Annotated in this window: 52 protein-coding genes, 3 tRNA genes and 1 pseudogene (1 of these 56 running past the window's edge); 8 read left to right on the top strand and 48 right to left on the bottom strand. The window is 37.2% G+C overall.

Annotated elements, in window-relative coordinates; genetic code table 11:
• A protein-coding gene (locus tag WMO38_RS08800) for a cation-translocating P-type ATPase (RefSeq protein WP_349162281.1) crosses the window boundary here: on the top strand, positions 1-2,654 show its 3' portion. The gene continues 7 nt to the left of window position 1, outside the view; the window shows 2,654 of its 2,661 coding nt (coding positions 8-2,661); its start codon lies beyond the left edge, outside the window; it ends in the stop codon at positions 2,652-2,654.
• 77 nt (positions 2,655-2,731) lie between these two features.
• On the opposite strand, the gene WMO38_RS08795 is transcribed toward WMO38_RS08800, so the two are convergent.
• The 10 genes and pseudogenes from WMO38_RS08795 to WMO38_RS08750 form a co-directional block, all read right to left on the bottom strand.
• A complete protein-coding gene (locus WMO38_RS08795) occupies positions 2,732-3,493 on the bottom strand; it encodes an amino acid ABC transporter ATP-binding protein (RefSeq protein ID WP_349162280.1) in 762 nt (253 codons plus the stop codon).
• A gap of 57 nt (positions 3,494-3,550) precedes the next feature.
• Positions 3,551-4,189 (bottom strand): amino acid ABC transporter permease, encoded by a 639-nt coding sequence (locus WMO38_RS08790; protein ID WP_349162359.1) that lies wholly within the window; start codon positions 4,187-4,189, stop codon positions 3,551-3,553.
• 105 nt (positions 4,190-4,294) lie between these two features.
• Positions 4,295-5,029, bottom strand: a pseudogene (locus WMO38_RS08785) (amino acid ABC transporter substrate-binding protein); the annotation flags it as partial.
• Positions 5,030-5,199: 170 nt separating this feature from the next.
• The gene (locus WMO38_RS08780; protein WP_021865167.1) at positions 5,200-5,427 is read right to left on the bottom strand and encodes a hypothetical protein; all 228 of its coding nucleotides are present in this window, start codon (positions 5,425-5,427) and stop codon (positions 5,200-5,202) included.
• Between the two features lie 213 nt (positions 5,428-5,640).
• A complete protein-coding gene (locus tag WMO38_RS08775) occupies positions 5,641-6,666 on the bottom strand; it encodes a branched-chain amino acid aminotransferase (protein ID WP_349162279.1) in 1,026 nt (341 codons plus the stop codon).
• 79 nt (positions 6,667-6,745) lie between these two features.
• Complete coding sequence (locus WMO38_RS08770) at positions 6,746-7,720, bottom strand: aldolase catalytic domain-containing protein (RefSeq protein ID WP_021865169.1); 975 nt, start codon at positions 7,718-7,720, stop codon at positions 6,746-6,748.
• Positions 7,721-7,874: 154 nt separating this feature from the next.
• On the bottom strand, positions 7,875-11,429 hold the full coding sequence (gene mfd / locus WMO38_RS08765) for a transcription-repair coupling factor (RefSeq protein ID WP_349162278.1): 3,555 nt from the start codon (positions 11,427-11,429) through the stop codon (positions 7,875-7,877).
• Between the two features lie 52 nt (positions 11,430-11,481).
• Entirely contained in the window at positions 11,482-12,042 is a 561-nt protein-coding gene (pth, locus tag WMO38_RS08760; protein WP_349162358.1) for an aminoacyl-tRNA hydrolase, read from the bottom strand.
• 106 nt (positions 12,043-12,148) lie between these two features.
• Positions 12,149-13,264: a glucose-1-phosphate adenylyltransferase subunit GlgD gene (gene glgD, locus WMO38_RS08755; protein WP_186836033.1), complete on the bottom strand. Its 1,116-nt coding sequence runs from the start codon at positions 13,262-13,264 to the stop codon at positions 12,149-12,151.
• Positions 13,261-14,535 (bottom strand): glucose-1-phosphate adenylyltransferase, encoded by a 1,275-nt coding sequence (locus tag WMO38_RS08750; RefSeq protein ID WP_021865173.1) that lies wholly within the window; start codon positions 14,533-14,535, stop codon positions 13,261-13,263. Before WMO38_RS08750 ends, glgD begins: the two co-directional genes overlap by 4 nt.
• Positions 14,536-14,850: 315 nt before the next feature.
• On the opposite strand from WMO38_RS08750, the gene murC reads away from it, so the two are divergent.
• From murC to WMO38_RS08730, 4 genes are all read left to right on the top strand, one after another.
• Positions 14,851-16,233 carry a UDP-N-acetylmuramate--L-alanine ligase gene (gene murC, locus WMO38_RS08745; protein ID WP_349162275.1) on the top strand — a complete coding sequence of 461 codons (1,383 nt, stop codon included), beginning with the start codon at positions 14,851-14,853 and terminating at the stop codon, positions 16,231-16,233.
• A gap of 242 nt (positions 16,234-16,475) precedes the next feature.
• Positions 16,476-17,645 (top strand): DnaD domain protein, encoded by a 1,170-nt coding sequence (locus WMO38_RS08740; protein ID WP_349162274.1) that lies wholly within the window; start codon positions 16,476-16,478, stop codon positions 17,643-17,645.
• 29 nt (positions 17,646-17,674) lie between these two features.
• Complete coding sequence (locus tag WMO38_RS08735) at positions 17,675-18,667, top strand: ATP-binding protein (RefSeq protein WP_021865176.1); 993 nt, start codon at positions 17,675-17,677, stop codon at positions 18,665-18,667.
• 102 nt (positions 18,668-18,769) lie between these two features.
• Positions 18,770-19,954, top strand: a complete 1,185-nt coding sequence (locus tag WMO38_RS08730; protein WP_021865177.1) for a ribose-phosphate pyrophosphokinase — start codon at positions 18,770-18,772, stop codon at positions 19,952-19,954.
• Between the two features lie 43 nt (positions 19,955-19,997).
• Here WMO38_RS08730 and WMO38_RS08725 read toward each other — a convergent pair whose 3' ends face one another.
• The 14 genes from WMO38_RS08725 to WMO38_RS08660 all read right to left on the bottom strand — a co-directional run bounded on the left by WMO38_RS08725 (position 19,998) and on the right by WMO38_RS08660 (position 34,088).
• Positions 19,998-22,280, bottom strand: coding sequence for a transglycosylase domain-containing protein (locus tag WMO38_RS08725; protein WP_349162272.1), 2,283 nt, complete (start codon positions 22,278-22,280; stop codon positions 19,998-20,000).
• Between the two features lie 29 nt (positions 22,281-22,309).
• On the bottom strand, positions 22,310-24,787 hold the full coding sequence (locus tag WMO38_RS08720) for a hypothetical protein (protein ID WP_349162270.1): 2,478 nt from the start codon (positions 24,785-24,787) through the stop codon (positions 22,310-22,312).
• Between the two features lie 14 nt (positions 24,788-24,801).
• Entirely contained in the window at positions 24,802-25,944 is a 1,143-nt protein-coding gene (locus WMO38_RS08715; RefSeq protein WP_349162268.1) for a class I SAM-dependent methyltransferase, read from the bottom strand.
• Between the two features lie 123 nt (positions 25,945-26,067).
• Positions 26,068-26,886 carry a YwmB family TATA-box binding protein gene (locus WMO38_RS08710; protein ID WP_349162267.1) on the bottom strand — a complete coding sequence of 273 codons (819 nt, stop codon included), beginning with the start codon at positions 26,884-26,886 and terminating at the stop codon, positions 26,068-26,070.
• A 72-nt stretch (positions 26,887-26,958) separates the two neighbouring features.
• On the bottom strand, positions 26,959-27,357 hold the full coding sequence (gene atpC / locus WMO38_RS08705) for an ATP synthase F1 subunit epsilon (RefSeq protein WP_349162266.1): 399 nt from the start codon (positions 27,355-27,357) through the stop codon (positions 26,959-26,961).
• An 11-nt stretch (positions 27,358-27,368) separates the two neighbouring features.
• The gene (gene atpD, locus WMO38_RS08700) at positions 27,369-28,766 is read right to left on the bottom strand and encodes a F0F1 ATP synthase subunit beta (protein ID WP_349162265.1); all 1,398 of its coding nucleotides are present in this window, start codon (positions 28,764-28,766) and stop codon (positions 27,369-27,371) included.
• A gap of 20 nt (positions 28,767-28,786) precedes the next feature.
• Positions 28,787-29,644, bottom strand: a complete 858-nt coding sequence (gene atpG, locus WMO38_RS08695; RefSeq protein ID WP_186836040.1) for an ATP synthase F1 subunit gamma — start codon at positions 29,642-29,644, stop codon at positions 28,787-28,789.
• A gap of 24 nt (positions 29,645-29,668) precedes the next feature.
• Entirely contained in the window at positions 29,669-31,174 is a 1,506-nt protein-coding gene (gene atpA / locus WMO38_RS08690) for a F0F1 ATP synthase subunit alpha (protein WP_186836041.1), read from the bottom strand.
• 36 nt (positions 31,175-31,210) lie between these two features.
• Positions 31,211-31,759, bottom strand: a complete 549-nt coding sequence (atpH, locus tag WMO38_RS08685; RefSeq protein ID WP_349162264.1) for an ATP synthase F1 subunit delta — start codon at positions 31,757-31,759, stop codon at positions 31,211-31,213.
• A complete protein-coding gene (gene atpF, locus WMO38_RS08680; RefSeq protein ID WP_186836073.1) occupies positions 31,747-32,280 on the bottom strand; it encodes a F0F1 ATP synthase subunit B in 534 nt (177 codons plus the stop codon). Before atpF ends, atpH begins: the two co-directional genes overlap by 13 nt.
• Positions 32,281-32,355: 75 nt before the next feature.
• Entirely contained in the window at positions 32,356-32,610 is a 255-nt protein-coding gene (locus WMO38_RS08675) for an ATP synthase Fo subunit C (protein ID WP_021865241.1), read from the bottom strand.
• 39 nt (positions 32,611-32,649) lie between these two features.
• Entirely contained in the window at positions 32,650-33,381 is a 732-nt protein-coding gene (atpB, locus tag WMO38_RS08670; protein ID WP_186836074.1) for a F0F1 ATP synthase subunit A, read from the bottom strand.
• Positions 33,344-33,799 (bottom strand): ATP synthase subunit I, encoded by a 456-nt coding sequence (locus tag WMO38_RS08665; protein ID WP_021865239.1) that lies wholly within the window; start codon positions 33,797-33,799, stop codon positions 33,344-33,346. The genes atpB and WMO38_RS08665 overlap by 38 nt, the downstream gene beginning before the upstream one ends.
• Positions 33,783-34,088 (bottom strand): AtpZ/AtpI family protein, encoded by a 306-nt coding sequence (locus tag WMO38_RS08660; RefSeq protein WP_021865238.1) that lies wholly within the window; start codon positions 34,086-34,088, stop codon positions 33,783-33,785. Before WMO38_RS08660 ends, WMO38_RS08665 begins: the two co-directional genes overlap by 17 nt.
• Positions 34,089-34,292: 204 nt before the next feature.
• Between WMO38_RS08660 and WMO38_RS08655 the strand changes: the two genes are divergently transcribed.
• Positions 34,293-34,781, top strand: coding sequence for a ribonuclease FAU-1 family protein (locus WMO38_RS08655; protein ID WP_021865237.1), 489 nt, complete (start codon positions 34,293-34,295; stop codon positions 34,779-34,781).
• Positions 34,782-34,886: 105 nt separating this feature from the next.
• Here WMO38_RS08655 and WMO38_RS08650 read toward each other — a convergent pair whose 3' ends face one another.
• The 7 genes from WMO38_RS08650 to WMO38_RS08620 form a co-directional block, all read right to left on the bottom strand.
• Positions 34,887-35,372 (bottom strand): deoxycytidylate deaminase, encoded by a 486-nt coding sequence (locus WMO38_RS08650; protein ID WP_021865236.1) that lies wholly within the window; start codon positions 35,370-35,372, stop codon positions 34,887-34,889.
• Between the two features lie 23 nt (positions 35,373-35,395).
• Entirely contained in the window at positions 35,396-35,824 is a 429-nt protein-coding gene (gene rpiB / locus WMO38_RS08645) for a ribose 5-phosphate isomerase B (protein ID WP_021865235.1), read from the bottom strand.
• 3 nt (positions 35,825-35,827) lie between these two features.
• Entirely contained in the window at positions 35,828-36,307 is a 480-nt protein-coding gene (locus WMO38_RS08640; RefSeq protein WP_349162261.1) for an arsenate reductase/protein-tyrosine-phosphatase family protein, read from the bottom strand.
• Between the two features lie 18 nt (positions 36,308-36,325).
• Positions 36,326-37,378 carry an L-threonylcarbamoyladenylate synthase gene (locus WMO38_RS08635; RefSeq protein WP_349162260.1) on the bottom strand — a complete coding sequence of 351 codons (1,053 nt, stop codon included), beginning with the start codon at positions 37,376-37,378 and terminating at the stop codon, positions 36,326-36,328.
• Between the two features lie 82 nt (positions 37,379-37,460).
• Positions 37,461-38,234 carry an N-acetylmuramoyl-L-alanine amidase CwlD gene (gene cwlD, locus WMO38_RS08630; protein WP_349162258.1) on the bottom strand — a complete coding sequence of 258 codons (774 nt, stop codon included), beginning with the start codon at positions 38,232-38,234 and terminating at the stop codon, positions 37,461-37,463.
• Positions 38,235-38,406: 172 nt separating this feature from the next.
• Positions 38,407-39,033: a hypothetical protein gene (locus WMO38_RS08625; RefSeq protein WP_349162256.1), complete on the bottom strand. Its 627-nt coding sequence runs from the start codon at positions 39,031-39,033 to the stop codon at positions 38,407-38,409.
• Positions 39,005-40,426, bottom strand: coding sequence for a serine/threonine-protein kinase (locus tag WMO38_RS08620; protein ID WP_349162357.1), 1,422 nt, complete (start codon positions 40,424-40,426; stop codon positions 39,005-39,007). Before WMO38_RS08620 ends, WMO38_RS08625 begins: the two co-directional genes overlap by 29 nt.
• Before the next feature lie 231 nt (positions 40,427-40,657).
• Between WMO38_RS08620 and WMO38_RS08615 the strand changes: the two genes are divergently transcribed.
• Positions 40,658-41,569, top strand: coding sequence for an adaptor protein MecA (locus WMO38_RS08615; protein WP_349162254.1), 912 nt, complete (start codon positions 40,658-40,660; stop codon positions 41,567-41,569).
• A gap of 77 nt (positions 41,570-41,646) precedes the next feature.
• Here the strand turns inward: WMO38_RS08615 and WMO38_RS08610 are convergent, their stop codons facing one another.
• Entirely contained in the window at positions 41,647-41,853 is a 207-nt protein-coding gene (locus WMO38_RS08610) for a DUF1858 domain-containing protein (RefSeq protein ID WP_021865228.1), read from the bottom strand.
• A gap of 215 nt (positions 41,854-42,068) precedes the next feature.
• On the opposite strand from WMO38_RS08610, the gene fdxA reads away from it, so the two are divergent.
• Complete coding sequence (gene fdxA / locus WMO38_RS08605) at positions 42,069-42,239, top strand: 4Fe-4S ferredoxin (RefSeq protein ID WP_021865227.1); 171 nt, start codon at positions 42,069-42,071, stop codon at positions 42,237-42,239.
• Between the two features lie 130 nt (positions 42,240-42,369).
• Here the strand turns inward: fdxA and dnaB are convergent, their stop codons facing one another.
• The 16 genes from dnaB to WMO38_RS08525 form a co-directional block, all read right to left on the bottom strand.
• On the bottom strand, positions 42,370-43,716 hold the full coding sequence (dnaB, locus tag WMO38_RS08600; RefSeq protein WP_021865226.1) for a replicative DNA helicase: 1,347 nt from the start codon (positions 43,714-43,716) through the stop codon (positions 42,370-42,372).
• Complete coding sequence (rplI, locus tag WMO38_RS08595; RefSeq protein WP_021865225.1) at positions 43,716-44,165, bottom strand: 50S ribosomal protein L9; 450 nt, start codon at positions 44,163-44,165, stop codon at positions 43,716-43,718. The genes dnaB and rplI overlap by 1 nt, the downstream gene beginning before the upstream one ends.
• Positions 44,165-46,222 (bottom strand): DHH family phosphoesterase, encoded by a 2,058-nt coding sequence (locus tag WMO38_RS08590; RefSeq protein ID WP_349162252.1) that lies wholly within the window; start codon positions 46,220-46,222, stop codon positions 44,165-44,167. The genes rplI and WMO38_RS08590 overlap by 1 nt, the downstream gene beginning before the upstream one ends.
• Before the next feature lie 219 nt (positions 46,223-46,441).
• Positions 46,442-50,863, bottom strand: a complete 4,422-nt coding sequence (locus WMO38_RS08585) for a right-handed parallel beta-helix repeat-containing protein (protein ID WP_349162251.1) — start codon at positions 50,861-50,863, stop codon at positions 46,442-46,444.
• Between the two features lie 629 nt (positions 50,864-51,492).
• On the bottom strand, positions 51,493-51,756 hold the full coding sequence (gene rpsR / locus WMO38_RS08580; protein WP_021865264.1) for a 30S ribosomal protein S18: 264 nt from the start codon (positions 51,754-51,756) through the stop codon (positions 51,493-51,495).
• 17 nt (positions 51,757-51,773) lie between these two features.
• Positions 51,774-52,229, bottom strand: a complete 456-nt coding sequence (locus tag WMO38_RS08575) for a single-stranded DNA-binding protein (RefSeq protein ID WP_349162250.1) — start codon at positions 52,227-52,229, stop codon at positions 51,774-51,776.
• A gap of 49 nt (positions 52,230-52,278) precedes the next feature.
• Entirely contained in the window at positions 52,279-52,566 is a 288-nt protein-coding gene (gene rpsF / locus WMO38_RS08570; protein ID WP_021865262.1) for a 30S ribosomal protein S6, read from the bottom strand.
• Between the two features lie 101 nt (positions 52,567-52,667).
• Positions 52,668-52,859: a DUF951 domain-containing protein gene (locus WMO38_RS08565; RefSeq protein ID WP_021865261.1), complete on the bottom strand. Its 192-nt coding sequence runs from the start codon at positions 52,857-52,859 to the stop codon at positions 52,668-52,670.
• A 32-nt stretch (positions 52,860-52,891) separates the two neighbouring features.
• Positions 52,892-53,608, bottom strand: coding sequence for an NAD-dependent protein deacylase (locus tag WMO38_RS08560; RefSeq protein WP_349162248.1), 717 nt, complete (start codon positions 53,606-53,608; stop codon positions 52,892-52,894).
• Between the two features lie 19 nt (positions 53,609-53,627).
• On the bottom strand, positions 53,628-54,215 hold the full coding sequence (locus WMO38_RS08555) for a P-loop NTPase family protein (protein ID WP_021865259.1): 588 nt from the start codon (positions 54,213-54,215) through the stop codon (positions 53,628-53,630).
• A 13-nt stretch (positions 54,216-54,228) separates the two neighbouring features.
• Positions 54,229-55,365 (bottom strand): hypothetical protein, encoded by a 1,137-nt coding sequence (locus tag WMO38_RS08550; protein WP_349162246.1) that lies wholly within the window; start codon positions 55,363-55,365, stop codon positions 54,229-54,231.
• Positions 55,366-55,383: 18 nt separating this feature from the next.
• Positions 55,384-56,304 (bottom strand): nucleotidyltransferase family protein, encoded by a 921-nt coding sequence (locus WMO38_RS08545; RefSeq protein WP_349162244.1) that lies wholly within the window; start codon positions 56,302-56,304, stop codon positions 55,384-55,386.
• 38 nt (positions 56,305-56,342) lie between these two features.
• Positions 56,343-57,143 carry a hypothetical protein gene (locus tag WMO38_RS08540; protein WP_349162242.1) on the bottom strand — a complete coding sequence of 267 codons (801 nt, stop codon included), beginning with the start codon at positions 57,141-57,143 and terminating at the stop codon, positions 56,343-56,345.
• Between the two features lie 147 nt (positions 57,144-57,290).
• Positions 57,291-57,361, bottom strand: a tRNA-Cys gene (locus tag WMO38_RS08535).
• Between the two features lie 33 nt (positions 57,362-57,394).
• Positions 57,395-57,466 (bottom strand) — tRNA-Glu (locus WMO38_RS08530).
• Positions 57,467-57,522: 56 nt separating this feature from the next.
• Positions 57,523-57,595, bottom strand: a tRNA-Asn gene (locus WMO38_RS08525).
• Positions 57,596-57,671 lie beyond the last annotated feature (76 nt).

The following is a 57,671-nucleotide window of genomic DNA, read 5'->3' as shown; positions in this document are numbered from 1 at the left end:
CAAAAAATTATTGGTCTCTTGCATCTGCTGATATTATCAGTAAACTTGGCTCAAGTCCGGACGGACTTAGCAGTAATCATGCCAGACAGCTCCTGCTTGAAAAAGGAGAAAATGTACTCGACGAACAGAAACCCGACAGCATTATAAAAGTGTTTTTCAGCCAGTTTTGTGACCTTTTAATAGTAATACTGCTTATCGCTGCACTTATTTCTATGTTTTCAGGTAATATTGAAAGTACAATTGTAATATTTCTGGTTCTCATAATGAATGCGGTCTTAGGAACAATCCAGCATGTCAAAGCACAGCGTTCACTTGAAAGCCTGAAACAGCTCTCATCACCTTCAGCAAAAGTCATACGTGACGGCAGCGTAATGGAAATTCATTCAAAAGACATAGTTCCCGGCGATATTATAATGCTTGAAGCCGGTGACTTAATCGTTGCCGACTGCCGTATCATAGAAAGTTTTTCCCTGCAGGTAAATGAAAGTGCTCTCACAGGTGAATCTGCCAATGTTGACAAATTTAATGATATCCTCAGTAATGACACGCCTCTGGCCGACCGCACAAACATGGTCTATTCCGGCAGCCTGGTAACTTACGGCAGAGCCAAAGTAATCGTCACATCAACCGGAATGGATACTGAAATCGGAAATATCGCAGGTCTTATGAATTCAGTTAAAGAAAGAAAAACTCCTCTTCAGATCAGCCTTGATGATTTCAGCAAAAAACTTGCCATAATGATTATGGTTATATGTGGACTGGTATTTGCCTTATGTCTTGTGCGTAAAATGCCTATGCTCGATTCAATGATGTTCGCTGTTGCACTTGCAGTTGCTGCTATTCCTGAAGCATTAAGTTCTATCGTTACAATCGTCCAGGCTATGGGAACACGCAAAATGGCAAAAGAAAATGCAATTATTAAACAATTAAAAGCTGTTGAAAGTCTTGGCTGTGTATCCGTAATATGCTCTGATAAAACAGGCACACTTACACAGAATAAAATGACTGTGCAGAATATCTACATCAACTCCGAAGAAATATCACCTGAACAGCTTGACATTTCCCTGCCGCTTCACCGGTATCTTCTTTATGATGCAATACTTACAAACGATTCATGCATAACCGATGGCAAATGTATTGGAGATCCTACTGAATCGGCACTCCTTGAAATGTTAAAAAAAGTACCTTTTGACGGTACTGACAACTCATTTAATGAAAATCACATACGCAATCACATGCAGCGTATTGAAGAACTGCCATTTGACTCTGTAAGAAAGCTGATGAGCACCAAATACTATATTCACAATGTTCCTACTGTTCTCACAAAAGGTGCAGTGGATGTACTGTTAGACCGCTGCAGCTTTATACGTGATAATGATGGCGTCCGCAAAATAAATAGCAGCGATATAGATTCTATAAAACAGCAAAATGAAGTTTTTTCAAGAAAAGGCCAGCGTGTCCTTGCTTTTGCATACAAAGAATGCCATGAGCCACTTAATTTTGAGAATGAAAATGACTTTATTTTTATCGGTCTTATATCAATGATTGACCCGCCGCGTCCAGAGGCAGTGCAAGCGGTAAAAGATGCACGCCGTGCCGGAATAATGCCAGTTATGATTACCGGCGACCATAAAATAACTGCCACTGCAATCGCCGAAGCTATCGGAATATTCAGGCAGGGTGACATTGCTGTAACAGGAAGTGAGCTTGATTCAATGAGCGATGAAGAACTTGATTCAAAGCTTGAAAAAATAAGTGTTTATGCCCGTGTATCACCTGAAAACAAAATTCGTATTGTTGAAAGATGGCAGAACAAAGGTCGTATTGTTTCAATGACCGGCGATGGTGTAAACGATGCACCGGCACTTAAAAAGGCTGATGTAGGTGTTGCCATGGGAATTACAGGTACGGAAGTTTCCAAAGATGCTTCCGACATGATTCTTGCTGATGATAATTTTGCAACTATTATAAAAGCAGTGACAAACGGCAGATGTGTTTACCGCAATATCCGCAATGCAATACTGTTTCTTTTATCAGGAAACATGGCAGCCATACTCGCTGTACTGTATACATCAATTGCCGGTCTTCCTGTTCCTTTTGCTCCTGTACAGCTTCTGTTCATTAATCTGCTCACAGATTCGCTTCCGGCAATCGCAATTGGAATGGAACCGGTTGACGACTCACTGCTTGATGAAAAACCGCGTGATCCTTCACAGGGAATACTCACAAAATCATTCCTTTTCAGGATTATTGGTCAGGGATTTCTTATTGCAATCGCAGTAATGACAGCTTATTATCTGGGATACAACAATTCCGTTTTTGCACAGGACGCACAAACAGCAGCCAATCCTGCACTTGCAATGACTATGGCATTTGCAACGCTCACTCTTGCAAGACTTTTTCATGGTTTTAACTGCCGCACTGACAAACCAATTTCAAAAGCAGGACTTTTCTCGAATATTTACAGCGTAAGTGCCTTTTGTGCCGGTGTATGCCTGCTCATCATGGTATTAGCCATCCCGTTTCTGGGAACACTGTTTTCTGCTGTAACTCTTTCAAAGATGCAGCTGCTTCAAATTATAATTCTTGCTTTTGTTCCTACAATGACTATACAGATTTTAAAATCTGTCTCATATATGATTAAAAATCACTGATAAAAACAGGACTGTTGCTTTGATTGATTTAAAACAATCACAACAACAGTCCAATTCTTTTTCAATTCTTATTTAATTTACACATTAAGATGTGACAAAAATGCTTTTGTTCTCTCATTCTTGGGATTACCGATTACTTCCTCGGCACTACCCTGCTCGACAATAACTCCACCATCCATAAATATTACCCTGTCTGCAACTTTTCTTGCAAAGTCGATTTCGTGTGTAACTATAACCATTGTCATCTTCTCTGCAGCAAGGTCTTTTAATACTTTAAGAATTCCGGCTGTTATTTCCGGGTCAAGTGCCGATGTAGGCTCATCAAAAAACAGAATCTGCGGATTCATTGCCAGTGCCCTTGCAATCGCGACTCTTTGCTGCTGACCTCCTGATAACTGGCTCGGATAACTGTCCTCTTTGCTCTCAAGTCCTACTTTTTTAAGAAGTGCTCTTGCCGTCTTTTCTGTTTCTTCCTTTGACTTTCCCTGAACATGTACAGGTGCATCAATAATATTTTTCAATACTGTATAATGCGGAAAAAGATTGAAATTCTGAAACACAAGACCAAACTGGCTTTTCACTTCAAGCATATCTTTCTTGCCAACATAAGAAGTGTTCTCATCAGGCTTGTTTGTTGTGGCATATTTTCCACCATAACAAAGAGTTCCTTTATCCATTGTTTCAAGAAGTGTAGCACATCTTAAAAATGTTGATTTTCCTGAACCTGAAGGTCCGATTATCGCCACCACTTCACCTTTATTAACATCTAACGAAATATCTTTAAGCACTTCAAGCCCACCAAAGCTTTTCTGCACATTTTTCATTTCAAGCAGCTTCATATACTCATCCTTCCTGTGCATTTACACAATGCACATCTTAAATAATCACAAATAATCTTAATACTTCATTTTGTTTTCAAGTTTCTCCATGCCATATGCAACTACAAAGTTAAATATGTAATAGAAAAGACCTGCAACAAAAAGTGGCATAATGCTTGTCTGTGCTGCCGCAATCTGTTTTGCAAGTGTAAACATTTCTGTGTATGCAAGTGCAAATGCAAGCGATGTATCTTTTACAAGTGTAATTACTTCATTTGTAACCGGTGGAAGCACAATTTTTACCATCTGCGGAAAAATAATTCGTACAAATGTCTGTGTTCTTGAATAGCCAAGAACTGCTGCTGCCTCATACTGACCTTTTGGAACCGCTTCTATTCCCGAACGATAAATCTCTGCAAAATATGCCGCATAATTAAGTGAAAATCCTATAATTACAGCGTAAAACCTGTAACTGTTAGAAAGTGACATTCCGAAAAGATAATACGGTCCGAAAAATACTACAAGAAGCTGTAACATAAGCGGTGTGCCACGCATAATTGAAATATATATTCTTGCTACCCAGTTAAGTACTTTTAACTTTGAACGTCTTATAAATGTAATAACAAGTCCAAGCGGAAGTGAGAATATAAGTGTAAGCACAAATATTCCAAGTGATGCAAGCATTCCTGATAAAAGCTGTCTTAATATATCAAACATATTGTCTAAAAATCCGGTTTTTTCTTTAACAGTATCCTCTGCTTTCATAACAGAATCTGTTCCCGGCTGTCCAAGACATGCAGACTCCTCAAGTCCCCATTTCTGAACAATTGAATCAAATGAGCCATCAGCAAGCATCTCTTCAAGTGTTTCCTGAACCTGATTTCTTAACTGCGTATTGCCCTTCTTAAAACCAACACCATATTCCTCGCTTGAAACATGCTCGTTAAGAATTGTAAATGTATCACCACGCGACTCAACTTCATACTTTGCAACACCTATATCCATACATACTGCATCTGCAGAACCGGCATCAAGATTAAGAAATGCACTGTTGTAATCTCCAACCTGCTGAAGCGACTTAAAACTTGCTGCAAGCCTGATATTTTCCTCGTCGGCATCTTCTCCTGTAAATGCTGCAAGTGCTGATGAATCAGACTGCACTATAACATTTTTACCTGCAAGATCAGAAAGCTTTGTTATTCCTGAATTTTTCTTTACAACCACAACCTGTGAATTATCTACATAAGCAGTTGACCACGTATATTCCTTTTCACGTCCGTCCATTGTAAAACCGTTCCAGATACAGTCAATCATACCTGAATTAAGTTCCATATCCTTGCTTTCCCATTCAATAGGCTGCTTTACAAGTGTCCAGCCATTTCTTGAACATACCTCTGCTGCAAGGTCAAGGTCAAATCCGACATACTCTCCGCTGTCATCTTTGTATCCATACGGTGGAAATTCCGCATCAAAACCTACCGTAAATGTATCCCCGCTGTTTTTTGCCACGTTGCTGTCATTCTTTTTACTGCCGCAGCCGCTAATCACGCCTGCCATTACAGCTACAAGAGCCGCAGCCATAATGAGTTTTTTCAAAATCGCCTTCAATTTTTTTCTCCTTTATCAAAAACTATGAGAAGTACTTCCCGCCGGCTTCCATAAACCGCCCTGTGCATACATAAAATAAGCTGTGGCACTATACTGCCACAGCTGCCACCAATCAGATATTAATTATCTCCTAATACCTTTTTTGCTTCGTCATACGAATCCATATGTATGTATATATCACACTTCATATTCTTACTATTGTCCAGGAACTTCAGTAAACCTGAATGCGTTTTCCATTTTTCATAATAGGAAATATTATTCTTCCGTAAGACCTTTTCTATCTTCTTGCATTCTTCAGGTGATACATCCGAACGCAGAACCCGCTCATTCGTACCAAATTCTGCCATATTAAAACGCCTCTTTCTCATTTATTGTTATTAAATAATAACATATTGTTCATAAAAAATCCATATAAAATGACTTAATTATATAAACAATATTTTCCGTGTATGCACAGTCTGCAGCCTGTTTCCCGCATACATAATAAACGCCGGCCAAAGAATTAATCTTACAAGCCGGCGTCTGAGTCAATATAATATTATATTTGTATAAATCTACTATTATTCAACTGTGTAAATCCAGCCCTTAGGAGCTTCAATCTTACCCATCTGGATACCTGTAAGAGTATCGTAGAGCTTCTGGATTGTAGGACCCATCTTCTCCATTCCGCTAGGGAAACAGATTTCTTCGCCATGATTTACAATCTTGCCTACAGGTGAGATAACTGCAGCTGTACCGCAAAGACCACATTCAGCAAAGTCTTTAACTTCATCGAATAATACTTCTCTTTCTTCAACTTCAAGTCCAAGGTATTCCTTAGCAACATAAATAAGTGAACGACGTGTGATTGAAGGAAGGATACTGTCAGACTTAGGTGTTACAACCTTGCCATCCTTTGTTACGAATATAAAGTTAGCTCCGCCTGTCTCTTCAACTTTTGTTCTTGTTGCAGGGTCAAGGTACATATTTTCTGCATAACCTTCTTCATGTGCTGTAACAATAGCATGAAGGCTCATTGCATAGTTAAGACCTGCTTTGATATGACCTGTTCCGTGAGGTGCTGCTCTATCAAAATCAGAAACTTTGATTGTGAGAGGCTTAGCACCGCCCTTGAAATAAGGTCCAACAGGTGTAACGAGAATTCTGAACTGATATTCATCAGCCGGCTTAACACCGATAACAGGATTACTACCAAACATATATGGACGAATGTAGAGAGACGCACCTGAACCAAATGGAGGTACCCATGCATCGTTAGCCTTAACAGTCTTTGCAACTGCTTCTACAAACTTATCTTCAGGATAAACCGGCATCTCAAGTCTGCGGCATGAGTTTGCCATTCTCTCAGCATTCATATCAGGACGGAAAATGACTACATGACCGTCTTGTGTTGTATATGCTTTCATTCCTTCAAAACATGTCTGTGCATACTGAAGCACGCCTGCACACTCGCTAATCACGACCTTATCATCTTCTGTAATGACACCGTCATCCCATGCTCCATCTTTGAAATTTGCAACAAATCTCTTGTCAGTCTTCATGTAACCAAAACCAAGATTTGACCAGTCAAGATTTTTCTTTTCCATCTTTATTACTTCCTTTCATAAATACTTACACGTATTTTAATACGATAATATACTAAAGTCAACAACATTATCAGCTTAATTATTCCCTGTCAAGCACTGACTGATAAAATGTAAAATAGTCTTCTCTCTTATCAGCTGTAAATGCAATGGCAGTTCTTGGATGCTGGTTCTGCTGGCCGGTAAGCATGTACTGCACATCACATCCCCATACAACACCTGATTTTTTCAGTGGAAGAATTCTATTTTCAATAAACTTAAGAACAGGATTCAGGCTGTACTTAGGATTTCTTAAAAATCCTAGAAGGAGTTCCATATAGCAGTTTCCTGCCCCTCTTCCCATACCGCTCATTGTCGCATCAAGATAACTTACACCGAAGGCACATGCTTCAATTGTATTTGCAAATGCAAGCTGCTGGTTATTATGTGCATGAATACCAACTTTCTTTCCTGCTGCTTCTGCAACCTTAATGTACTTATCAGCATATCTTCTTATCTGTTCAGGGTAAAGTGAACCATAGCTGTCAACAAGGTAAATAACATCTGCCTTGCTCTTTGAAAGCAAATCAAGTGCCAGATCAAGCTCACTTTCCTGTGCAGTAGAAACTGCCATAATATTTATTGTTGTCTCATATCCCATATCAGCACAGTAATTAATCATCTCAACTGCTGCCGGGATAGTATTTACATATGTCGCAATACGAATCATATCAATTACACTGTCTTTTTTCGGAATGATATCCTTTTTATAATCAGTTCTTCCGACATCCGCCATAACCGAAATCTTCATGTCAGTATCATTATCACCGACAATATCTCTTATATCCTGCTCGTCACAGAACTTCCACTTGCCAAATTCATTCACGTCAAACAAATCCTTTGAAGCCTTATAACCGAACTCCATATAATCAACGCCTGCGGCAGCATTTGTTTTATATAAATCTTTTACAAATTCATCATCAAAATAAAAATTATTAACAAGACCTCCGTCTCTTATTGTGCAGTCAACAACCTTGATGTCTGGTCTGAACGAAATTAATTCACCTTTCTGTTGCATAAAAAAATCCTCCGTATGTTTTTGCTTTACCATGCGTATTTCACCATGACGCCTAATTTAATTGATACGTCTGTATTTTTCACTTTAAAGCGTTAAATTGATATAAGTATACCACTTTAAATCGAAAAGTCAAAACATTTATAAGCTTTTTTTATTAAAGTTGAAGTTTATTCTGCATAAGTTTGAGCATCTCTTTAATACCTGTAAGATATTCTCCAGCATTATTGTATTTCTTTTTTGTCACACGCCAGATAAACTGCGGCTGTGAACCGCTTACAAGCTTCATTGCCCCTCCGAAGCTGTCAATAAAATCCGGAATTGCCTCTGTATTTATTTCTGCCTTAGGATAAACTTTCATAACTGTCTTATAACAACCTGACGGTCCATCCTCAATAGTTCCTTTCATTTCCATAATTCCGATTTTATGAGCCATTGACTTAATGAGGGCAATATTTAAAAGATTAACTGCCGGTGTGCTTAATGAACCATATCTGTCTACAAGTTCATCTTTCATGTCGCTTAATTCTTCCTCGCTCTCAATAGCTGCAATACGTTTATAAATATCAAGCTTCTGATATTCACTTTTGATATATGTCGAAGGAATATAGGCATCCACAGACAAATCAACATTCGTTTCAAAACTATATTCGTTCTTAATTCCTTTTAAGTCATTAACGGCTTCATTTAACATTTTACAGTACAAATCATAACCTACTGCTGCCATGTGTCCATGCTGGCTCTTTCCGAGAACATTTCCCGCTCCCCTGATTTCAAGGTCTTTCATTGCAATCTTAAATCCTGAACCAAAATCAGAAAACTCTCTTATCGCAGAAAGCCGTTTCTCGGCGACCTCTGTAAGCATCCTGTCTCTTCTGTATAAAAGAAATGCATATGCCGTCCTGTTGCTTCTACCGACACGCCCGCGTAGCTGATAAAGCTGCGAAAGCCCGAATTTATCGGCATCCTCTATAATCATCGTGTTTACATTGGAAATATCCATGCCCGTCTCAATGATAGTTGTCGAAATAAGCACATCTATATCACCATTGATAAAATCGACCATAATCTTTTCAAGTTCACGCTTTTCCATCTGACCATGGGCAAATGCCACATTTGCCTGCGGAACAAGTTCCTGGATGTGTGCAGCCGCCTCATCTATGCTTCTGACACGATTGTATACATAATACACCTGTCCGCCTCTTGCAAGCTCTCTGTTTATCGCTTCGCGAATCATCTCGTCGTTATGTTCCGTCACGAATGTCTGAATCGGTACTCTGTCTACAGGCGGTTCTTCAAGCACACTCATATCCCTTATTCCGACAAGGCTCATGTGAAGCGTTCTTGGTATCGGTGTTGCACTGAGCGTAAGAACATCAATATTATTTTTCAGTTTCTTGATTTTTTCCTTGTGTGCAACACCAAAACGCTGCTCCTCGTCTATTATGAGAAGTCCGAGGTCTTTGAATTCTACATCTTTTGAAAGCAGACGATGAGTTCCTATAACAACATCGACAAAACCTTTCTTCAAATCAGCAAGCGTTTCTTTTATTTCTTTGTTGGTTCTGAAACTTGAAAGCTGTGCAACTTTAAGAGGAAAATTTTTCATTCTCTGCTCAAATGTATTGAAATGCTGCTGTGCGAGAATTGTCGTCGGCACAAGGTAAGCAACCTGTTTTCCTTCCTGTACAGCCTTAAATGCCGCACGTATGGCAACTTCGGTTTTTCCGTATCCGACATCGCCACATATAAGTCTGTCCATGATTCGTGTGCTTTCCATATCCGCCTTAGTATCAGCTATGGCATTAAGCTGGTCATCAGTCTCCTCATATGGGAACATTTCTTCAAATTCTTTCTGCCATACAGTGTCAGGTCCAAATGCATAACCCTTCTGGTTCTGTCTTATTGAATAAAGTTCCACAAGATCCTTTGCTATCTCCTCAACAGCTCCGTGAACCTTTGCTTTGGTCTTATTCCACTCGACACTTCCAAGTTTATTCAACTTAGGCTTCTTTTCCGTGTCTGATGCAGCATATTTCTGAAGCCTGTCAAGCTGTGTGGCAAGAACATACAGATTGCTGTTCCCGGCGTACTCTATCTTGATATAATCTTTTTCAACGCCCTCAACAGTAATCTTTTCAATTCCCTTGTATACACCAAGTCCGTGCATTTCATGGACAACATAATCACCGACATTAAGTTCGTTAAATCCGGCAATTGACCTGCCCTCGTATTTCTTCTTCTGCTTCTTTCTTGTACGGCTCGTAAATATATCATTCTCAGTAATAATTACAAAACCAATAAGCGGATATTCAAAGCCACGATGGATATTTCCATACGTAACCATAACAGTTCCCGGCATTATTTCTTTGTCATAATCCTCACTGAAATAGCTCTGCGTGCCCAGCTCCTCTAAATCTGCTACAATTCTTGCCGCCCTCGTTCTTGAATTGCACACAAGGACAACTCTGTACCCTGTTCTTTTATATTTATTAATATCATCTGCAAGATACTCAAAGCTGTTATTATAAGAACTTATGCTTCTCGCATCAATTCTCAGATAATCTGCCGGTTTTAACATTTTCGGCTTGTAATCAAGTGACGATAAAAGCATAAGCCTTGAAGACTGCATATTTTTGTAAACTTCTGCAATCGGACGCATAAGCTTTGTCTGGCTTGCAACGACATATCCGCCTTCAAGACGGTTCTTCATGCTCTCTTCATACTCATATGAGATGAGTTCCATTCTCTCCATAATCCTGTCCGGCTCATCAAGCACAAAAACTGTTTCATCTTTTGAAAAATAGTCTGTGAACCCTTCTATCTCATCAGTAAATGACAGTATGAATTTACTGTAATCTCTCGTTCTTTCAAAATCAGCATATGCATGTCTTAATCTGTTACATGCATCCATCTCCTGCTGTGTCTTTTTCTTCTTATCATTTCCAAGCGTAACAAGCTGCTTTTCAACTTCATCTTTTACTTTTTCAAATCCCGCATCTATTTCATCCTCAGATAAAATCCACTCTGTCGCCGGAAATACGTCGTATGTCTGTATTTTTTCAACTGAACGCTGGCTCTCCACGTCAAAAAAACGTATTGAATCGATTTCATCATCCCACAATTCAATACGCACCGGAGTCTCATCCGTATATGAAAATATATCTATTATTCCGCCACGGACCGCAAACTGCCCCTGTCCGTCAATCATCGGAACTCTTGTATATCCGATTCCTACAAGCTTAGAAATAAGCTTTTCCGTATCAATAATATCACTATTTTTAAAATGAATTATATTATCACGGTATCTTTGCAGCGGCATAAGCATATCAACACATCCGTCAATTGTAGTAATAACGGTAATGTTTGTCTTATTATCTTGTGCTGCAATAATTTTTTGTATACATCTTAACCGTTCACCCGCAAGCTGATTACCATGGACATCAGCACTGTAAAATATGAAATCTTTCGCAGGATAGTATATACTCGATTTATCAAAAAATCGTGAATCCTCCTGCATTTCGCGTGCTTTTGCCTCGTCACCCGTTATTATAAGACGAAATCTGTAATCATTTACGGCAGCATGAACAAGATGAATTTTCTGGGTATCTATGCAGCCGCTTATCATAACCGGCTGCCCTGTAACTTCAAAATCTTTCTTTAACTGTTCTATTCCCGCCAACTCAGAAAGCGGTGCATAAAATGTCTTCATTTATATAACTCCGTTATTTTATAAATTACTGTTTTTTGTATTAACAATATATTTACCCGTTATATTTATTCATGCCGCTTTCTATGCCTTCATTCATTATGCATGCAACGGCATCACAGGCTTTCTTTATTCCATTTTCCATATCAGCCTCAACCTCTTTCGGGTATCTTGACAGAACCCAGTCTGCAAGATCCCATTCCTTCGGCTTGTCTCCGACACCAAATTTTATACGCTTAAATTTGTCACTTCCAAGCTGTGCAATAATATTTTTGATACCATTGTGACCTCCGGCACTTCCCTTTGCACGAAGCCTCAGTCTTCCGGGCTCAAGACTTATATCGTCAAATATTACTATTAAGTCATCAATATCTGCCTTATAATAATCCATAACCTCACGTATACATTCTCCTGAAAGATTCATATATGTGAGCGGCTTTACAAGTATTACCTTCTGACCGTCGATTATTCCTTTTCCGATAAGCCCTTTATGCTTAGCTGTATCCACATCTATATTATATTTATCAGCAAGTGCATCTATAACCGCAAATCCTGCGTTGTGTCTTGTACCTGCATATTCTTTTCCCGGATTTCCAAGTCCTGCTATTATATACATAAAATTAAACTCCTTTCCGCCGCCGCAATAAAAAATCAGCTCAGATGAAATAGCTATTATAGCCATATTAACACCCAAGCTGAAATTTTTCAAATTAATGATGATTTTAATAATAAATCGGATTATCTTCAACTACAATAATAGGATCACCCTCGCCTACATATCGTGAATTTGCCTTTATTGTACTGCCGCTTTCAACGATACAATTCTCAAGATAGGAATTATCTCCGATATAAACATCGTTAAGAATAATACAATTCTTTACAACACTGTTGTTTCCGATATAAATCTTCTTAAAAAGAACTGAATTCTCGACACATCCGTTTACGATACATCCACTTGAAACAAGGCTGTTCCTTACTTCTGCACCAAAGTTATACTTAGCAGGCGGTAAATCCTCAACTTTTGTATAAATATCCGGATACTGTTTAAAGAAATAATTTCTTACATCTTTCTTTAAGAAATCCATATTAGTTTTGTAATATGAATTAACTGTTGAAATATTGCTCCAGTATGTATCAAGCTTGTACGCATAAATCTTTTTAAGATTCTTATAACGGACAAGGATATCTCTTACAAAATCATGGCGGTCTTCTTCTGCCGCTTTTTCGATAAGTTCAATAAGAAGTCGTCTTCTTATAATATAAATACCTGTCGAAACTGTTGAAAGATTAGTCTCCAAAGGTTTTTCATCTATCTCTGTGACACGTCCTTCTTCTGTCATTGATACAACACCAAATCTGTTAATCTCAGAGCGGTCTTCAAGCTTCTTTACAACCATCGTAATATCTGCTTTTTTCTCTATATGATACTCAAGGACTTTACCATAATCCAGCTTGTAAATACCATCACCTGATGCAATTACAACATATGGCTCATGGCTTGACTTTAAGAACTGAAGATTCTGATAAAGTGAATCTGCTGTTCCGCGGTACCAGTAGCTGCTGTCAGCTGTTATTGTAGGCGTAAATACAAAAAGTCCTCCCTGCTTTCTTCCGAAATCCCACCATTTTGATGAGCTTAAATGCTCGTTGAGTGAGCGGGCATTATACTGTGTTATAACAGCAACTTTCTGGATTTTTGAATTAGACATATTGCTCAATGCAAAATCTATGCTGCGGTAGCTTCCTGCAACCGGCATTGCTGCTATCGCTCTTTTATTAGACAATTCCTTCATCATCTTATTATTGCCGCCGGCTAAAATAATTCCTATTGCTTTCATACGTTGTCACCTGCCTTAATTATTACACCGCCTCCCACAAGTTCTCCATTCGGATAATCTTCTGGTTTTGTCTCACCTGAAACAGCTGTGTTTTTGCCAATCTTTACGCCGTCAGGAATAACTGTACATTCACCGATTGTAACAAGACCCGAATTGTAAATCTTAGGTTTAAGTACATTCTCTGCTTCCTCTCCGACACCAATCTCAACATTATCGCCGATAACAACTTCTTCCGCTATAATTGCCTTTTCAACTGATGTATTCTTTCCTATTACAGTATCCTGCATTATGATAGAATCCCTTACAACTGCACCTTCTTCAATTACAACGCCTGAACCTATTACAGAATTATAGACTTTTCCGTATATCTCACTTCCGTCACCTATAATACTCTTTTCAATAAAAGCATCTGATGATATATACTGTGGTGGAATCGCATCTGTTCTGGTATAAATCTTCCAAAACTCTTCATATAGATTAAATACAGGAATTATATCTATAAGTTCCATATTAGCTTCCCAATATGAGTTAAGCGTTCCTACATCTTTCCAGTAGCCGTTATACTCATATGCAAAAAGTCTCTTATTATTTTCAAAACAATATGGAATGACATGCTTGCCAAAATCACATTCATTCTGGTCTTTAAGTGCAATAAGTGCATTTTTAAGGACTTTCCAGCTGAATATGTAAATACCCATTGAAGCAAGATTACTCTTAGGATTCTCAGGTTTTTCCTCGAATTCTGTGATTCTGTTGTCATCATCAGTAACAACAATACCGAATCTTTTTGCCTCCTCAATAGGAACAGGCATTGCAGCTATTGTTATATCTGCATTGTTGGCCTTATGATAATCAAGCATTATCTTGTAATCCATCTTATAAATATGGTCACCCGAAAGAATAAGAACATAATCAGGATTATACTGCTCCATATATTCAAGATTCTGATAAATGGCATTGGCTGTTCCTGTATACCATTCACTGTTTGTACTCTTCTCATACGGAGGAAGCACCGTAACACCGCCAACATTGCGGTCCAAATCCCACGGAATACCAATACCGATGTGAGTGTTAAGTCTTAACGGCTGATACTGAGTCAACACACCAACTGTATCAATCCCTGAATTAATACAGTTGCTTAATGGAAAATCAATTATGCGGTATTTACCGCCAAATGCTACGGCCGGCTTGGCCATCTTTGATGTGAGGACTCCGAGTCTGCTTCCTTGTCCTCCTGCCAGTAACATGGCTATCATTTCTTTTTTAATCATGCTCTCACCCCTGATGCTAAAAATTTACTGTCTTATTAAGTTGTCCTAATTATATCATATTCAGACTTGTAAGTAAAAAGAATTTTTTATTTTTTTTTATTTTTTTCTTGTTTAAATAGACAATTTAAAAAATTCTAAACACAATTTTAATGCAATTATTTTATTCGAGAAAAATTATCTAAACAATTTTATTCCGGCTATTGACAAAAAGGTCATAATGTGTCCTTAAATTAGTTTGAAATTTTTCTCATTATGTTTATAATAATATTGGAGACTACATTATAATAAGTAATTTTTAAGAAAGGCAATTAATCTATGTATCATATTGATTTTAATAATCCTGTACATGTCCACTTTATAGGTATCGGTGGAATAAGCATGAGCGGTCTTGCACATATTCTCATAGGAAGACATTTTACCGTATCCGGCTCCGACAGCCACGAATCTGAACTTACAGATGCACTTGAAAAGGAAGGCTGCACATGTTTTTACAAGCAGGAGGCTTCTAATATACATCCTGATTATGATGTTGTTGTATATACAGCAGCTATTTCAGACTCCAATCCTGAGCTTGCACGTGCAAGAGAGCTTGGAATCCCTACCCTCACAAGAGCTGAGCTTTTAGGCCAGCTTATGAAAAATTATAAGGTTGCGGTAAATGTTGCCGGAACACATGGAAAGACGACAACTACATCAATGATTACAGAAATCCTTCTTGCCGGTAACTGTGACCCTACTATTTCTGTAGGCGGCATACTTCACAGTATCGGTGGCAATGTACGTGTCGGAAAATCTGACATTTTCGTAACCGAAGCCTGTGAATATACTAACAGCTTTTTATCATTTTATCCGACAATTGATGTAATTCTTAATGTAAAAGCAGACCATCTTGATTTCTTTAAAGATATTGACGATATCCGCCATTCATTCAAGCTTTTTACAGAAAAACTTCCAAAAGACGGAACTCTCATTATTAATACAGATATTGATAACTATGAATATTTTTATAAAGATACAGACTGTGAAGTAATTACAGTTGGTTCAAATCCTGCGACAAGCCGTTACAGTGCTGCTGATATCGCATATGACAGTGCCGGCTGCTGCTCATATACACTTCTTATTGATAATAAGCCAGATGGCACAATAAAACTCGGTGTTCCGGGCGAACATAATGTATACAATTCACTTGCAGCAATTGCCGTTGCCATAAAACTTGGTCTTGACCTTGAAACAATCAAAAAAGGACTATGCGGTTTTTCAGGCACTGACAGACGTTTCCAGAAAAAAGGAACTTTTAACGGTGTGACAGTTGTTGATGATTATGCACATCATCCTGACGAGATTACAGCAACTCTTGACAGTGCAAAACATTTTCCACACAACAGAACATGGTGCGTATTCCAGCCTCATACCTATTCAAGAACAAAAGCACTTCTCGGTGATTTTGCAAAAGCACTTTCAGCTGCCGACATTGTCGTCCTCGCCGACATATATGCTGCAAGAGAAACTGATAACCTTGGAATAAGTTCAGCAGATTTACAGAAAGCAATCGGTGAACTCGGCAAAGAATGTTATTATTTCCACTCATTTGAGGAAATCGAAAAATTTTTATTAAAAAATTGTATCAACGGCGATTTGTTGATAACTATGGGTGCCGGAGATGTTTATAAAGTCGGCGAAGCCCTTGTTAATCAGTAATTTCTGAATTTTTATAAAAGTTGTCAACAAAGTTATCCACATTATCCACATGGATTATTCTAAGAATGGAATTTTCCGTGTGGATTTTTAGTTAATAAATTTTACAGGATTTTACACGTTTTTTACTATTTATCCACATTATCCACATTTTCCACCTGTATTTTTGTGGATATGTCGCCCTCTTTTATTTTTAAACGGGATATGCTAAACTGATTTTAGAAAATTTTGAAATGGGGATTATCATGAATAACTTATCTTTATCAACTATGAACAATAATAATACAACTACCGTTTCCAACGTGTTTATTGACGAATTCATGCCCCTTGCCAATGGTGAATTTACAAAGATATATTTATATCTTTTAAGATGTATTTCCAATGGAAAAACTAATATATCAATAGACTGTCTCGCTGATTTTTTCAATCAGACAGAAGCAGATATTATGTGTGCACTCCGCTATTGGGACAAGGCCGGTGTATTAATTGCATCAACTGATTCCACCGGCAGACAGATTACGGGAATTACCTTCTGCAACCTGGATTCTGCTTCAGGCAGCACTCCCGATAATTCATCTGCACAGCTTAATTCAAATCAGATGCTTTCAAACCATATACCTTCAAATCATATGCATGCAGAACAGTCTACTGATATATATAATGCAGCCGCTTCTGACACAGAAGTTCCTATTACACCGGATTCCAATGAAACATGTGACCCGCGTTCTGCATATACACCGAAACAGCTGGAAGATTTGTCTGAACAGGAAGATTTTTCAATGCTTTTATATGCAGCCCAGACTTATCTTGGTTCTGTCCTCAATTCGTCTGATGCCTCTGTAATCGCATATTTATACGACTCTTTACAGTTTTCTTCAGAACTCATTGAGTATCTTATTGAATACTGTGTTTCTAACGGTCACAAGAGCATGCGTTATATCGAAAAAGTAGCACTTGCATGGGCTGACAAGGGAATACAGACTGTGAAGCAGGCAAAAGCTGCATCATCAGGATACAACGATACCGCTTTTTCTGTTCTCGGTGCATTCGGAATAACTAACCGCACAGCCGGCAAAGTCGAACAGGATTACATCAAAAAATGGACTGATGTATACTGCTTTGATTCCGATATAATTGTTGAAGCATGCAACCGCACACTTAAAAAGACACATCAGCCTAGTTTTGAATATGCTGACAGCATTCTTTCACGCTGGAAAGATGCCAATGTAAAAAACACTTCTGACATAAAACGGATTGATATGGAATTTGAACAGAACCAACAGTCAAGTGCTGTCAAGCGGAATAATGCATATAATAATGCAGTAAAAGCTTCCAATAACCGTTTTAATAATTTTAATCAGCGTAATACTGACATTGACAGTCTTGAAAGTGAATTAATAAGCAACAATGGCTGACTTACAGCCTGTTGGGAAAGGAATACAGTATGCCGCTAACCAATGCACAACATGATGCAATAATGCGTATATATGACGGAATACGCACTCACAACCGCCATATTCAGGAACAGCGTTATAACGAGATTGTTTCACTTATCCCTGAATATCAGAATATTGAAAATGAGATAATATCCGTTTCAATGCAGGCCGCAAAAGCCCGTATAAGCGGAAACAGCCAAGATTATACAAGTCTGCTTAAATCTCTCAATGACCAAAAGGCAAATCTGCTTATTAGTGCCGGTAAGCCTGCGGACTACCTGGATCCTGTATACACATGTACGCAGTGCCACGATACCGGATATATAAACAGCCGCAAATGCTCATGCTTTAACAAAAAAGCTATTGACCTTGTATATCATGATTCCAATTTGAAGAATATTACCGATAATGAAAATTTTGATACATTTTCATATGAGTGGTATGACAATACAACACCTGACCCATCTAACGGGCTCACACCTTATCATAATATGCAGCGTATTGTTGACATATGTCACAAATTTGTTGATAACTTTGATAAGGAAGCTGCTAACATATTATTTTTTGGCGGCACAGGCACAGGCAAAACTTTTCTTTCCAACTGCATTGCAAGAGAGCTTTTAAATACTTCACACAGCGTTATTTACCTGACAGCAATTGAGCTGTTTACAACATTCCAACGTCAGGACTTCAGCCGCTTCGGTGAAGATAAAGATTCTGATGCCAATTATCTTTCTGATTGTGACCTGCTTATTATTGATGATCTGGGAACCGAAGTTGGCAACACTTATACTAACTCCAAACTGTTCTATGTAATTAATGAGCGGATGTTAAAGAAGAAAAGTACAATTATTTCAACTAATCTTTCACTCTCGGAAATAAGGGATTCTTATTCCGAACGAATTTTTTCAAGAATAACAAGTTCCTATACAATATTAAAAGTTTTCGGAAGTGATATACGAATGATGAAAAAAACGGGACGAAAGCCCGGAAAGGCTTAAAATAAGTTTTTGCGAAAGTTGTTGACTTATTTTGCTTTTATGATTATATTTTAATATGGTTTTGTTACAATAACGTAATTTACAAACAAGGAGGATTTTATTATGCCACGAGACGAACGTCACACAGCAACTATCCCATATGGTACATTAGGAATTATTCCTTTGGCCAGCTGCACAAAAATGGGTGAGAAAGTAGATAAATTTCTTGTTGATTGGAGAGAACAGCGTGAACACGAAAACGAATCAACTCTTGCATTCAACGGTTACAAAAGAGACAGCTATATTTTAGATGCCCGCACACCAAGATTTGGTTCAGGCGAAGGTAAAGGTGTATTAAACGATTCTGTCCGTGGATCTGATTTATATATTATGGTAGATGTGTGCAATTACAGCCTTGAGTATTCACTCTGTGGATTCAGAAATCACATGTCACCTGATGACCATTATGCAGATTTAAAGAGAGTTATCGCTGCTGCCGGAGGAAAAGCAAGAAGAATTACTGTTATTATGCCATTCCTTTACGAGAGCAGACAGCACAAACGTAACGGAAGAGAATCTCTTGACTGTGCACTTATGCTTCAGGAACTCACAGATATGGGTGTAGATAACATCATAACATTTGATGCACATGACCCACGAGTACAGAATGCTATTCCTCTCAAGGGATTTGAGTCTGTATCAGCAACTTACCAGTTTATCAAATACCTTCTTCTTAATGTGGACGACCTTCACATTGACAGTGACCATATGATGGTTATCAGCCCGGATGAAGGCGGTACAGGCCGTGCCGTATACTTTGCCAATGTTCTTGGTCTTGATATGGGTATGTTCTATAAGAGACGTGATTATACAAAGATTGTAAACGGACGTAATCCTATCGTTGCTCACGAATTCCTCGGAAGCAATGTTGAAGGAAAAGACGTTATTATTATTGATGATATGATTTCTTCTGGCGAAAGCATGATTGATGTTGCATCTGAACTTAAACGCCGTAAAGCCAAGAGAGTATTCTGTGCTACAACATTTGGTCTTTTCACAAACGGATTCAAGAAATTTGATGAAGCTTATACAAACGGAATTATTGATAAGGTTCTTACAACAAACCTTGTATACCAGCCTGAAGAACTTCTTTCTAAGCCATGGTATATCAATGTTGATATGAGCAAATATATCGCTCTTCTTATCGATACATTAAATCATGATTCATCAATCAGCAACCTTTTAAGCCCTGTTGAAAGAATCCAGCAGCGTGTAAAAGAATATAACGAATTACATTATAATAAATAATTATTTAGGGGTTTGGCACTTGATTAGTACCAAACCCCTTTTTTTACCCTGCCGGTCTGTCAGGATCTCCATTTATTGGAACATCTATGTCTCCTCCACCGCCGCCTGCCGGTTTATCCGGATCACCAATCGACGGAGCGTCCCATTCACCAGGTGGATAAGTAGGTTTCGTTGCCGGCAAAGTTGCACTGCCTCCCACACTACCATTTCCTCCGTTACTTCCAGTACCGCCTGTTGCCGTTGTGCCACCATTAGCCGGAGTTGTGGTCTGCGGCTGTGTTACAGGCTGCTGCTCTTCAGTTGTTTCCTGTATGCTTTCGGTCTCAGCTTCTGTCGCTGACTGTGTCTCATTCTGTCCGGAATCCGAATAAATACTTATCTCTCTTCTCGGCAGGTTCTCATGTACCTTTGTCATATACTGTTTAAAAATATATGATGCACTGTTATGCCCCTGAATTTCTTTTGGATAATCAAAGCCTATCCACACTGCTGTTGTATAATACGCACTATATCCACAAAACCACATATCTTTATTAGAATTAGTTGTACCTGTTTTGCCGGCTATAACCGCGTTATCCACAGCACCTGCTGCACCGGTTCCATCCGGTTCAACAACCGCTTCAAGAATACCTGTCATCATCCTGCTCGCATTTGAATCATAAACACGCATTCCCCTATCAGCTTCGCTAATGACAATCTTGCCATCTGCCCCTACAATTCTTTGTATACATGTTGCTTTCCTGTATATGCCATCATTTGCAATTGCAGCATAGCCTCCTGCCATCTCTTCTGTTGTTACACCATATGTAAATCCGCCTAATGCTGCCGCAGTGTAATCCTTATCATACCACACTTTTTTAAAATCCATATTTAAAAGATATGCCGCACCTGCTCTTGGAGTAATTTCCTGATATATTTTCCATGCTATTGTATTTTTTGAAAATTTCACGGCATCTCTTACAGTCATTTCACCCCAGTAACCTCCATCAGAGTTAACCGGTCCACCTTCTATCGGCTCATCAACAACTATAGAATCTGCAGTTTTGCCACGCATAAGATATGGCATATATACTGAAAGCGGCTTAATTGCACTACCAGACTGCCTGTAACTCTGATATGCCCTGTTCAACGTATATCCGGCTTTCAGATTCTGGCTTCTTCCTCCGACAATCGCCACAACATTTCCCGTTGAATTATCAATCGATACAGCCGCCCCCTGCATCTTATAAATTCCGTCATCAGACACCTCTGTATATCCTGCAAGGTTATCGTCAACAGCCTGCTGAAGTTTATTCTGCAAATCCATATCAAATGATGTATACACAGTATACCCTCCGCTAAGAAGCATCTGCTGGCATCTTGTATAATATGTATCATACAATGAATCGTAGCTTTCCTCATCTTCTTTAGATGAAAAATTATCACGAAAAGAAAATCCTGTCGATTTCATAAGTGATTCTGTAGCACAATGTCTTACATATGTAACAACTGAATTGTCTTCTTTTTCCTGTTCAGGCTGGTTCAAAACGATATTTTCGCCTTTTGCCATATAATAATCCACATAACTTATGTAATCAGCCTCATACATCTGCTGTAAAATAAGGTCACGCCTTTTTAATGTCTTATCAAATCCTGTCAACGGATTGTATTTTGACGGATTATTAGGAATCGCAGCTATAAAGGCCTGTTCCGACAATGTAAGCTGTGAAACACTTTTGTTAAAATATCCTTTTGCTGCAGCCTCAACACCATAATACCCATTTCCAAAATAAATATTATTAAGATAAAATTCCAGAATCTGCTCTTTTGAATATTTCTTTTCCAGCCCCCACGCAATAAATATTTCCTCAATTTTTCTCTGCCATGTTACTTCCTGCGTAAGAAAAATATTTCTTGCAAGCTGCTGTGTTATTGTACTCGCACCCTGAGCGATTTCATTACTCTTCTGATTTACAATTGCTGCTCTTACAATTGCTTTGTAATCAATTCCGTCATGATTATAAAAATCCCTGTCTTCCATTACAACAAATGCATTATCGAGTGTTAGCGGAATATCACTGAAATCGACATAATACATATCTTTGCTGCTTTTAATCTTGCACAGTTCGTTCCCATTTGTATCATATACAAGCGTCGTCTTACTCTCTTTAAATGTACTGGCTGTGCTTGATTCAACAAATGCCTTTGCAATCCTGCTCATGCGTAATATTGCAAATGCCTTAGGACCGGCATAAATGCCGCCTGCAATAAAAAGAACTGCTAATATGCCAAGGATTACTCTTTTAACCATTTTCTTTTTCTTATTTTTCTTCTTTTTTGCTGCCATATGCACCTCTATAACTTACATATTGACCTTTATTTCTTATAATATGTCACATAAATATTGCCAGCCTGCGTAAATAATTTTGTCGCATTCGCCTGCGTCTGTGTTACTTCACTTCCTGTTGAAGCATCAATATATGTCACATTTGACGTATCATATGCTGTTATTACAACATAACCATCGTCAGTCTTTGCTATTACAGGTTTTCCATCACTTACAAATGACAATGCATTTTCAAATGAAATACCTTTCAAAGTCAGCCTTGTAAGATTCTTATCGCTTCCCATAAAGCTTTCAACAGCATGTGAAGCTGCCGCATATGAATTGCCATATGATGACGATAAACTAAAGCCTTTTATCATATATGAAGATGTCTTAAATCTCTTCCAGATAATATTATTTTCTCCATCATAAACATTACCGTAATTACCTGCCGCCGCAATAATTGCTTTATCAGCATCGTCATATGAGCTATAATATCTGCCTTTTCCTATAACATTATAGCGTTCACATGTACCGATATGAATATCATTAATATCAATCGTCCTGTTTTCCTTATACTCAACAGAACCTGCAGCTCTTGTTATGACCGAGTCAGGCTTCCCACCGCCTTTTGGAAGCACAATAACCTGTTCTACTTTTCTTAATGAAGTAGATATTATATCAAATGATGCATGCTCACTCGTATTATTTTCATCTTTATTGATAAGCTGGTCTACTGAAACAGCCGAATAACCCGAATCACTCTTAGCAACTCTGTCAAGATTAATTCTTAATCCGTCAACGTTCGCACTGCTTACATATACTCCATCCTGCTCATATTCTTTTATAAGTTCATAACCTTCATTCATTATGCAGACTTTATACATCGGAAATGTAGTAATACCATTTTCATCATTTATAATATCAGTGCTGTGTGCAATACCATATATAAGATCTGTATTAACATATCCGAGAACCATAAGCTTATCGCCGGGCGGTGCATCTATTGTATAATCATTGGCTCTCTCCATATTAAATACCCTGATGCTGTCAGTATTATAAAGTTCTCCATTGGTACTGTAAGCTATTATCCGTCCGTTTCCTGAAACTTTATATGTGCCTTTAGACATTTTATCAACAGCTGTCATAACTTCCCTGCTGTCCAGCGAAATTGAATACATTGTATCATTTAAAACAATATAAAATGATCTGTCATCACTGACATAAGCCACATCTCCGACAGTCTCACACAAAGCTTCATATGACATATTTACCGGAATAAACAAAAGCTCTTCTGTTTCATTTGAAACATAATTATAACTGTAAAGTGAAACACCTGTTGCACCTTCGTGTATACCCCTGTTCATGTATCCATATACAATAAATTGTGCATTTCCATCTTCTGTGACATCAAGAATCTTAATTTTATGTCTTTCATAACGCTCTCTTATGTTATCTGTGTCATCAGATGCAAATGCAAATACTTTTGTAAATGTATTGCTGCTCTTGTCATAGCACCAGAGACTTCCCTCATTTTCAAAATATGTGTAGTTATTCTTGTCATCATCCATCAGTTCTATATCAGAATCAGGCTGTATTCCGAGATTGATTTTTCCACTTGAGAGCAAATCATTTCTCCCATCGAATACCTGATTTGATTCCCTCTCAAAATTAAGAAGATACATTGCCCTTGTCGTTTTTCTTATTCTGTAATATTCATGAACTGTGTATGTGTCATATGAATCATTATCATTGCCGGCACCAACCGTGTAATCCATTGCAATAACCGCAGTATCACCATCAGACTCATACAGCGATGGTATGATATTACTTTCGATAAACGGATGCAGATCCCCCCATCTTACCTGATCAAGACTGTTATAAATATTAATCTTTCCATAATTTGAATTGTCAGCAGATGCAGTTGTCTCAAGATACTTACTAATTTCATTAACATTTGATGCATCATAAGTATTTTTGTTAAATTCTATTACATAATCAAGTTTTTCCTGAATACCATCGCTCATTCCACTCACAACAGTAGTGTAGTAATATACATTTTCATGATTTTTCGTATTAAGCGTAATCTCAAGAATATACTTAACTTCATCTGAAATAAGATTCTTTATGTTAAGCACAGCCTCTACTCTTGACGGTGAACTGTCAAAGTTTTCAACTTTCGTACTCTCGATAAGCGACATATCTCTTGAATCTCTGATTTTGTATGATATTGAGGATACACTTTCACCATATGTATCAATTGCAATAGCAAGCTTTTTATCTGACGGGAGCAGTGTAAGATCCGTTGAAAGTCTTGAATAATCAATTTCACATGTATATCCATGCATTGCATTATAAAGTGTTCCCGCTTCTGTCTTTGCCATGACAACCGGAAGTGTTGCTTCTGACATAAGAACTGATGCGGCACTCTCCGTCTTATAATGCATTGATATAAATGTCACTATAGCAGTAACCATAAATATTATGACATATAATATATATTTTCCTGAAAAACTTTTATTTTTCATAAATTACACCTTTCTTATAAAAGTTTGTTAAGCGTCAGGTCAAGATTAAGCTCTGACTCCATCTTTTTAAGCTTTTCTGCCGCTTCCCCGTTCTTCTTTCCTGTATAGACAGCCCTTATCAGAAGATTTTTTGGTGTATGTTCCATATCTATAAACTCAAGAATCTGAGTCTGGTATCCGTTTGCCTCAAGAATGTCAGCTCTTATTGCATCTGTAAATATTGCCGCCATCCTCTCTTTCAAAATTCCGTACTTGAATACCGGAGATAAGAGTTCTGATTTAATCTGTCCATTTGCTTCATGCTGACAGCATGGAACTGACAATATAACCTTAGCACCCCATTTTACCGCTTTTCCAAGTGCATAGTCTGTTGCTGTATCACATGCATGGAGTGTTATAACCATGTCAACATGTTCAACATCTTTAAATGAAGCTATGTCTCCTACGTGAAATTCAAGCTTTTCATATCCATATTTCTTTGCAAGCCTGTTACATTCTTTTATAACATCTTCTTTTAAATCAAGACCTATTATCCTTATATTCATGCCTTTTAAAACTTTAAGATAATAATATACTGCAAATGTAAGATATGATTTTCCACATCCGAAATCTATTATTGTCTGTTCTCTTGTACTGTCAAGTTCCGGCAGTATATCCTCGATAAACTCAAGAAATCTGTTAATCTGGCGGTATTTATCATATCTTTGATTAACAATTTTACCCTCTTTTGTCATTACTCCGAGGTCTACAAGAAAATCCACCTTTTTGCCTTCCTCGAGAATATATTTTTTATTTCTGTTATGTGACAATTCTTTCTGACATCGTACTTCACAGCTCTTTTTGTACTTAATTGTCATATTTGAATTTTTTCCTGATAAAACCTGTGCATCTGCATCAGTCATCTTAAACTGTGCCTGCTTAAAATTATCAGTCATCATCTTTTCTATATAATTCCTGACATCAGCTTCACTGTAATTGTCATGGTAAACTTTTGTTCCTTTGTATTCAGATACCTGAAATAACAGGTTGTTTTTTATTATAACAGGACGAATCTTCACTTTTGATACCTCATCCTGCAATTTATCTTTTCTTCCGCTTATAGTCAAATCAATTAAATTTTTATTCAGACATTTATCAAATAATTCATGTAAATTCATATGCGTATTTATCTCCATTTCAATGTACATACTCTTTTATATTGTAATCCGTTCAGTAAAAAACCGCAATATAAAACAATTTTTATATCTATATTTTATATCTGTGTTTTTATACTTTTTTATTTAAAAATCCTGATTATTCATTGGCGTTGAGAAATAGACACAGGTGACATCTTCTATCTCATCATAATTTACCGAAATACACACATTGACTTTCCCTCTTCCGACATTAATATACTCATCTATTTCATCATCATAACCATAAATTACATATAAATCATCTGTTCTGTTCTGCGTAACAATTTTTGCTCCCACTTCTCCAAGCAGTGAATCTGCAAGTGCATTTTTTTCCTGAATATCAAGTTTACCATTTATTTCACCTTTAAGATTGACATTTACAGCAGATGTCATTTCAAGGTCTTTTAAAATCTGCTTTACAATTTTTTCGTATGTAAATGCTGATTCAATTCCATTTTTTAATGTAATTCCGATATAAATATACTGCTTATCCTCATCATGGGTTATAAATTTCAGGATAACATCACCATTGACAGATGTCTGGCTCAAAGTCTTAACTGAATTATACTCCTCATCCACCAAATCACTTATCATATAGTGATTTATCCCGATTTTTTCTGCAATATTCTCTAAAATAAGTTTTTTGGCACTATCAGATATGCTGATATCACCATATTTTCCATATGCACTGACTGATGATGACACATCCGAATATGTCTGCCTTCCAAATGCACTTATAATTCTTTCTTCACCACTTAAAGCACTTTCTGAATATAATATGTTGATTGCAGTTATAGTCCATAATGCAAGTGCTATTACTATTGCTATTTTCTGAAAAGGATATTTTATTTTCTTTTTACCACCATCCGTTTCAAGTTCTCCTCTTATACTCATTTTTATATAACAAAATATATCTTTTAACATAAAAACCTCCCTGAAGTGATAATTGGATTATTACCACTCCCGGGAGGTTTATTCATAAAATTAACTGTATTATTAATCTACAGCATTAATTCTGGCAAGTGAACGCTTGAGTGCCATCTCGGCTCTTACAATATTTACATCTGCATCGCTGCTCTTTAATCTTCTCTCAGCACGTATTCTTGCTTCGTTAGCCCTGTTTACATCAATTTCTTCAGGCCACTCGGCAACTTCTGCAAGCACATTTACCTGTGACTGCAAAATTTCGATTATACCACCATGAACAGCAGCTTTTTTAATGCCTTCATCAGTGTGTATTGTCATAACGCCCGGAACAATTACAGCTGTGAGCGGAATATGTCCAGCATATATGCCAATATCGCCTTCACTTGTAGTCAATTCAAGCATTGTCACATCACCGCGATAAAATTCTCTGTCAGGTGTGTTGACTATTAGCGTAAATCTATCTGCCATATATGCTCCTTTCAGGCTTTATTAACCTTAGCAAGAACATCGTCTATATTTCCGCAGTTAAGGAAATATCCTTCAGGAATATCATCATATTTACCTTCAATGATTTCTTTAAAGCCCTGAATTGTCTCACTAATAGGCACATATCTTCCTTCAAGACCTGTAAACTGGCCTGCCACAAAGAATGGCTGTGAAAGGAAACGCTGAACTTTTCTTGCTCTTGATACAACAAGCTTATCATCTTCTGAAAGTTCATCCATACCAAGAATTGCAATAATATCCTGTAATTCCTTATACTTCTGTAAAATCTCCTGTACCTGACGTGCAACCTGATAATGTTCTTCACCAACAATTCTTGGGTCAAGAATTCTTGATGTTGATTCAAGCGGATCAACAGCCGGATAAATACCAAGCTCTACAATAGAACGGGAAAGAACTGTTGTAGCATCAAGATGTGCGAATGTTGTAGCAGGTGCCGGGTCAGTTAAGTCATCGGCCGGCACATATACAGCCTGAACGGATGTGATTGAACCATTCTTTGTAGATGTGATTCTCTCCTGTAATGCACCCATTTCAGTCTGAAGTGTAGGCTGGTAACCTACGGCTGAAGGCATACGTCCAAGAAGTGCTGAAACTTCTGAACCGGCCTGTGTAAATCTGAAAATATTATCAATGAAAAGAAGCACATCCTTTCCACCTTTATCTCTGAAGTACTCAGCCATTGTAAGTCCTGTAAGACCTACTCTCATTCTGGCTCCAGGTGGTTCGTTCATCTGACCGAATACCATTGTTGTCTTTTCGATAACGCCTGATTCCTTCATTTCATAGTAGAGGTCATTACCCTCTCTTGTACGCTCACCAACACCTGTGAATACTGAGTATCCACCATGCTCTGTAGCAATATTTCTGATAAGTTCCTGAATAAGTACCGTCTTACCAACACCGGCACCACCGAAAAGACCTATCTTACCACCCTTCTGATAAGGACAAAGAAGATCAACTACCTTGATACCTGTTTCAAGCATCTCTGTAGATGTTGACTGCTCTTCAAATGCCGGTGCCTTTCTGTGAATCGGCATATATTCTTCTGTCTCAGGTACCGGCTTGTTATCAATTGGATCACCGAGTACATTAAACATTCTTCCCAATGTGTTCTCACCAACAGGAACAGATATTGGAGCACCTGTAGCTTCTGCATCCATTCCTCTGACAAGACCATCTGTCGGTCCCATGGCAATACATCTTACTGTATCATCACCGAGATGCTGGGCAACTTCGACAACCAGACGCTCACCATTACTTCTTGTAATGTTAATCGCTGAGTTAATCTCTGGCAACATCTCATTCTGGAATTTTATATCCAAAACGGCACCGATAATCTGGGTAATTTTACCTATATTTTTCTCTGCCATTTAATCTAGCCTCCATATTTTTATTCGATAGCATTAGCGCCCGCAATAATTTCAGTAAGCTCCTGCGTAATAGATGCCTGACGGGCTCTGTTGTACTTAAGCGACAGAGTTGAAATCATCTCTTCTGCATTGCTTGTTGCACTATCCATTGCCTGCATTCTGGCACCATTTTCACTTGCAACAGACTCAATAAGTGCACCATAAACCAGGCTGCATACATACTTGGGAATAATCATATCAAGTGCTTCTTCCTCGCTTGGTTCATATGTCATAAGTGCTTCACTTCCGTCTGTTTCATGTGCGGCATCATCTGCCTCTACAGGAAGCAGTCTGATTAACTGAGGTTCATGCACAACTGTATTTTTGAATACTGTATATGCAAGATAAATTTCTCCTACCTCACCATCTGCAAATGCTGAAAGCACATCATCACAAATTTCTTTCGCATCTTTGTAAATAGGGTCATTAATTGCTTCAGAATAATCAGCTTTTATTTCATATCCTTTTCTTTCAAGCAATTCACGTCCTTTTTTACCGACAGCATATACAACGGTATTTTCCTTAGTAAAACCTTCATCAATAATCATTCTGGTTATGTTGGAATTGTAACCGCCGGCAAGACCTCTGTTTGCAGTAACCACAATTACAGCTTTTTTGTCAGATTCTGACTCTTTAAGATACTTATGGTTAATGTGTCCTGACTTTGCCAGAATACTTTGGACTGTCTCATACATCAAATCGAAATATGGTTTTGTATTCTCTGCCCTTCCTTTAGCTTTTTGCAGCTTAACGGTGGAAACGAGTTTCATGGCTTTAGTTATCTGACCGGTACTCTGAATCGAGTCTTTACGTCTTTTTATGTCTCTCATTGAGGCCATAATCCATTACCTCCATCCACTGTTTTATTTAAATGTCTTTTTAAATGCTTCTATAGCACTGATAAGCTCTTTTTCTGTCTCTTCATCAAGTACCTTTGTCTCTTTGATTTTCTCCGGTATCTGAGGATATTTAGTATCAATAAACTCAAATAATCCATCCTGGAAATCTATAACTCTGTCTACATCTATGTCAATAACATATTTCTTTGTAACGGCATAGATGATTATTACCTGATATTCAACCGGCATTGGCTTATACTGTGGCTGTTTAAGCATCTCTCTGATTCTTTCACCCTGTGCAAGAGTTTCCTTTGTATCAGCATCAAGTTCTGAACCAAACTGTGCAAATGATGCAAGCTCTCTGTACTGGGCAAGCTCTGTACGAATAGGAGCCGCAATCTTCTTCATAGCCTTAATCTGTGCAGAACCACCAACTCGTGATACTGACAAACCGGCATTAACAGCTGGTCTGAAACCTGAATTGAACATCTCTGTCTCAAGATAAATCTGTCCATCTGTAATTGAAATTACATTTGTAGGAATGTACGCAGATACATCTCCTGCCTGTGTTTCAATAATAGGAAGTGCTGTAAGAGAACCTCCGCCGTACTCATCTGACATTCTGGCAGCTCTTTCGAGAAGTCTTGAATGAAGATAGAATACATCACCAGGGTAAGCTTCACGTCCTGGTGGTCTTTTAAGGAGCAATGAAAGTGTACGATATGCGGCAGCATGTTTACTCAAGTCATCATAAACAACTAAAACATCCTGTCCCTGTTCCATCCATTCCTCACCAATTGCACATCCTGAATATGGTGCAATATACTGTAATGGTGCAAGCTCACTTGCTGTAGAAGCTACAACTGTTGTATAACTCATAGCACCATTTTCTTCAAGAGTCTTAACTATGTTAGCAACTGTAGACGCTTTCTGTCCAATTGCTACATAGATACATTTTACGTTCTGACCTTTCTGGTTGATAATTGTATCAACAGCAATAGCAGTCTTTCCTGTCTGACGGTCACCGATAATAAGCTCTCTTTGTCCTCTTCCAATTGGTACCATGGCATCAATAGCCTTAATACCTGTCTGAAGTGGTGTATCAACTGATTTTCTTGTAATAACGCCTGATGCAACTCTTTCAATCTGACGGAACTTATCTGTATTGATAGGTCCTTTTCCATCAATTGGCTGTCCGAGTGCATTAACAACTCTTCCAATAAGTGCATCGCCAACAGGAACCTCAACTACTCGTCCTGTTGTCTTTACTGTATCTTTTTCACTGATATTTCGTGAATCGCCGAGAAGAACTGCACCAACATTATCCTCTTCGAGGTTCAATACCATTCCGTAAACCCCGCCTGGGAATTCAAGCAGTTCACCCTGCATTGCTTTCTCTAGTCCATGTATACGTGCAATACCGTCCGCAACCTGAATTACAGTACCTACATCTGATACTTCAAGGCCTGTAGCATACCTTTCAATCTGTTCTTTAATAACAGAACTGATTTCTTCCGGTCTCAAATTCATTAGACTAACGCACCTTCTTTCTATTAAAGTATAAACTTACGATAACTGGATTTTTTTCAAATCTCCTGCAAGCTTATCTAATTTTGTTTTTATGCTGCTGTCTACAACACGATCATTTATACGAATAATCATTCCTCCAAGCAGCTCCGGCTCAACAGAATAATTCATGCGGAATTCTTTATAATCCGTTGTTGCCAAAAGGCGTTTTAATACCTTTTCTTTTTGTTCCTCACTGAGTGGAACAGCTGTTTTTACATATGCAGTGCCTATCTTTTTGTATTCAAGCACCTTTGCCATAAACATATTAAGAGTTTCAACAATGTCCTTATGTCGGTCTTTAGCAATCATAAGAACAAGAAGACCTGTCATCTCTTTTGAAATAACTCTTCCAAATGTATCCTCTATAAAATGTTCTTTATCTTCTTTGCTGACTTTCGGATGATTTAAAAGCTTTGAAATCTCATCATTTTCTGAGCACTCTTTAAGAATGACTCCGGCTTCATTATAGAACTCATCCACTCGTCCTTCCTGCACAGCAAGCTCAAATATAGCTTCACTGTATTTTGTTGCCGCTAACTTAGCCATGTCTTATCACCCATTTCATTCAAAGTCTGTTCAATAAGTGCCTGACTGTCTGCTTCTGATATAGATTCAGCCACAACCTTAGATGCCATAAGTCTTGCAACTGCAATAATCTGCTGCTTGACTTCATCTGCTGCTTTCTGCTTTTCAAGCTCTGCCTCAGTATTAGCTCTGGCAATTATTCTTGCTGCTTCCTGCTTTGCATCAGCAACAATCTTTTCTTCATTATGCTTTGCAACTTTTCTTGCATCGCTTAAAATGCCCTCTGCCTCTTTATTGGCAGCTTTAAGTTTTGCTTCATATTCCTGCTTCATGGCAAGGGCTTCTTTCTTATCTGCCTCAGCATTTTCTCTGTCACTTGTAATTTTATCCTGTCTCTTTTTTAACATATTTCTGACCGGATTAAATAATATAAATGAAAGTAATATAAATAATATAAATACATTTATAGCTGTGATTGAAGCATCAAAAAGAAGCTGGTAATCCAGACCAAACAGTCTGCCATCATCCGCCAGGGCTATCATTGTACTTCCCAAGGAACTCAAAATATATAGCCTCCTTCCTGACAATTTTTAATTTTACGTAATCTCATTGTTATTTTACTTAAATGGCTTAACGAACATTAAGATAATAGCAACGGCGAAACCGTAAAGACCTGTTGTCTCGGCAACGGCCTGTCCAAGAAGCATTGTTGAAGTGATTGCTGACTTTGCTCCTGGATTACGTCCAACTGCTGCAGCACCGTGTCCGGCTGCAATACCCTGTCCAATACCAGGACCTACACCTGCGATCATAGCAATACCTGCACCAATAGCTGACATAGCCTGGATAAATTCCTGTCCACTAATATTCATGTTTAAAATCCTCCATTAAAATTAATTTTACACCGTACGTTATTCGTCGGCAATTTTATCATTTATATATACCATTGTCAGCATACAGAATACGTATGCCTGAATGCATCCCGAAAACAGGTCAAAGTACGCATGAAGCAATGCTCCACCACCGATTGTATACGGGTTGAGCAAGTCATATATAAGTCCCATAAGAACTGTACCTGACATAATATTTCCGAAAAGACGCAATGAAAGAGACAATGGAACTGCAAACTCACCAATAAGGTTAATAGGAAATAAGAACCATATTGGCTGAAACAGTGCCGTAAAATGTCTGATTTTATTTTTCTTTATACCATTAAACTGAATGAGTACAAATGTTATAAGACCAAGACACAGCGTAACACCGTAATCCGCCGTAGGCGGTCTCAAGCCAAACAGACCTGAAATATTGGATATAATTATAAAAAGGAACAATGTAGACATATAGTTTACAAACTTGTTCGCATTTTTTCCCATAATTCCTTCAACCATGGTCTGAAGCATTTCTACAATCAGCTCTATTATATTCTGGAAAAATCCCGGTGTGTCTGATGCTTCTGCCTTATTAATCTTAATTCTTGCAATTATAGCAACAACAAGAATAAATATAGAGACTATAAGCAAAGCAACATGTGTTGTATTGATACTGAAATCATAGTCAATACCCGGGATTCGGAACTTATAGAGTGACTTAATCATAAAACTGCTGTCACAGGCTATCATTGAGGTCATCGAGGTCACACCCATGCTCCCCACATTCTTTTCCTCCTTTTCTTAGTATTTTGGACGATATTCTCAAGGCAGCCGGCTGCAGATACGCAGACAGCTTCATAATGAACATTCCAACAAGTGCCGCAAGCAGATCTCCGATATCACAAAGATACAATATTGCAAATATGGCAATCATAACCGTAAGCCTCAAAAGATAACCTAACAGATATGACTTTTTAGGATTAGCTTTTCCATATACCACTTTACGCACTTTAAAGCTCATGTTCAACACACAAAAAATGGCATAAATTACCCCTGCCAGAAATCCAACTGCAAATTTTGCCGGATTCTCAAATAAAAGGAATATAACAATCTCACCAATAATAAGATATAATAAATCTATTACCAATATTTCAGGCAATGCCTCATTTAAATCTCTAAGTCTGTTTGTCATTTTCTTTTTCTTGATTAGCCCTTTCAATTTTCCGCTTAATTTCGTCTTCCTGACGCTTTTTTCGTCTGTTTTCTTCGCTCTTTACAACATTCATAACAAGTACATAGGCATTTCTCGCACCAGCAGCTATTCCAACAACCAGCAAAGGAAGTGTAAAATATGTTCCAAACTTTTTATCAAGCCATATTCCCAATGCCATACATAAAAACATCGGTATCATCACACATATGCCAACCTGCGAAATTAAAATAATGTTGCGATACTCAGAATTCTTATCACTAGAGCCCATACGAATATCCTCTCAAATTTCGTTTACTATTATAATAACATTTAAAATCAAATAAGTCCATTTTTTTTACATCAATAAAACGATTGAATTTATAGCTTTATATTGCTATAATTCACTTAAAATAAGTACTTAATACAATTTTCATTTTAATTTAACAGATAATTTATACCAAATTTTATATAGATATATAGAACGGAGATTACCATGAGCGATTTATACAGACGACGTTTAATCCCAGATGAATGTCTTCATTTAAAAAACGACCACATCATTCATATCAGCAAAGACATTATTGTCACAAAATGGAATACCATTCATCCAAAAGCAGAATTCTCACATGGAATCTCCATGTACTGTCTTAATGAAGGCTGGAAAATAAGCAAGTTTTTTACATCTGAAAACAAGCTGAAATATATCTACTGCGATATAATAGACACTGATTATAACAGTCTGAAAGACGAATATATATTTACCGACCTTCTTGCCGATGTAATTATTGAAAATTCCGGATTTGTAAAAGTTGTGGATCTTGATGAACTCGCTGATGCCTGCAGCAACGAATTAATAAGCACATCCCTTTTGACTGCTTCACTTCACCGCCTTAATAATCTTTTATCTATTATATACGATGGCTCATTTAAAGATTATATATATAAACTTGACAGTTATTTTTCAAAAGATAAAGAAATATAAGATATTTTTTAATTAAATATCATATTCTCATAGCAACCGGTTTTGCATGTTTATAAAATACTTTTCCGACTTGCAAAACCGGCATATTACTATTGCCATTAACAATTATAATGTAATAGTTATTTCTCTTTCTGTTCTCTGATATTGATAATATCTGACACCTGCTGCATTAAGCATTCTCTTTGATGCAATAACGGATGCCGTATCAGCATATTTATCACAATCATATACAATTGTTTTTATTCCCGCCTGAATTATAGCCTTCGCACACTCATTGCATGGAAAAAGCGTTACATACATCTTTGCATTATCAAGACTTCCACCACGATAGTTAAGAATTGCATTCAGTTCACTGTGTGCTGTGTACATATACTTATTATCAAGTGGTGCACCTTCTCTTGCCCATGGGAATTCATCATCTGAGCATCCTCTTGGCAATCCGTTATATCCCATAGAAAGAATCTTATTGTCATTACTTACTATACATGCACCGACCTGGGTATTCGGATCTTTGGAACGAAGTGCCGACATTTTGGCAACACCCATAAAATATTCATCCCACGAAATATAGTCTGTTCTTTTATCGCTCATTGAAAATCCTCCAATCTGCAATATTACTGTTCAAGCATATTTATTCTTCTGATATGACGTTCATCATTAGAAAACTTTGAATCAATAAATGTATCTGCAATTCTGAATGCAAGTTCAGATCCAATTACTCTTGCACCGAGACATAATACATTCGCATTATTATGTTCCTTTGTCATCTGTGCACTAAAACAATCTCCGCAAAGTGCTGCTCTTATACCTTTAATCTTATTTGCAGCCATGCTCATTCCAATTCCTGTTCCACATATAAGAATACCCTGCTCGCATTCTCCAGAAAGAATTTCACCGGCAACTTTCTTTGCATATACCGGATAATCACATGACTCTTTTGAATAACATCCCACATCTTTACACTCAATTCCTCTTTTTTTAAGATGCTCTATCATCTGCTCTTTAAGTTCAATTCCGCCGTGGTCACTACCAATTGCTATCATTTTTTATTCTCCTTTTTCTTCTTTTTGTTTTATATTATTTATAATATTGTCAGCTGCTATATCAACCAGATGCTGCAGCTGTTCAAAACATACATTATATTCTTCAATACCTTTTCCATATGGATCCTGTACTTCTTCTTCAGGTTCACCGCAGAATTCACATAATGTATACACATTAATTGCTCTGTCAAATGAATCATATAGTTTCTGCTTCATTGAGGCATTCATAACCAGAACAAGCGTATCCTTTCCAAAATCATTATTGGCAATCTCTATTGCATTATTACTTGGCATAATCATATTATGGCTTGCCGCAACCGCAACCGCTTTGGGATTATATGGTTCTTCAAAAAGCACAACCATGCCACGCGATTCTACGATAACATCATATTTTGACAGTCTGTTCTGCATAATTGTCGCCGCCATAGGACTACGGCATGTATTTCCCATACAGACAAATATAATTTTATTATATGTGTTCATAAGCAGTTCCGCCTCCCGTCAGACCTTGATAATTGTATGTCCTGCTGCTTTTATAAGCCTGTTCATAACCGCCTGGCCAACATTATCAGTCGGAAAACTCTCTGAATATACATACTGTATTCCATCTTCATCAAAACTTCTAAGTGCTGCAAACAGATTCTTTGCCGCGAGTGCCTCATCACATCTGCTGCCCATATCTACAACCTTATCAGCATTATAGCATCCTGCATCCTCGCTGACTGTCATTACGCCGACACGTTTGCCCTCTTTTCTTCTAAGCTCACATAATTCATTGATTTTGCCGACCACTTTATCAGAATCACCTGTAACAATAACCACATTGGCATCCGGTGAATAATGCTTGTATTTCATGCCAGGTGCTTTTGGAACTATTCCATCTGCTACATTTCCCATAACAGCCGGGTCAACTTTCACTTCTCCAAGCACATCTTCAAGCTGCTTTTTAGTTATAAATCCAGGTCTCAAAATAGTTGGCACATCTTCACTCAGATCGACTATGGTAGATTCCACGCCTATATCCACTGTGTCATCAGCTATAATCATATTGATTCTTCCATTCATATCATGAATTACATGTTCTGCCTTTGTAGGGCTCGGCTTACCCGAAATATTCGCACTAGGTGCTGCTATATATACACCGGATGTTTTAATAAGCCTTGCAGCCACAGGATGACTCGGCATTCTTATAGCAACCGTTCCAAGACCACCTGTTATGCTGTCTGGAACTATATCTTTCTTTTTAAGAATCATCGTGAGTGGTCCCGGCCAGAAAGCCTCTGCTGCCTTTACTGCCATATCATTTACATCACATGAAAGCACTTCTAAATCTTTCTTATCAGCAATATGCACAATAAGCGGATTATCAGAAGGTCTTCCCTTTGCCGCATATATCTTTGCAGATGCCTTTTCATCAAGAGCATCCGCACCAAGTCCATATACCGTTTCTGTAGGAAATGCAACAAGTCCGCCATTCTTTAAAATCTCTGCTGCCTGCTCATATATCTCATCATCACTGTCATCATGCATTATTTTTTTTATTACAGTATCCATAATCATATCCTCTTTTCAGAATGTATACATATTATAGCCGAGTTTTATATGAGTGTAAACCCCAATTCAGCTGTTATATATTTCAATTATTATGCTTTTCATCACAAAAATAATTTATTATTCCATTATATAAAGCTTCAGCTATTTTCTGCTGGTATTCGCTGCTGTTTAGCAGTGATGCCTCTGTCGGATTTGACAAAAATCCACACTCAGCAATTACTGTCGGAGCTGATGTATGTACAAGCATATAATATGTGCTGTCTGCCTTTTCAACTCTTTTATTTTCAGAATCAAGATTTTCCTTAAAAGAAGCCTGCAATATTTCTGCCAGCTTTTTACCTTCTACAGAGTGTTTATAATAAAACACCTGTGCTCCCTTTACATCCTGGCTCTGGAAGCTGTTCTGATGTATGCTTACCACTATATCCGCTTTGCTGTCTTTTATAATCTGACATCGTTTCTTCATGTCAGCAATTTTCTTGTTATCATCATTTTCACTGTATAGACCGTTTTCATCTTCCCTCGTCATTACAACATTAAATCCGGTATCAATCAATTTTTTCTGCAGTTTTTTTGCTATTGAAAGATTAACATCCTTTTCAAGAATTCCATTATCGCTCTTCTTCCCCGGGTCAATACCGCCATGTCCGCTGTCAATCACCACTGTTTTCTTTGTAAAATCAATCTTTATTCCTGTATCTTCACTTTCTGCGTCTGCATTACTATATACATCTTTACGTGTCCGGATTCCCTGCCCCGGATTTTTCACCAATCTTGGCAATGCAATACATGCTGCTGTATACACCGCCGCCAGTGTCATTACGCTCATTGCTGTAACTAATTTTTTATAATTCAATCCTGCTCCCTCCATATAGTTTCAGGAGTATTTTTTACTACATTTTTATTCTTTCTATTTCTTTAATATGATTAAATTTTTGTGAGGCTGCCCACTTATATCAGTGAAGCAGCCCCGTCAATGGGTTATTTATTCCTTTTGTTGTGATATATATTTTTGTGCTTTTAAACTTTTATGTAATTCCAAGATAATACGCAAACCATTCAAGCGTTTCTGATGTCATTTTCATTGGATTTATCTCAACCGGAATATCCACAGCTTTTATATTGTAATTTTTAGTCAGTTTTCTTAGTTGTTTTTTATCTGACATAAAAACTGCCACCATAAAATCTGCACCTTCAAAGCCTTCAACGGCTCTTATCAATCTTCCCAGTTTATATACCGAAGTGGAACCGACCACTATACGTACATCACATCTTAAAAATTCGGCAATATTATCTTTTGCTTCATAATTCATATCGCAGATTACCACATTATATTTTTTCATATACAGCTGCCCTAATTCATCTGTCGTCGGACATATGCAACAATCAATTCCTTTATATGAAAAACACTGCATGTCTCCATCCATATTTTTTGTCTCATCGTATAATTTCACAAAATCTCCATGACCATTACATTCTACGACAGCAGTCTTATAACCTAAACCATTTGCAAAATAATTAGATGCCATCAACGCAAAATGTGTTGTCCCAACTCCGCGTCCTGCACCAATCACACCGACTTTCAGCATTCTGCTGCCATGTAATAATGCAGATGTGCGTGGTATATTATTTTTCAATAATTTCCATAATTTCATCTGCTTCCTCCTCAAACAGTTCATTAGCACTATCCCATTCATATATACATGGGAAACGGTAAATTCTGCACTTACCTTTATAACTGCTTATGAAATCATAAAATTCTCTTCCACCAATATGATTAATAAAAATAATGCTGTCACTTGTTACATTTTCCATAGCTGTCATATTATTTCTTCGGTAATTCGTATTGCCTACAAATATAGTAATGCCATCTTTTCCACCTTCTGCACATTCACCTCTTCTACTGTTACAGTGCTCGTCTATACATCCGCAGTCATGAATTATATACTCATATCCTGACAGATTATATGTGATGCAGCCATTATAATCAGGTATAATATCAATCCCGGCTTTTCCCTTAATCTTATCTGCTCCTATTGTATATATACCGTTACATAATGTTCCTTTGTCTGTAACTGCCCTGTAATCTGATGTGTCATTATGCCTGATACATATAACATTCCGTTTCTTTCTTTTTAAGAATGATGCAAAACAAAGACAGAAATGTGTAGCACCCGAATTATGCATAAAACCATATACATATATATGACAAACCTTATCAGTATTGTTTTTATCCGCTATTACAGATTTCTTTCCACGAAAAAATCCTAAAAATTTCTTTGTAATATCAAATTTTGCTATTTTTTTGTAATTCATGGTATCCGATATACTGCATAGCTCTTTTCGTAATGCTGCTATGGACTTATATCTTTGAATCGAATTGTGCCTGATACACTTTCTTATAACAGGTCCAATTGAATTTGAATACAACCGGCAGACCGATTCTGCTTCGGATGTAAAAGACTGTACATGACCACTTGATGCCATATACAAAAGTAAAATTCCAATACTATATATATCTGACCTGACACTGCCATCACCGTTGTACTGTTCCGGTGCAGCATAGCCCGCTGTTATATACATTGCATGCCCGGCATGGCGTCCATCAATCATATCTGAATTATCGAAGTCAATAATGAATACTTCCCGCTTCCCATCTGAATTATCTCTTATAATTATATTAGATGGCTTAATATCAAGATGAACTATCCCTGCACATTCGTGGAGATATGAAATAATATCGCAAATCCTGATGCCTATATCTGCCATATCATGTGCGGTAATGCATCCTGCCTCACTTATATATTCCGTCAAAGATTTACCAGAAATATATTCTTCTATAATGCAGATACTATCATTGTTATCTTCAATGTCAAATACGACCGGTATGCCTGGACACTTGAGGTTCTTAATCATATCAGCCTCCCGCAGTATTCTCTCATAATCATCACAAGTCTTCATAACTATCTTGGCAGCTCTGTATACATTAAGAAGCTTATGCCTTACAAGATATACCGTAGAATGACCGGTCCTGGCAAGAACCTTTATAATCTCATACTTATCAGATATTTAATTAACCTCCTTTTCTACAATACTAATTGGTTCAGTTATTATATTACCACAATATTTTAAAAAGTCAATAACAAATATAAATTTTTAGTAAATAATATTTTTTAACGCCTCAAATACCTTTACATATCCATCAAAAATGGGTATTATTATTTTACAACCAATCCAGAAAAATATGTATGGACGGATTGCCAGATTGGAAGTGATTATATGAAGATTGAAAAGATAAATGACAACCAGATACGCTGTACACTCAACAAAGCTGACCTTGCCGCAAGACATTTAAAAATAAGCGAACTTGCTTATGGCAGTGACAAAGCAAAAGCTTTATTCAGAGATATGATGCAGCAGGCTTCTGCCGAATTAGGATTTGATGCCGAAGATATTCCTCTTATGATTGAGGCGATTCCTGTGTCAGCAGAATGTATTGTTCTTATAGTCACCAAAGTTGACGACCCTGAAGAACTGGATACCCGCTTTTCACGATTCTCATCTGATAGCGATGATGATAATGATTCATTTTATCCTTTCGATGACGATTTTGATGACTTTGACACTATTGAAAATATATCAGGTAACTCTCCTGCACCTACTGCTGCAGATGAACTTGATGAAGATGATAATTCTGATGATGTTGTTCTTCCCGATGCAAAGACCGCAAACGACGTCATTAATCTGTTCAGCAAAGTAAAGGAATACCTTAACAAGAATATTGAAAAAACAACTGATGACAGTTTTGTTCCGCTAAAAGATGCTATTCTGCCTGATAGTAAAGATGAATCTTCAGATAAACAGAATTCACATACGGCACAGACCGAAACCATCAAGCCTGTTATAAGAATATATTCTTTTGATAATTTTGAAAACTTTGAATCAGCTGCACATGTAGTATATCCTTTATATTCTGACAGGAATTCTTTATATAAAGATAAAAAAAATAACAGATATTACCTCGTTATTGAAAAAATCACATGCACAAGCAGTGATTTTAACAAGACATGCAATATTCTATCCGAATATGGTAATAAAGAAAATATGCCTGCAAGCAGCCTTACATTTTTTGACGAACATTATGAATGTATTATAAAAAAGCATGCTATACAGACCATTGTAAAAATATAATATAAATTTCCCGGCTGTCTGAAGCTTAATGTAAATTAAGATTCTTTACATTAAGTTATACGGCAGCCGGGTTATTTTTAGCCAACAGACTCTAAATAATCTGTTATATCTTCCATCAATGCTTCACAATCAAGTCCATGAACCATTGCTGCTTCTTCAATTGTCTCACCTGCTGATGAAGGACATCCTACGCAATGCATTCCAGCACTCATAAGAATAGGAATTATTCCGGCATCAATCTGTATAGCTTCACCAATAGTAGTGTCCTTAGTAATCTTAGCCATTGCTAAACCTCCTGATTTTATTTTTGGTACATCTAATATAATAGTAACAGACAAAAAAGTCAAGCTGTGTTATTTTTCCCATTTTACCCATTTTTCAAACATTTTTGATACTTTTTATCTTTAATAATACTCTGTTAAATTGCGTTTCAGTGTTGAATTTTTGCACATAATATCGTATAATCATGTCAACAAACATTTTAAGGAGGATTATAACTATGGCATATGTAATTAACGATGAATGTATCAGCTGTGGTGCTTGTGTATCAGGTTGTCCTGTAGAAGCAATCAGTGAAGGTGCTTCTCATATGGAAATCAATGCTGATGTATGTGTTGATTGTGGTGCTTGTGCTTCTGTCTGTCCAGTAGGCGCTCCAAATCCACAGTAGATTGTATAATACAGTTGATATTCAGCTGTGTACATACGAAAAAATCACAACGCTTAATACGTTGTGATTTTTTTATAAGTCTATGTTAGTTATATATAACCTCTGTTAGTTGTATATCTTTTTATATAATCTATACTCTCTGACCTCTGTCAAGTAAATCTGCAAATCTTGTCTGCTCCGGAATCCATGCCATTTTAACAGTTCCGATTGGACCGTTTCTTTGCTTTGCAATAATTATCTCAGCAATTCCTTTTATATCTGTATCTTTATTATAATAATCATCCCTGTAAAGAAACATTACAACATCCGCATCCTGCTCGATAGCTCCCGACTCTCTCAAATCTGAAAGCATCGGTCTGTGATCGGGTCTTTGTTCAACAGCTCGGCTAAGCTGCGAAAGTGTGACAACCGGAACATTCAACTCTCTTGCAAGAGCTTTTAAAGCTCTTGAAATATCTGAAATTTCCTGCTGTCTGTTGTCACTTCGTCTGCCGCTTCCACTCATAAGCTGAAGGTAATCAATTATGACAAGTCCGAGGTCATTTTCCATCTTATACTTTCTACACTTTGAACGCAGTTCTGAAATTGAAATACCAGGTGTATCGTCAATTATAAGATGTGACTTTGCAATACTGTCCGCACCTTCTATCAATTTGCCCCAGTCACTCGAATCAAGACGTCCTTTTCTTAATTTATCAGCATCCACTGTAGATTCAAGACTGAGCATTCTGTTTACAAGCTGGACATTTGACATTTCCAATGAAAATATTGCAGTTGTTATTCCTTGTTTTATTGCGACATTTTCTGCTACATTTAACACGAATGCCGTCTTACCCATCGAAGGTCTTGCCGCGACAAGTACAAAATCCGATGGCTGAAGTCCTGAAAGATATCCGTCCAAATCTTTAAATCCTGTCGGGACACCAGTAACCGCTCCTCTGTTTTTTGCCGCAGATGAAATTTTATCAAGTGCTTCAAGAACAACCTTATCAATAGGCTTATATTCATGGTTTCCTTTATTTTTTACAAGGTCAAATATCTTTTTTTCCGTATCCGCAAGTATATCTTCTGTTTTTTGCGTTCCGGCATAACAATCATTAGCAATTGAATCATTAACACGGATTATATTACGAAGAATTGATTTATCCTTAACTATTCCTGCATATTGACGTATATTTGCAGATGTTGGAACTGCTGCCAGCAAATCTCTTATAAATTCAAGGCTGTAAACTTCTGCGGATACATTTTTTTCCTTGAGACGTTCCTGCAATGTTACAATATCAACAGGTCTGCCCTCATTATTCATGTCAACCATGGTCTGAAACATGACACCATACTGGTTATGGTAAAAATCATCAGCCACAAGCATTTCACCGGCAGTTATAATCGCCTGCTTGTCCATAATCATGGAACCTACTACAGACTGCTCTGCCTCAAGGCTGTTTGGCATAATTCTGGTGATTGCCACATCTTCCATTACTTGCTTTCTCCTACTACGACTCTTAATTTCGCAGTTACATCCTTATGAAGCTTAACAGGTACTTCATATGTTCCAAGTGTCTTGATTGATTCCTCAAGCTTCATCTTTTTCTTATCTATATCAAGTCCCAGCTGTTCTTTTGCAGCAACAGAAATTTCTTTTGATGAAACTGCCCCAAATGTTCTTCCGCCTTCACCTGTTTTTATAGTAACTTTAACAGGCTGTGCCTCCACCTTTACTGCCAATTCCTTAGCAGCTGCGAGCTCCTCTGCTTCATGTTTTGCCTGTCTTGCTTTTTCAAGTTTTAAATCATTGAGATTCTTTGCATTTGCCTCAAGTCCGAGCTTCTTAGGCAACACATAATTTCTCGCATAACCATCATTAATCTTTACTATCTGTCCTTTTTTACCTAATGACTTAACGTCCTGTAATAAAATAACTTCCATTATATTTCTCCTTCCTGTATCATCGAATCCAATGTAACTTTTATTGTCTGGACTGCCTGGTCAACAGTACAATCCGTAAGCTGTGCACCGGCGATTGTCATATGTCCACCTCCGCCTAATTTTTCCATGACAAGCTGTACATTTACCTCATCAATAGAACGTGCACTTATATATATAATATTATTGTATGCTGTTATTACAAATGATGCTTTTATTCCTGATATGTCAAGCAGCTGGTTTGCAGCTTTTGCACCGCCTATTGTCGGACTTTCAACTCCTTCACCGTCAAATACTGTTATGGCAAATGCATCCCTGTATACTGTTGCCTTGCTTACCGCCTGTGCAACTGCCCTGTATTCTGCCATATCCGTACGAAGCATCTTTCTTACTCTTGTGACATCAGCACCATGTCTTCTAAGAAATGCTGCTGCCTCAAATGTTCTCGGACCTGACTTATTATTAAATCCATTCGTATCAATATTTATTCCGGCATACAGTGCATCTGCCTCAAAAGCCTTGATTTTAACACCATCTTCAACATATTGAATCATCTCAGTAATCATCTCAGCCGCTGATGAGGCATATGGGTCAACATATGACAAAACAGCTCCTGTAATAGGCTCGCTTGACTGTCTGTGATGGTCAAAAACAATTATTGTCTTGCATATATCAAGAAGTGCCGGACATTCGGTCATCTTAGCTTTATTAACATCAACAACTATAACTGCTGTCTGTGAATCTACATATTCCGGTGCTTCTTCTTTTAAAAGGAACATGTCTCTTGGATAATCATCATTATTAAGAAATCTATCCATAAAAGGCTTAACACTGCTTGTCACATCATTAATTACAATATGTGCTTTTTTACCAAGTCGTCTGCATATTACATATATACCAATCGCCGAACCAAATGCATCTATATCTGCAAGTTTATGTCCCATTATAAGGACCGTCTGTGTCGGTTCAAGAATCTGTCTTAATGCATGTGCTTTTACACGCACCTTTACTCTTGTATTTTTTTCCATCTGCTGGCTCTTGCCGCCATAGTAAAGTGTCTTCTCGCCATCTTTAACAACAGCCTGGTCTCCGCCTCGTCCAAGTGCAAGATCCATTGCTGATTTCGCAACATCATAATTCTTTGCATAATCACTTGCACCTGTGCCAACGCCGATACTTAATGTAAGTGTCATTTCATTGCCTATTTTTACGCTCTTAATATCTTCGAGTAAACTGAATCTGTCTGACATAAGTTTCTCTAAATATTTATATCTGAAAATAGCAAGATATTTGTCTTTTTCCATCTTTCTTACTATCGCAGAACCACACGCAAAATACTTATTAACTCTCTTATCTATAAGACCTATAAATAATGAACGTCTGACATCATCTATACTTTCAAGTGCTTCCTCATAATTATCAATATAAATAAGCCCAACAACAAAACGCTCATCCTTTATTTTCTGGATATACATGTTAATATCTGTCTCATCAAACATATACATCGCAATAAACGAATTATTCTGTTCTGTCTCAATTATATCAACCTGCTGCGTAAGTGCATCAACAGCAATCCGCTTCATCTCTACAAGATAATCCCTGCCATTATATGCAAGACGCATCTCTTTCGCATCTTCTCCTGTCGGAAATACTTCCGGCTTAATCTGTGGAAAAATGCTTTGTATATTTTTTCGGAAATCTTTCTTTTTATCAGTTTTTTCCATCATAATTCTGTTCATCCACAGAACACGTCCGTTATTGTCAAGCAGGCAATACGGAACACTGAGTTCGTATAAAAGCTGATGCTGTACCTGTGAATAATTAGAAGAGAATTCTATCATCTCATGCATAATTCCGGGTCTGAAATAAAAAATCATAATCCCGTAAACAACTGCATAAAGCATGACAAAACCCAGCATAATATTACCACAGGATGTATCTTTGACATACATAACAACAGTGACAATTAAAAGTATTATGCCTACATATAGCGGCCACATAATATATGACTTCAGTTTTCCCGACAATTTATAAATCTGATTTCTGCCCTTGCTCTTCATAATAATCTCCATCAAACAAAAACATTTTAAATTATTATACCATTTATAAATTTTATTGTAAATAACAACGTAGTGCGACACCGCATACTGCAATGATGCCAGTAAACTGTATGCACGCCGAAAATGTCACTGAAAGTGAAGAAAAGGCACAAGCTTACGCCCGTGCCTTTTCAATATTGATTTATTTTATTAATAAATCACAATTAGTTGTCTATAATATTAGATTCTTCTTTTCTTCTCTTCAAAGAAAACAACTACTCCTGCTAATAATGCCAATAACATAATACCAGCATATACAACAATCATATTAACTGAGAAATCACCTGTGTCAGGAATAACTTCCAGCTTTGTTTCTGCAATATAACCATCTGTAAAGTATGCTCTGAATGTATGCTCTCCAGCCTTTAAGCTCTTAATATAAGAAGCCTTGAATGTAATAACAGTTGAACCTTCTGTTACTGTATATTTAGACTTATCAAGAACAACATCATCAACTACAATATAATCAAATGTTGAAATATCTGCATCTATTCTCCAAACGATTTCTGTCTCTGTTCCTCTTATAACCGCTATATCAGTTGTATTACCTTTTACAGTATTATTTCCTGAAATAGAAAGTGTCTTATGAGCCTTAATTGACTCTGGAACATTAATAACACCCGAAGCTGTACCTGTCATTCTTGCACCTGCATTTGCCGGAGCCTTATCTGTAAGAACAAGAAGACCATTCATATTAATTGTATTATCTGCATTTCTTGTCACTTTGAGTGATGAATATTTATGTGTTTCATAATTCATACCTGTATCTGTTGAAACGAACCAATCAGCTTTTACAGCATCTTTTGAATTCTTAGCTGCATCTCCATCATAAAGCCAGAAATAGTTAGTATCATTATCAACTTTCTTCTTATCCTGTGTTCCAAGTAACTTAAACTGCTCTACCTGATCAAGATTCTGTGTTCTGTATGAAATAACACCATTTGTAGCAAAATCTGTATTCTTTGCTGTATTTGTATAAAGTGCAATGTTATATGATTCATTGTTAAATGTTGTACAGTTCTTAACAATTATATCCGGGCATGAGTTAGAATCAATACCTTTAGCCTTGTTATCAAATGATACACAGTTTTCAAGTACATGCTTGCCTGACATGCTGTCACCACCAAGCTTAAAACCATTACCATTACCAGCAACAGTTCCATCTTCAAGATAACCATTACCAAATGCTACTGAATTCTTAATTGTAACAGCTCCGATAGAACCTGTCTGAACCTTAGCAAATAAATCCCAACCATCATCAGCGTTGTTGTATGAAATACATCCATCAAATACAATTCCATCACCAACTGTAAGCTTAGCTGCAAATCCATCTGCATCTTCAAAACCTGCATCAGCATTGCCATACGATGTACAGTTAAGAATTAAATCATATGCAGGCCACATATCATACTCATCTGTTGTAAGATATCTGCTTATCTGAAGACCAGTATTACCGTTGTGGTATGTATTAATATTATCCATTGTACAATGCTTACCAGAAAGCTGGATACCTTTCTGTTTATCAGCTGAATTTGTTACATCAAATCCCTGGAAGTACCAATAATCACCAGCAAGTACCATACCTGCACACTTCTGCTGAAAATCAAGAACTGGTCTTGATGAAGCTTCTGGGTCAGCTACCATCTGAATTGGTAAATCTGCTGTACCATTTACTCCTCTTTCAATCTTTACTGTTTTATCAAGATAATATGTACCTTCCATAAGGACAATAGTCTGACCCGGCTGTACATATTTAACAGCATCATAAATGCTCATTGGGTCATCTTTAATACCAACACCATATTTACCAGGTGCTACATAAAGTGACTGTCCTTCAACACCATATGTTCTATAAGTTACAGTAAATGTACCTTCAATAGCTTCATATGATGACATTACCATATCCTTTTCAGGAATATAATCTGCATTAGGTGTAAATACATATGAGAATGTATTCTTACCAATATTAAGTGTTGTTGTTGCAGGCTTTGCTGCTGTATTAGCAGCTATTGGAGCATCTGTAACAATATCATTACCTTCTGAGTCTCTGATTGTAAGTGTACCATCACAGTTAGCTGTAAATCCAAATTCATACTCACTTGTACCTGTTGCACTCTTTGAATTAAATGAAGCATTAGTTACTAATTCTTCAATAGGCTTCTCCTCTGCCGGTGGATCATTAGCAGGGTCGGATGTGCTGAATGAAACATCTGAGAATGTTGCTTCTGCAAATCTTGAAGTAAAGAAACCTACATATACGTTCTCTTCATCAATCTTTGATAATGCAGAAGGATCATAATACTTCTTAGTCATTGAATATGAACCGTCAACAGACTCATATGTTACAAAGTAACCTGTATTATTCTTCTGAATAGTAAGATACATCTCTGTAATACAATTATCTAAAACATCTGAAAGTGGTTTAGATGGATCTTTCAAACAATAATTGCCAACAAGGTTACCACTGCTTGGGTATCTCTGCTCAAGCGGATACATTTTGCTTGAAAAGTCACTCTTAATTGTTGCTGTATCATTTGCTTTTATTTTTTCAATATTGTCTTTTGTTATACCACTCTTTTCCTGTGAGCCGATACCAAATGTCTGGCTTACTTTTGTTTTAGTAGTATCTGTTGTTACTTTTGATAACTCTTCATTCCAATAATATTCAACTTTTGAAGCGATTGCCATATATGAGTTATTCCAGCCCGAACCACCTAACATGTCTGTGGCCATAATACCAAAGCCTTCCTGACCATTAGTATACATCCACTGCTTAACACTTACCTTTGCTCTTAATGTAAAGTTCTGTGTTACCGGAACAGCTGTATAGTAAAAATTAAGTCCATCAAATGAAGCCGGAACAATTTTACCATTGTTTGATGATTTAGAATCAAACTTACCTTCTTTATTAAGTGAACCTGATCTTAATGTTACCTGACCATCTTCATTAAGATCCCCTGTATATGCAGCATTGCTGTCACTTGCACCATTACCATAGTTAACATATCCCCATGCTCTCTGAGCATCAGCTGTTGCTGTTCCCTTTTTAACTTCTGACTTTGAAGATATACCTGCAGGTGTTTCTCTTACAGCCTCAACTGCAAAACTATATTCATTACCAACAGTTAAACCAGAAACCGTATATGAGGTTTCTTTTGTTGAATCAACTTTATTTCCATCTACATATACATTATAAGATGATGCTTCTTTAACCGCAGACCATACTACTTCAATTTTACCATCACCTTTACTTGTAACACTGCTGATTACAGGTGTCGCAAGCGGAAGTTCAAATGCTACTTTTTTAGCCTCACATGTTTTATCTTCACAATCTTTTCTTGATGCCACAGCAACAAATGTATACTCATCAGATATCTCCGGTGCGAACACAACTTCTCCACTTGTACCTGTCGCTGCAACTGTCTCTGTCTTAACTACATTTCCCTTGCTGTCTTTCATTGAAACAACAAGTTCATCTGCACCATCGTATCCAACTGACATTGTATACGGAACAGTAATCTTTCCACCATTAACTTTAACATCACCAAGTGTTGGTGCTGCAACCTCTGCCCAATCAGCTCTTGGTGGCCTTGTTCCGCTTGTAGTCTCAGTAATATCAAATGATATAACTCTTACACCTCTTGAAGTAAACTCTTTGGCTGATACCATCTTATATGTTCCAGCTTCTAATTCATAATTTACTTCCGTTCCTGTTGTTCCCGTTACTGATATAACTGACTTGCCATCTTTAGACGCTACAGCTTCTCCCTTTGCATCTATTAATGTAAACTGCGATTCATTTGAGCCGCCTGTACTGCTTATCATAATCTTTGCTGTCGCAGTTCCTGTTACTGTAAACTCATAACCGCTCGCAGCTGATTTTGCAAGTTCTGTTGCTATTACAGTCACTGTATCTTTCTTTACTCTTTTTTGTACCGTTCCAAATACTGTAACATAATCATCTGCTACTTTACCTGAAATTGTTTCTTTGTCTTTTTCTGTTGTAAGTGTTGTTGCATCAAAATGATATTCTTTCGTAACTGTTTTAGGAGTTTCAGCAATCTCAAATGATATAACTCTTACACCTCTTGAAGTAAACTCTTTGGCTGATACCATCTTATATGTTCCAGCTTCTAATTCATAATTTACTTCCGTTCCTGTTGTTCCCGTTACTGATATAACTGATTTGCCATCTTTAGACGCTACAGTTTCTCCCTTTGCATCTATTAATGTAAACTGCGATTCATTTGAACCGCCTGTACTGCTTATAACAATCTTTGCCGTTGCAGTTCCCGTTACTGTAAACTCATAACCGCCCGCAGCTGATTTTGCAAGTTCTGTTGCTATTACAGTCAATGTATCTTTCTTTACTCTTTTTTGTACCGTTCCAAATACTGTAACATAATCATCTGCTACTTTACCTGAAATTGTCTCCTTATCTTTTTCTGTTGTAAGTGCTGTTGCATCAAAGCTATATGTCTTTGTAGCCGCTGCAACCTTGCTTGAGAAAATACCTGTCAACATAGACAATGGTAAAATTCCAACAACCATAAGCACTGCCATAAACAACGCAGTTATTCTGCGTCTTGTCATTTTTTTCATAACTCTCCTCCTTCTTTTACTAAACGGACACGCCGCTTTTGTACTAAGTATCTCATTTTTAGTGCAAAAAATCAATCCAAAACTTATGCACATTACACATTTTCTGCTTTATACACAGTTAATTTTTATTGGTTTTGTATAAAATCAACAAAAAAGAAGTATCATATTATATTTCTGTAACACTTCTTTTTGCTTTAATATAAAGTTTTATATAACATGTTTATCAAAGTATTCTTTCGCTTTCTCTTTATAAAACATTCAGATAGCCTCAATTCTTTCTTTTCCGGTTCATTCTTTGTACCGTTATAAAAAATTATATATCGTGGAACCGGCAGATTAATCTGCTTAGTTGAATAAACGTCTAGCTTATTCTTCTGAATATATCCACTATATAATTCAGCAAAATATATCAACCCTCTGACGGGCATATTCGGATTATAGGAGCTCTGGTGTTCATAAAGATTCATCTGATGTCCGAACAAAAATGAGACATCATTTTTATAAGAAAGATATACTATATCTTCAAGAGTTGTTATTTCCAAAGAATCCATATTAATATATTTTTATGGTTAAAAAAAGGATTACACCGGCGAACCAATGTAATCCTTCAATCATCTTAAAATTATTGCTTATTCTACTGTATATGGAAGTAAAGCAATATGACGAGCTCTCTTTACAGCTACTGTAAGGGCTCTCTGGTGCTTTGCACAGTTACCTGTAATTCTTCTAGGAAGAATCTTTCCTCTTTCAGAAACATACTTCTTTAATAAAGCAACATCTTTATAATCTAATGCCTTGTTTGCATCAGCACAAAATGCACATACTTTCTTTCTTCTGCGCATTGGTCTTCTTCTCATCTGACCTTCTGGTCTCTCAGCCTTCTTTTCTGGCATATCAGTTACCTCCTGTTTTAATTAAAAGGCAAACCCTCATCCTCTACGCCATCCGGAATATTCATAAAGCCATCACCCGCAGGTGCTGCCGGATTACTTCTTGATGGTGTATACGCAGCTTCGCTGCTTGCTGCTGAAGCTTTGCTCTCTGCGAATTCCTGGTCGTCAACGACCACATCAGTCGTGTAAACTCTCTGTCCGTCCTTATTTGTGTAACTTCCTGTCTGAATTCTTCCGCTCACAACAACCTTAGTTCCCTGATGAAGATACTTCTCAGCGAATTCTGCTGAACGAGCGAATGCAACACAGCTGATAAAATCTGCTGTTTGCTCATTACCGGATTCATTACCTCTTGTACGTCTTCTGTCTACTGCTAATGTATATCTTGCTACTGCCATAGAACCTTCACCGCCCTGTGAATAACGGACATCAGGATCTCTTGTCAGTCTTCCCATTAAAATCACTCTGTTCATACTTATTCTCCTCTTCTATAAAAGAGTTGTTAAGCCAAACGCGAACTAATTATTCTCCATCTTTAACGATTAAGAATCTGATTACGTTCTCCATGATACGAATTCTGCTCTCAACTTCTGCTGGGCAAGTTGCTTCTGCCTCAAACTTAATGAAGTTGTAGAAACCTTCGCTCATCTTCTGGATATCGTAAGCAAGCTTCTTCTTCTCGCATGTGCCTGGATCTGTGATTGTACCGCCAAAACGAGTAATTAATTCCTTAACCTGCTCGATTGTAGCATTTCTCACTTCATCCTCGACGTTTGCACTTACAACTAATGCTAATTCATACTTATTCATTCTACGTCGCACCTCCTTCTGGTCTCTGGCCCTTTCTTATTCACAGTGAAAGAGCAAGGAAAAATATATATCACAAGGTCAAATTCTATCATAAAAAGGACTCAATTACAAGCCTTTTTTAAATTTTTTGTATTTTTTTCTACCATTGTGCGTGATACCATTATTTCATGTCCGCACCCTGTGCACTTTAACTTAAAATCAGCACCAACACGCAATATTTGCCATTCTGTACTGCCACACGGATGTTTTTTTTTGAGCTGGACAATATCTCCGACTTCGTAAATATATTTCATAAATACTCCATTTCTGCCTATTTAACAATCTTTTAAATTTGGGAAAAAACATTTCCCAACGCATCATGTATCAGCAAATCAGCACGTCTGTCATATGGAGTTTCTGATTTATTGATAAGTACAAGTTTATTTCCATTGTAATAATCAATCAGTCCGGCTGCCGGATATACACCAAGCGATGTTCCTCCAACTATCAACACATCAGCTTCTTTTATAAGTTTTACGGCTTCCTGTATATTTTTTTCATCAAGACCTTCCTCATACAATACGACATCCGGCTTTATTCTTCCGCCACAGCTGCATTTCGGAACTCCTTTTGAATTAATAATTGCATCAAATCCATAAAACTTTCCACATCTTTCACAATAATTGCGAAGCACACTGCCATGAAGTTCAATGACATGACTGCTTCCTGCCTTTTGATGAAGTCCATCAATATTCTGTGTTATGACACCTTTAAGCTTTCTGGATTTTTCAAGCTCTGCCAGCTTAATATGTGTTGTTGACGGTTCAGCATCAGGAAATAACATTTTATTTCTGTAAAACTCAAAAAACTCTTCCGGCTTTCTTATATAAAAGCTGTGACTAAGAATTGTCTCCGGCGGATATTTATACTTCTGATTATATAATCCATCAACACTTCTAAAATCAGGAATTCCACTTTCTGTTGAAACACCTGCTCCACCAAAAAATACAATATTATCTGAATTTTTTATCCATTTAACAAATTCTTCTACATTATTTTCCATGACATGCCTCCAATAGCCATTATTCTTCAACAACTAATCCAAGCACAAAACATCCGTTACTATCAAGAAAATCCACTTTTGATTCTGCAGACATTTCACTGTAATCTGACTGTTTAAGTAAAATTACAGATGCATCACATTTTGCTGCAATATCATAATTATCACCTGTATGCACAATTACATAATCATACTGCTCAACAAGACAATCCCTGAAATCTGAAAACTCACTGTCCAAAATGTCTGCCTTGTCAAACTCCTGAGTTTCACCAGTAAATATAATATCAAGGTTCTTTCGGTTTGTCTTGCACACAAGGTCATGGATTGCTTCATCTTCCTGAAAATAATCTGTAAATCCTTTAAGATTCTTTCCAAGCTTATATTTTGCAAGAAATATTTCTTCTGAAACATCGGCATCAACAAAGATAACTTTTTTACCTTTTTCGTGAATTACAGATGCAAGTTTAAATGCCATCAATGGCTCTCCGTGGGTTGCTATTATTCTATAATTTTTATCACATTCTTTAATAATTGCATCCACTGTATCACTATAACTGTGATGTTCTGATTCTGTCATTCCCGTAAGTTTATCAACATTTACACTAAACATCCAAACACCACCTTTACTTTTTAATAAAACCAATTACTTTTGAACTTGATTTACGCACATTGCCAGCCTGCACAATCTCAGGTTCAGGCAAATCATTTATAACATCAGCATCAATTGCTTCATCCTCAGAAGCAGTTTCCTTCTCATACTCATTTTCATCTTCTGAATCTTTGACAACTTCATACTCTGCTATCGCTTCTTCACCAACATTATCTTCTGTAATATCAGTTTCTGCCACATCATCTTCTCCCGATTTCACATCCTCAGCCATATCTTTTATGTCTGCATCAGGCTCTGATTCTTCAGTAATTTCATCTTCTGTATCTACATCAGCAAGTATATCATCCTCCAGCTGGGCATCATCCTGAATTTCTTCTGATATTTTTCCATTTATCTTATCATCAGACACCATTTCTTTTGTAATCACATCGCTGTATGATACTTCTTTTATAGCATCATCGACAACTTCTTTGGTAACAGCCGCATCCATAATTGCCCTGTTTACGGCATCCTGTGCATATGTATCCATTTCTGATTTGGCAGAATATTTTCCAAATCTTCTCTCATATTCTGTCTCATCATCAGAATTATCCTCTTCCTGTTTAAATGCACCAATTGCAAATACAACTATAAGCTCTATAAATAAACAGATGGCAGCTGCAATGCCCGCAATAACCGCTGTATTTCTATAAAGTCCCGGCTTAAATGAGTTATTGCTCTCATCACCGTATTCAAGAACCTGTATAGATGATACAGGCACAATACTTGTTGTTTTTAATGCATTTTTTGCAACAGCATCTACATATGTTTTTGCTGTTGATTGGTCAGGATTTGTACATATAAGTTCAATAATATTACTGTCAGGTACAGCTTTAACTGTAAGATAAGATGCAATATCTTCTGATGTACCTGCAGTTTTCTGTGCTGCTGAAATAACAACATCACTCTTAAATACAATTGCAAAATCATTTTTTAAAGCTCCATTTTGGGCTCTCAGTGAAGCTTCATTGTCAGCCCCCGGCGTCACAACAAGTTTTGCTGTTGATGTATACATCGGTGTGATTGTGCTATTTTCAAATATATATCCTGCAATTGCAGATATTATCGCCACAATAATTAAAATAAGTGCACATCTCGAAAATTTTTTCATAAGCCTTTCAAATCTCCTTTAGTTGTATAACTTTTCAGGATATTTTCCTTCTGATATAAGCTTTCTGATTGACTCAACAACAACCGGTTTATCTTCTTTGTATGTTACGCCAAACCATTTATCATTTGTCTCAAGGACTGAAACATTTGCTTTTCCATCTTTAATAAGCTGGTCAACAACTGATGGAAGGAGATATTCACTCTTAATATCACCATCCTTTAATCCACCAAGAAATTCCTTAAAACCTTTCTCAAGTTCATCAAGAAAATCAGGTGTAAATCCCCACATATTCATTGAAACATGGCTTGCAGGATTGATTACAACAACATTTCCATCCTTATCCTCTGCCGCTGCTCCGTCTGCTGTCTTAACAATTCCTCCGGTTTCATTTACACCTGTAAGATGTCCCTCTTTATCCATTACGCAGACACCTCTTGTGACAGCTCCATTATCACTGAGAGTATTTCCAAGAATAAAACCTGCCATGCAGAATTCATATTTTCCTGAATCAGCTTTATCTGATACAAGATAATCATGAATAAGCTTAAATGCAGTCTTTCCATAGTAATCATCTGCATTAATTACAAGAAATGGCTCATTTACAACGCCCTTGCATGCAAGTATTGCCTGACCTGTACCCCAAGGTTTTGTTCTGTCAGCAGGTGCCTCAAATCCTTCCGGCAAATCATCAAGTTCCTGAAAAACATATTCGACAGGAATTACTTTCTCTATTCTGTTTCCAATTACTTCTTTAAATGTCTCAAATAAATCTTTTCTTGTAACAAATACTACCTTATTAAAACCAGCTTCCATTGCATCATAAATGGAATAATCCATTATAATCTCACCATTTGGTCCCATTGGCTCAAGCTGCTTGATTCCATCTCCAAAACGGCTTCCCATTCCGGCTGCCATAATAACTAATGTAGTTGATTTCATACCTTAAATTCTCCTCTGACTCTTTTTGTTTTATATTATCAATCCTGTTGTGGATAGTAATACCATCTTATAGCTGTAATCTTTCTATTCTGGTCTACATCAAATGCAATCTGTGCAAAATCATCATCTACTGTAGCTGTGCCATTTTTATATGGCGGTTCAAAATATGTCATCTCAACAATATATGATTCCGCTGCTTCTAATGATGTATTTCCATTAAGATTTATAAGACCATATTCTACTTTCCCTTTTGGTTTTACTGTATCTAATGAATCAATTGTATAGCTTCCATATAATAATTTGCCAAAAAGTACGGACTTATCCTGCGAATAATAATTTTTATTCATGCAGTCTGAATCTCTGTAATAAGCCTTTAATATATCGTCAAGTGTATTTCCAACCCTCAATCCTCTTGAAAATAAATCTTCATCTCTCACGCTTGCAGCTGCTGTCAAAATATATTCATCTCCAATTTTAGAAAATACAAGCGTCAAATCATTATAAGAATAGATTCTTTCTGAAACATCCGTCTGAGTTTTATCCTTTTCCTGTGAATCATAAACAACGGATGGCTCACCTAATAGTACTTTTACCTGTGATTCCGTCATTTTGTAATGAACAGCTCCAACCGTAAGGTCGTCATATGAAAACTTCTTCGCACTGCTCTGACCTAATGTCTCATATTCTTTCACTGCCTCTGTTATCTCTTCACCATCAGGTGTTATAACTGCCTCTGTCTTTCTTCCACATCCGACAATACCAACTGCGATAAATGCACCGCATAATACGGCTGCTGTCAGACGTATACACTTTCTATTAATTTTTCTATACTTTCTCATATTATACCTTTTTTAATATATATACATAGTTTATGTTTCTGATATTATAACACATACCTTAAAATAATTAAACAAAAACACTATAATTTCATAATAACATAAACGTAAAAAAGCTGAAACCCTAATAGGATTCCAGCTTTTCAATAGAGGCGACAATCAGATTCGAACTGATGATCAGGGAGTTGCAGTCCCACGCCTTACCACTTGGCTATGTCGCCATATCTTATTGTATTCATAAATAAGAACAAAAATGACTCCAAGGGGATTTGAACCCCTGTTACCGCCGTGAAAGGGCGGTGTCTTAACCGCTTGACCATGGAGCCTTATTAAATTAAAGGACAACCAAAGGTCCCTATCACTATATTCTTATAATTATAAACTCCCCGAGTAGGACTCGAACCTACGACAGCGCGGTTAACAGCCGCGTGCTCTACCGACTGAGCTATCGAGGAAAATTTCCTTGAAGAATTGCTCCTTCAAAACTGCACATTAAATATATCATCTCACATCTTTTTTGTAAAGTTTTTT

The sequence above is a fragment of the Lachnospira hominis (ex Hitch et al. 2025) genome (genome assembly GCF_040096395.1).
GTDB classification, from domain to species: Bacteria; Bacillota; Clostridia; order Lachnospirales; family Lachnospiraceae; genus Lachnospira; species Lachnospira hominis.
Note: the sequence above shows the minus strand (reverse complement) of the source record. Positions and strands in the feature narration are given on the sequence as shown.

Excerpts from the sequence above, each read along its gene's own strand:
- WMO38_RS08735 (WP_021865176.1), top strand. The coding sequence starts at position 17,675 with ATGCCGCTAACCAATGCACAACATGATGCAATAATGCGTATATATGAC.
- WMO38_RS08780 (WP_021865167.1), bottom strand. The coding sequence starts at position 5,427 with ATGGCAGAATTTGGTACGAATGAGCGGGTTCTGCGTTCGGATGTATCA.
- WMO38_RS08540 (WP_349162242.1), bottom strand. The coding sequence starts at position 57,143 with ATGAGAAAGTATAGAAAAATTAATAGAAAGTGTATACGTCTGACAGCA.
- atpD (WP_349162265.1), bottom strand. The coding sequence starts at position 28,766 with ATGGCAGAGAAAAATATAGGTAAAATTACCCAGATTATCGGTGCCGTT.
- WMO38_RS08565 (WP_021865261.1), bottom strand. The coding sequence starts at position 52,859 with ATGAAATATATTTACGAAGTCGGAGATATTGTCCAGCTCAAAAAAAAA.
- atpF (WP_186836073.1), bottom strand. The coding sequence starts at position 32,280 with ATGATAGCCCTGGCGGATGATGGCAGACTGTTTGGTCTGGATTACCAG.
- atpH (WP_349162264.1), bottom strand. The coding sequence starts at position 31,759 with ATGGCTAAGTTAGCGGCAACAAAATACAGTGAAGCTATATTTGAGCTT.
- dnaB (WP_021865226.1), bottom strand. The coding sequence starts at position 43,716 with ATGGAAGATGTGGCAATCACCAGAATTATGCCAAACAGCCTTGAGGCA.
- atpB (WP_186836074.1), bottom strand. The coding sequence starts at position 33,381 with ATGGGTGTGACCTCGATGACCTCAATGATAGCCTGTGACAGCAGTTTT.
- rplI (WP_021865225.1), bottom strand. The coding sequence starts at position 44,165 with ATGGAAGTTATTTTATTACAGGACGTTAAGTCATTAGGTAAAAAAGGA.
- rpsF (WP_021865262.1), bottom strand. The coding sequence starts at position 52,566 with ATGAATAAGTATGAATTAGCATTAGTTGTAAGTGCAAACGTCGAGGAT.
- WMO38_RS08640 (WP_349162261.1), bottom strand. The coding sequence starts at position 36,307 with ATGAACACATATAATAAAATTATATTTGTCTGTATGGGAAATACATGC.
- WMO38_RS08795 (WP_349162280.1), bottom strand. The coding sequence starts at position 3,493 with ATGAAGCTGCTTGAAATGAAAAATGTGCAGAAAAGCTTTGGTGGGCTT.
- WMO38_RS08575 (WP_349162250.1), bottom strand. The coding sequence starts at position 52,229 with ATGAACAGAGTGATTTTAATGGGAAGACTGACAAGAGATCCTGATGTC.
- WMO38_RS08740 (WP_349162274.1), top strand. The coding sequence starts at position 16,476 with ATGAATAACTTATCTTTATCAACTATGAACAATAATAATACAACTACC.
- WMO38_RS08660 (WP_021865238.1), bottom strand. The coding sequence starts at position 34,088 with ATGGGCTCTAGTGATAAGAATTCTGAGTATCGCAACATTATTTTAATT.
- WMO38_RS08615 (WP_349162254.1), top strand. The coding sequence starts at position 40,658 with ATGAAGATTGAAAAGATAAATGACAACCAGATACGCTGTACACTCAAC.
- fdxA (WP_021865227.1), top strand. The coding sequence starts at position 42,069 with ATGGCATATGTAATTAACGATGAATGTATCAGCTGTGGTGCTTGTGTA.
- mfd (WP_349162278.1), bottom strand. The coding sequence starts at position 11,429 with ATGAAGACATTTTATGCACCGCTTTCTGAGTTGGCGGGAATAGAACAG.
- murC (WP_349162275.1), top strand. The coding sequence starts at position 14,851 with ATGTATCATATTGATTTTAATAATCCTGTACATGTCCACTTTATAGGT.
- WMO38_RS08590 (WP_349162252.1), bottom strand. The coding sequence starts at position 46,222 with ATGAAGAGCAAGGGCAGAAATCAGATTTATAAATTGTCGGGAAAACTG.
- WMO38_RS08750 (WP_021865173.1), bottom strand. The coding sequence starts at position 14,535 with ATGATTAAAAAAGAAATGATAGCCATGTTACTGGCAGGAGGACAAGGA.
- WMO38_RS08585 (WP_349162251.1), bottom strand. The coding sequence starts at position 50,863 with ATGAAAAAAATGACAAGACGCAGAATAACTGCGTTGTTTATGGCAGTG.
- WMO38_RS08545 (WP_349162244.1), bottom strand. The coding sequence starts at position 56,304 with ATGAAATCAACTACATTAGTTATTATGGCAGCCGGAATGGGAAGCCGT.
- WMO38_RS08635 (WP_349162260.1), bottom strand. The coding sequence starts at position 37,378 with ATGGATACTGTAATAAAAAAAATAATGCATGATGACAGTGATGATGAG.
- WMO38_RS08650 (WP_021865236.1), bottom strand. The coding sequence starts at position 35,372 with ATGAGCGATAAAAGAACAGACTATATTTCGTGGGATGAATATTTTATG.
- WMO38_RS08610 (WP_021865228.1), bottom strand. The coding sequence starts at position 41,853 with ATGGCTAAGATTACTAAGGACACTACTATTGGTGAAGCTATACAGATT.
- atpA (WP_186836041.1), bottom strand. The coding sequence starts at position 31,174 with ATGAATTTGAGACCGGAAGAAATCAGTTCTGTTATTAAAGAACAGATT.
- WMO38_RS08720 (WP_349162270.1), bottom strand. The coding sequence starts at position 24,787 with ATGAAAAATAAAAGTTTTTCAGGAAAATATATATTATATGTCATAATA.
- WMO38_RS08550 (WP_349162246.1), bottom strand. The coding sequence starts at position 55,365 with ATGAAAAAATTTTCGAGATGTGCACTTATTTTAATTATTGTGGCGATA.
- pth (WP_349162358.1), bottom strand. The coding sequence starts at position 12,042 with ATGTATATAATAGCAGGACTTGGAAATCCGGGAAAAGAATATGCAGGT.
- rpiB (WP_021865235.1), bottom strand. The coding sequence starts at position 35,824 with ATGATAGCAATTGGTAGTGACCACGGCGGAATTGAACTTAAAGAGCAG.
- rpsR (WP_021865264.1), bottom strand. The coding sequence starts at position 51,756 with ATGCCAGAAAAGAAGGCTGAGAGACCAGAAGGTCAGATGAGAAGAAGA.
- WMO38_RS08625 (WP_349162256.1), bottom strand. The coding sequence starts at position 39,033 with ATGAAATTATGGAAATTATTGAAAAATAATATACCACGCACATCTGCA.
- WMO38_RS08790 (WP_349162359.1), bottom strand. The coding sequence starts at position 4,189 with ATGTTTGATATATTAAGACAGCTTTTATCAGGAATGCTTGCATCACTT.
- WMO38_RS08775 (WP_349162279.1), bottom strand. The coding sequence starts at position 6,666 with ATGGAAAAGAAAAATCTTGACTGGTCAAATCTTGGTTTTGGTTACATG.
- WMO38_RS08555 (WP_021865259.1), bottom strand. The coding sequence starts at position 54,215 with ATGTTTAGTGTAAATGTTGATAAACTTACGGGAATGACAGAATCAGAA.
- WMO38_RS08655 (WP_021865237.1), top strand. The coding sequence starts at position 34,293 with ATGAGCGATTTATACAGACGACGTTTAATCCCAGATGAATGTCTTCAT.
- WMO38_RS08560 (WP_349162248.1), bottom strand. The coding sequence starts at position 53,608 with ATGGAAAATAATGTAGAAGAATTTGTTAAATGGATAAAAAATTCAGAT.
- glgD (WP_186836033.1), bottom strand. The coding sequence starts at position 13,264 with ATGAAAGCAATAGGAATTATTTTAGCCGGCGGCAATAATAAGATGATG.
- atpC (WP_349162266.1), bottom strand. The coding sequence starts at position 27,357 with ATGGCAGATAGATTTACGCTAATAGTCAACACACCTGACAGAGAATTT.
- WMO38_RS08675 (WP_021865241.1), bottom strand. The coding sequence starts at position 32,610 with ATGAATATTAGTGGACAGGAATTTATCCAGGCTATGTCAGCTATTGGT.
- WMO38_RS08725 (WP_349162272.1), bottom strand. The coding sequence starts at position 22,280 with ATGGCAGCAAAAAAGAAGAAAAATAAGAAAAAGAAAATGGTTAAAAGA.
- WMO38_RS08770 (WP_021865169.1), bottom strand. The coding sequence starts at position 7,720 with ATGCAACAGAAAGGTGAATTAATTTCGTTCAGACCAGACATCAAGGTT.
- WMO38_RS08715 (WP_349162268.1), bottom strand. The coding sequence starts at position 25,944 with ATGAATTTACATGAATTATTTGATAAATGTCTGAATAAAAATTTAATT.
- WMO38_RS08710 (WP_349162267.1), bottom strand. The coding sequence starts at position 26,886 with ATGTTAAAAGATATATTTTGTTATATAAAAATGAGTATAAGAGGAGAA.
- WMO38_RS08730 (WP_021865177.1), top strand. The coding sequence starts at position 18,770 with ATGCCACGAGACGAACGTCACACAGCAACTATCCCATATGGTACATTA.
- WMO38_RS08665 (WP_021865239.1), bottom strand. The coding sequence starts at position 33,799 with ATGACAAACAGACTTAGAGATTTAAATGAGGCATTGCCTGAAATATTG.
- atpG (WP_186836040.1), bottom strand. The coding sequence starts at position 29,644 with ATGGCCTCAATGAGAGACATAAAAAGACGTAAAGACTCGATTCAGAGT.